Annotated in this window: 58 protein-coding genes and 1 pseudogene (1 of these 59 running past the window's edge); 34 read left to right on the forward strand and 25 right to left on the reverse strand. The window is 70.4% G+C overall.

Translation table 11 applies throughout. The features are described 5' to 3' along the window. Positions 1-158: 158 nt before the first annotated feature. Genes ABZX37_RS28100 through ABZX37_RS28110 form a run of 3 tightly spaced genes read right to left on the reverse strand, consistent with a single transcriptional unit; the run spans position 159 to position 2,414 of the window. Positions 159-524 (reverse strand): hypothetical protein, encoded by a 366-nt coding sequence (locus tag ABZX37_RS28100; RefSeq protein WP_354744664.1) that lies wholly within the window; start codon positions 522-524, stop codon positions 159-161. A 55-nt stretch (positions 525-579) separates the two neighbouring features. Further along, on the reverse strand, positions 580-1,497 hold the full coding sequence (locus ABZX37_RS28105) for a hypothetical protein (protein ID WP_354744468.1): 918 nt from the start codon (positions 1,495-1,497) through the stop codon (positions 580-582). Positions 1,498-1,547: 50 nt separating this feature from the next. Further along, positions 1,548-2,414, reverse strand: a complete 867-nt coding sequence (locus tag ABZX37_RS28110; RefSeq protein WP_354744470.1) for an EamA family transporter — start codon at positions 2,412-2,414, stop codon at positions 1,548-1,550. A gap of 69 nt (positions 2,415-2,483) precedes the next feature. Here ABZX37_RS28110 and ABZX37_RS28115 point away from each other — a divergent pair, with 69 nt between their 5' ends. From ABZX37_RS28115 to ABZX37_RS28125, 3 genes are all read left to right on the forward strand, one after another. Continuing rightward, on the forward strand, positions 2,484-3,371 hold the full coding sequence (locus tag ABZX37_RS28115; RefSeq protein ID WP_354744472.1) for a LysR family transcriptional regulator: 888 nt from the start codon (positions 2,484-2,486) through the stop codon (positions 3,369-3,371). 262 nt (positions 3,372-3,633) lie between these two features. Continuing rightward, entirely contained in the window at positions 3,634-4,101 is a 468-nt protein-coding gene (locus tag ABZX37_RS28120) for an HNH endonuclease (RefSeq protein WP_354744474.1), read from the forward strand. Positions 4,102-4,123: 22 nt separating this feature from the next. After that, the gene (locus ABZX37_RS28125; protein ID WP_354744476.1) at positions 4,124-5,227 is read left to right on the forward strand and encodes a helix-turn-helix domain-containing protein; all 1,104 of its coding nucleotides are present in this window, start codon (positions 4,124-4,126) and stop codon (positions 5,225-5,227) included. Between the two features lie 144 nt (positions 5,228-5,371). Here ABZX37_RS28125 and ABZX37_RS28130 read toward each other — a convergent pair whose 3' ends face one another. The 3 genes from ABZX37_RS28130 to ABZX37_RS28140 all read right to left on the reverse strand — a co-directional run bounded on the left by ABZX37_RS28130 (position 5,372) and on the right by ABZX37_RS28140 (position 6,905). After that, positions 5,372-6,325, reverse strand: a complete 954-nt coding sequence (locus tag ABZX37_RS28130) for an alpha/beta hydrolase (protein ID WP_354744477.1) — start codon at positions 6,323-6,325, stop codon at positions 5,372-5,374. A 161-nt stretch (positions 6,326-6,486) separates the two neighbouring features. Then, the gene (locus ABZX37_RS28135; RefSeq protein WP_354744479.1) at positions 6,487-6,630 is read right to left on the reverse strand and encodes a hypothetical protein; all 144 of its coding nucleotides are present in this window, start codon (positions 6,628-6,630) and stop codon (positions 6,487-6,489) included. Further along, a complete protein-coding gene (locus ABZX37_RS28140; protein WP_354744481.1) occupies positions 6,627-6,905 on the reverse strand; it encodes a hypothetical protein in 279 nt (92 codons plus the stop codon). The genes ABZX37_RS28135 and ABZX37_RS28140 overlap by 4 nt, the downstream gene beginning before the upstream one ends. Positions 6,906-6,972: 67 nt before the next feature. Between ABZX37_RS28140 and ABZX37_RS28145 the strand changes: the two genes are divergently transcribed. The 4 genes from ABZX37_RS28145 (at position 6,973) to ABZX37_RS28160 (ending at position 11,369) form a co-directional block, all read left to right on the forward strand. Then, positions 6,973-7,608, forward strand: coding sequence for a TetR family transcriptional regulator C-terminal domain-containing protein (locus tag ABZX37_RS28145; protein WP_354744483.1), 636 nt, complete (start codon positions 6,973-6,975; stop codon positions 7,606-7,608). A gap of 62 nt (positions 7,609-7,670) precedes the next feature. Further along, on the forward strand, positions 7,671-8,111 hold the full coding sequence (locus ABZX37_RS28150) for a Fur family transcriptional regulator (RefSeq protein WP_354744485.1): 441 nt from the start codon (positions 7,671-7,673) through the stop codon (positions 8,109-8,111). Next, entirely contained in the window at positions 8,108-9,634 is a 1,527-nt protein-coding gene (locus ABZX37_RS28155; protein ID WP_354744487.1) for a catalase, read from the forward strand. The genes ABZX37_RS28150 and ABZX37_RS28155 overlap by 4 nt, the downstream gene beginning before the upstream one ends. A 115-nt stretch (positions 9,635-9,749) precedes the next feature. After that, the gene (locus tag ABZX37_RS28160) at positions 9,750-11,369 is read left to right on the forward strand and encodes an ATP-binding cassette domain-containing protein (RefSeq protein ID WP_354744489.1); all 1,620 of its coding nucleotides are present in this window, start codon (positions 9,750-9,752) and stop codon (positions 11,367-11,369) included. On the opposite strand, the gene ABZX37_RS28165 is transcribed toward ABZX37_RS28160, so the two are convergent. After that, positions 11,366-11,872, reverse strand: coding sequence for a putative immunity protein (locus ABZX37_RS28165; RefSeq protein ID WP_354744491.1), 507 nt, complete (start codon positions 11,870-11,872; stop codon positions 11,366-11,368). The genes ABZX37_RS28160 and ABZX37_RS28165 overlap by 4 nt on opposite strands. Positions 11,873-11,966: 94 nt before the next feature. On the opposite strand from ABZX37_RS28165, the gene ABZX37_RS28170 reads away from it, so the two are divergent. Beyond that, entirely contained in the window at positions 11,967-12,236 is a 270-nt protein-coding gene (locus ABZX37_RS28170; RefSeq protein WP_354744493.1) for a hypothetical protein, read from the forward strand. 4 nt (positions 12,237-12,240) lie between these two features. Here ABZX37_RS28170 and ABZX37_RS28175 read toward each other — a convergent pair whose 3' ends face one another. After that, positions 12,241-13,296, reverse strand: a complete 1,056-nt coding sequence (locus ABZX37_RS28175; protein WP_354744495.1) for a putative sulfate exporter family transporter — start codon at positions 13,294-13,296, stop codon at positions 12,241-12,243. A gap of 96 nt (positions 13,297-13,392) precedes the next feature. Here ABZX37_RS28175 and ABZX37_RS28180 point away from each other — a divergent pair, with 96 nt between their 5' ends. Continuing rightward, complete coding sequence (locus tag ABZX37_RS28180; RefSeq protein WP_354744497.1) at positions 13,393-14,169, forward strand: GntR family transcriptional regulator; 777 nt, start codon at positions 13,393-13,395, stop codon at positions 14,167-14,169. Between the two features lie 230 nt (positions 14,170-14,399). Here the strand turns inward: ABZX37_RS28180 and ABZX37_RS28185 are convergent, their stop codons facing one another. After that, the gene (locus tag ABZX37_RS28185) at positions 14,400-15,191 is read right to left on the reverse strand and encodes a thioesterase family protein (protein WP_354744499.1); all 792 of its coding nucleotides are present in this window, start codon (positions 15,189-15,191) and stop codon (positions 14,400-14,402) included. 207 nt (positions 15,192-15,398) lie between these two features. Between ABZX37_RS28185 and ABZX37_RS28190 the strand changes: the two genes are divergently transcribed. From ABZX37_RS28190 to ABZX37_RS28200, 3 genes are read left to right on the forward strand one after another with little or no spacing between them, the layout of a single operon-like run. Further along, complete coding sequence (locus ABZX37_RS28190) at positions 15,399-15,797, forward strand: YciI family protein (protein ID WP_354744501.1); 399 nt, start codon at positions 15,399-15,401, stop codon at positions 15,795-15,797. Continuing rightward, positions 15,797-17,038, forward strand: a complete 1,242-nt coding sequence (locus ABZX37_RS28195; protein WP_354744503.1) for a sigma-70 family RNA polymerase sigma factor — start codon at positions 15,797-15,799, stop codon at positions 17,036-17,038. The genes ABZX37_RS28190 and ABZX37_RS28195 overlap by 1 nt, the downstream gene beginning before the upstream one ends. 30 nt (positions 17,039-17,068) lie before the next feature. Beyond that, positions 17,069-17,461 carry an Imm1 family immunity protein gene (locus ABZX37_RS28200; RefSeq protein ID WP_354744505.1) on the forward strand — a complete coding sequence of 131 codons (393 nt, stop codon included), beginning with the start codon at positions 17,069-17,071 and terminating at the stop codon, positions 17,459-17,461. Between the two features lie 20 nt (positions 17,462-17,481). On the opposite strand, the gene ABZX37_RS28205 is transcribed toward ABZX37_RS28200, so the two are convergent. Beyond that, positions 17,482-18,315: an NAD(P)H-binding protein gene (locus ABZX37_RS28205; protein ID WP_354744507.1), complete on the reverse strand. Its 834-nt coding sequence runs from the start codon at positions 18,313-18,315 to the stop codon at positions 17,482-17,484. 189 nt (positions 18,316-18,504) lie between these two features. On the opposite strand from ABZX37_RS28205, the gene ABZX37_RS28210 reads away from it, so the two are divergent. Together ABZX37_RS28210 and ABZX37_RS28215 are read left to right on the forward strand one after the other, a co-directional pair. Then, positions 18,505-19,701: a hypothetical protein gene (locus tag ABZX37_RS28210; RefSeq protein WP_354744666.1), complete on the forward strand. Its 1,197-nt coding sequence runs from the start codon at positions 18,505-18,507 to the stop codon at positions 19,699-19,701. A gap of 1,164 nt (positions 19,702-20,865) precedes the next feature. Continuing rightward, positions 20,866-21,963 carry an MFS transporter gene (locus tag ABZX37_RS28215; protein WP_354744509.1) on the forward strand — a complete coding sequence of 366 codons (1,098 nt, stop codon included), beginning with the start codon at positions 20,866-20,868 and terminating at the stop codon, positions 21,961-21,963. A gap of 43 nt (positions 21,964-22,006) precedes the next feature. Here ABZX37_RS28215 and eno read toward each other — a convergent pair whose 3' ends face one another. Then, the gene (gene eno / locus ABZX37_RS28220; protein ID WP_354744511.1) at positions 22,007-23,281 is read right to left on the reverse strand and encodes a phosphopyruvate hydratase; all 1,275 of its coding nucleotides are present in this window, start codon (positions 23,279-23,281) and stop codon (positions 22,007-22,009) included. 293 nt (positions 23,282-23,574) lie between these two features. On the opposite strand from eno, the gene ABZX37_RS28225 reads away from it, so the two are divergent. Next, positions 23,575-25,110: a metallophosphoesterase family protein gene (locus ABZX37_RS28225; protein ID WP_354744513.1), complete on the forward strand. Its 1,536-nt coding sequence runs from the start codon at positions 23,575-23,577 to the stop codon at positions 25,108-25,110. Positions 25,111-25,263: 153 nt separating this feature from the next. After that, positions 25,264-26,487 (forward strand): cytochrome P450, encoded by a 1,224-nt coding sequence (locus tag ABZX37_RS28230; protein ID WP_354744515.1) that lies wholly within the window; start codon positions 25,264-25,266, stop codon positions 26,485-26,487. Positions 26,488-26,590: 103 nt separating this feature from the next. Here ABZX37_RS28230 and ABZX37_RS28235 read toward each other — a convergent pair whose 3' ends face one another. Then, positions 26,591-27,685, reverse strand: a complete 1,095-nt coding sequence (locus ABZX37_RS28235; protein ID WP_354744517.1) for a CaiB/BaiF CoA-transferase family protein — start codon at positions 27,683-27,685, stop codon at positions 26,591-26,593. 209 nt (positions 27,686-27,894) lie between these two features. Here ABZX37_RS28235 and ABZX37_RS28240 point away from each other — a divergent pair, with 209 nt between their 5' ends. After that, positions 27,895-28,362, forward strand: a complete 468-nt coding sequence (locus tag ABZX37_RS28240) for an antitoxin (protein WP_354744519.1) — start codon at positions 27,895-27,897, stop codon at positions 28,360-28,362. A gap of 585 nt (positions 28,363-28,947) precedes the next feature. Here the strand turns inward: ABZX37_RS28240 and ABZX37_RS28245 are convergent. From ABZX37_RS28245 to ABZX37_RS28255, 3 genes are read right to left on the reverse strand one after another with little or no spacing between them, the layout of a single operon-like run. Further along, the gene (locus tag ABZX37_RS28245; protein ID WP_354744521.1) at positions 28,948-29,577 is read right to left on the reverse strand and encodes a methyltransferase domain-containing protein; all 630 of its coding nucleotides are present in this window, start codon (positions 29,575-29,577) and stop codon (positions 28,948-28,950) included. 32 nt (positions 29,578-29,609) lie between these two features. Then, positions 29,610-30,722, reverse strand: a complete 1,113-nt coding sequence (locus tag ABZX37_RS28250; RefSeq protein ID WP_354744523.1) for a DUF5808 domain-containing protein — start codon at positions 30,720-30,722, stop codon at positions 29,610-29,612. Continuing rightward, positions 30,719-31,114, reverse strand: coding sequence for a GntR family transcriptional regulator (locus ABZX37_RS28255; RefSeq protein ID WP_354744525.1), 396 nt, complete (start codon positions 31,112-31,114; stop codon positions 30,719-30,721). The genes ABZX37_RS28250 and ABZX37_RS28255 overlap by 4 nt, the downstream gene beginning before the upstream one ends. Positions 31,115-31,171: 57 nt before the next feature. Here ABZX37_RS28255 and ABZX37_RS28260 point away from each other — a divergent pair, with 57 nt between their 5' ends. The 3 genes from ABZX37_RS28260 to ABZX37_RS28270 are packed head-to-tail and all read left to right on the forward strand — an operon-like array spanning position 31,172 to position 33,182. Beyond that, positions 31,172-31,519 (forward strand): hypothetical protein, encoded by a 348-nt coding sequence (locus ABZX37_RS28260; protein WP_354744527.1) that lies wholly within the window; start codon positions 31,172-31,174, stop codon positions 31,517-31,519. After that, on the forward strand, positions 31,516-32,397 hold the full coding sequence (locus ABZX37_RS28265) for an ATP-binding cassette domain-containing protein (protein ID WP_354744529.1): 882 nt from the start codon (positions 31,516-31,518) through the stop codon (positions 32,395-32,397). The genes ABZX37_RS28260 and ABZX37_RS28265 overlap by 4 nt, the downstream gene beginning before the upstream one ends. Further along, the gene (locus ABZX37_RS28270) at positions 32,394-33,182 is read left to right on the forward strand and encodes an ABC transporter permease (RefSeq protein ID WP_354744531.1); all 789 of its coding nucleotides are present in this window, start codon (positions 32,394-32,396) and stop codon (positions 33,180-33,182) included. Before ABZX37_RS28265 ends, ABZX37_RS28270 begins: the two co-directional genes overlap by 4 nt. Here the strand turns inward: ABZX37_RS28270 and ABZX37_RS28275 are convergent. Continuing rightward, positions 33,175-34,059 carry an ornithine cyclodeaminase family protein gene (locus ABZX37_RS28275; protein ID WP_354744533.1) on the reverse strand — a complete coding sequence of 295 codons (885 nt, stop codon included), beginning with the start codon at positions 34,057-34,059 and terminating at the stop codon, positions 33,175-33,177. The genes ABZX37_RS28270 and ABZX37_RS28275 overlap by 8 nt on opposite strands. 92 nt (positions 34,060-34,151) lie before the next feature. Between ABZX37_RS28275 and ABZX37_RS28280 the strand changes: the two genes are divergently transcribed. From ABZX37_RS28280 to ABZX37_RS28290, 3 genes are all read left to right on the forward strand, one after another. Continuing rightward, positions 34,152-34,790: a GntR family transcriptional regulator gene (locus tag ABZX37_RS28280; RefSeq protein ID WP_354744535.1), complete on the forward strand. Its 639-nt coding sequence runs from the start codon at positions 34,152-34,154 to the stop codon at positions 34,788-34,790. Further along, positions 34,787-36,010 carry an MFS transporter gene (locus tag ABZX37_RS28285; RefSeq protein ID WP_354744537.1) on the forward strand — a complete coding sequence of 408 codons (1,224 nt, stop codon included), beginning with the start codon at positions 34,787-34,789 and terminating at the stop codon, positions 36,008-36,010. Before ABZX37_RS28280 ends, ABZX37_RS28285 begins: the two co-directional genes overlap by 4 nt. A 244-nt stretch (positions 36,011-36,254) precedes the next feature. Beyond that, the gene (locus ABZX37_RS28290) at positions 36,255-39,629 is read left to right on the forward strand and encodes a S8 family serine peptidase (protein WP_354744539.1); all 3,375 of its coding nucleotides are present in this window, start codon (positions 36,255-36,257) and stop codon (positions 39,627-39,629) included. Between the two features lie 63 nt (positions 39,630-39,692). On the opposite strand, the gene ABZX37_RS28295 is transcribed toward ABZX37_RS28290, so the two are convergent. Further along, a complete protein-coding gene (locus ABZX37_RS28295; protein WP_354744541.1) occupies positions 39,693-40,628 on the reverse strand; it encodes a LysR substrate-binding domain-containing protein in 936 nt (311 codons plus the stop codon). Beyond that, positions 40,604-41,557, reverse strand: a complete 954-nt coding sequence (locus ABZX37_RS28300; RefSeq protein WP_354744543.1) for a LysR family transcriptional regulator — start codon at positions 41,555-41,557, stop codon at positions 40,604-40,606. Before ABZX37_RS28300 ends, ABZX37_RS28295 begins: the two co-directional genes overlap by 25 nt. A gap of 227 nt (positions 41,558-41,784) precedes the next feature. Between ABZX37_RS28300 and ABZX37_RS28305 the strand changes: the two genes are divergently transcribed. The 6 genes and pseudogenes from ABZX37_RS28305 to ABZX37_RS28330 all read left to right on the forward strand — a co-directional run bounded on the left by ABZX37_RS28305 (position 41,785) and on the right by ABZX37_RS28330 (position 47,157). Then, entirely contained in the window at positions 41,785-42,468 is a 684-nt protein-coding gene (locus ABZX37_RS28305; RefSeq protein ID WP_354744545.1) for a tRNA-dependent cyclodipeptide synthase, read from the forward strand. 137 nt (positions 42,469-42,605) lie between these two features. Then, positions 42,606-43,601, forward strand: a pseudogene (locus ABZX37_RS28310) (cytosine permease); the annotation flags it as partial. A gap of 144 nt (positions 43,602-43,745) precedes the next feature. After that, positions 43,746-44,147: a rhodanese-like domain-containing protein gene (locus ABZX37_RS28315; protein WP_354744668.1), complete on the forward strand. Its 402-nt coding sequence runs from the start codon at positions 43,746-43,748 to the stop codon at positions 44,145-44,147. An 11-nt stretch (positions 44,148-44,158) separates the two neighbouring features. After that, on the forward strand, positions 44,159-44,623 hold the full coding sequence (locus ABZX37_RS28320) for a thioredoxin family protein (protein ID WP_354744547.1): 465 nt from the start codon (positions 44,159-44,161) through the stop codon (positions 44,621-44,623). A 61-nt stretch (positions 44,624-44,684) separates the two neighbouring features. Beyond that, positions 44,685-45,848, forward strand: coding sequence for a S8 family peptidase (locus ABZX37_RS28325; RefSeq protein WP_354744549.1), 1,164 nt, complete (start codon positions 44,685-44,687; stop codon positions 45,846-45,848). 148 nt (positions 45,849-45,996) lie between these two features. Further along, positions 45,997-47,157: an MFS transporter gene (locus tag ABZX37_RS28330; protein ID WP_354744551.1), complete on the forward strand. Its 1,161-nt coding sequence runs from the start codon at positions 45,997-45,999 to the stop codon at positions 47,155-47,157. 15 nt (positions 47,158-47,172) lie between these two features. Here ABZX37_RS28330 and ABZX37_RS28335 read toward each other — a convergent pair whose 3' ends face one another. Then, positions 47,173-48,243, reverse strand: a complete 1,071-nt coding sequence (locus tag ABZX37_RS28335) for a TetR/AcrR family transcriptional regulator (RefSeq protein WP_354744552.1) — start codon at positions 48,241-48,243, stop codon at positions 47,173-47,175. Positions 48,244-48,340: 97 nt separating this feature from the next. Here ABZX37_RS28335 and ABZX37_RS28340 point away from each other — a divergent pair, with 97 nt between their 5' ends. From ABZX37_RS28340 to ABZX37_RS28350, 3 genes are all read left to right on the forward strand, one after another. Next, a complete protein-coding gene (locus tag ABZX37_RS28340; RefSeq protein ID WP_354744669.1) occupies positions 48,341-49,477 on the forward strand; it encodes a cytochrome P450 in 1,137 nt (378 codons plus the stop codon). Between the two features lie 86 nt (positions 49,478-49,563). Continuing rightward, positions 49,564-50,157, forward strand: coding sequence for an HdeD family acid-resistance protein (locus ABZX37_RS28345; RefSeq protein WP_354744554.1), 594 nt, complete (start codon positions 49,564-49,566; stop codon positions 50,155-50,157). Positions 50,158-50,202: 45 nt separating this feature from the next. After that, positions 50,203-50,754, forward strand: a complete 552-nt coding sequence (locus ABZX37_RS28350; protein ID WP_354744556.1) for a DUF6069 family protein — start codon at positions 50,203-50,205, stop codon at positions 50,752-50,754. A gap of 1 nt (position 50,755) precedes the next feature. On the opposite strand, the gene ABZX37_RS28355 is transcribed toward ABZX37_RS28350, so the two are convergent. The 4 genes from ABZX37_RS28355 to ABZX37_RS28370 form a co-directional block, all read right to left on the reverse strand. After that, the gene (locus ABZX37_RS28355; protein ID WP_354744558.1) at positions 50,756-51,511 is read right to left on the reverse strand and encodes a hypothetical protein; all 756 of its coding nucleotides are present in this window, start codon (positions 51,509-51,511) and stop codon (positions 50,756-50,758) included. Continuing rightward, entirely contained in the window at positions 51,508-51,672 is a 165-nt protein-coding gene (locus ABZX37_RS28360; protein ID WP_354744560.1) for a hypothetical protein, read from the reverse strand. Before ABZX37_RS28360 ends, ABZX37_RS28355 begins: the two co-directional genes overlap by 4 nt. A gap of 25 nt (positions 51,673-51,697) precedes the next feature. Beyond that, positions 51,698-52,054 carry a metalloregulator ArsR/SmtB family transcription factor gene (locus tag ABZX37_RS28365; RefSeq protein ID WP_354744562.1) on the reverse strand — a complete coding sequence of 119 codons (357 nt, stop codon included), beginning with the start codon at positions 52,052-52,054 and terminating at the stop codon, positions 51,698-51,700. Positions 52,055-52,150: 96 nt separating this feature from the next. Then, positions 52,151-53,005 (reverse strand): NAD(P)H-binding protein, encoded by an 855-nt coding sequence (locus ABZX37_RS28370; RefSeq protein WP_354744564.1) that lies wholly within the window; start codon positions 53,003-53,005, stop codon positions 52,151-52,153. A gap of 87 nt (positions 53,006-53,092) precedes the next feature. Between ABZX37_RS28370 and ABZX37_RS28375 the strand changes: the two genes are divergently transcribed. Together ABZX37_RS28375 and ABZX37_RS28380 are read left to right on the forward strand one after the other, a co-directional pair. After that, positions 53,093-53,500: a helix-turn-helix domain-containing protein gene (locus ABZX37_RS28375; protein WP_354744566.1), complete on the forward strand. Its 408-nt coding sequence runs from the start codon at positions 53,093-53,095 to the stop codon at positions 53,498-53,500. 113 nt (positions 53,501-53,613) lie between these two features. Continuing rightward, positions 53,614-53,952, forward strand: coding sequence for a hypothetical protein (locus ABZX37_RS28380; protein ID WP_354744568.1), 339 nt, complete (start codon positions 53,614-53,616; stop codon positions 53,950-53,952). 163 nt (positions 53,953-54,115) lie between these two features. Here the strand turns inward: ABZX37_RS28380 and ABZX37_RS28385 are convergent, their stop codons facing one another. Both ABZX37_RS28385 and ABZX37_RS28390 read right to left on the reverse strand, forming a co-directional pair. Beyond that, a complete protein-coding gene (locus ABZX37_RS28385; RefSeq protein WP_354744570.1) occupies positions 54,116-55,270 on the reverse strand; it encodes an acyl-CoA dehydrogenase family protein in 1,155 nt (384 codons plus the stop codon). Between the two features lie 21 nt (positions 55,271-55,291). Continuing rightward, positions 55,292-55,376: the end of a 3-hydroxybutyryl-CoA dehydrogenase gene (locus ABZX37_RS28390; protein WP_354744572.1), read on the reverse strand. Its footprint extends 767 nt past the window's final position; the window shows 85 of its 852 coding nt (coding positions 768-852); the start codon falls outside the window, past its right edge — the gene reads right to left on this strand; its stop codon occupies positions 55,292-55,294.

Here is a 55,376-nt window from a genome sequence, read left to right on the forward strand (position 1 = left end):
CCCCGATACGAAGCCAAAAACGCGGCGCGGGGGTGCTTGTCAAGGCATCTTTCCCGCCTTGACAAGCACCCCCGCGCCGTAGTCACAATCAAGCTTCGGGGTGGTGGCCCCACCACGGGCGCAATGTCGCCGCCAGGCGACGAGCCGAACCCGAACCGTCACACAAAAACCCCGCCCACCACAGCCGAAGCCTCCCCCACCATCCCGTCCACCTCAGCCACGAGCGCCTCAATCTCCCCCCACCACCGCAAATCCCGCCCAGCATCCGGAATCAGCGAAGTCCCCACCAGCAACAGCAACGTGTCGATCTCAAAAGCCCGATCAGCCAACCGCAACAACGGCACCGGGTCCCCGCCCACACCCCCGGCGGCGAACCGGCAAGCCGCATGCCCCAACCCCCGGCACACCGTCCGCAGCCGCTCCCGCACCTCATCCGCCCGCGGATCCGCCCTCGGCCCGCCAGTCCGGATATTCCACGCCACCGAAAGCAAACAGCGCCCGGCATCGTCCATCGACGTGTTCATCACCGGGCGAGTCTGGAAGCACCATCCCCGCGACGGGTGACCCGACACGCAAGGCTCACCGCATCGAGTGAAGCAACCGCACCGTCGCGTCAAGCGGCAGCCGGTCGTCCGCGGCGCGCGCGAGAAAGTCCTTGATCCGCTGCCCGTCCGGCGTCAACGAATCGACGTCGTTGACCTCCGCACTGGCCGCCTCCAACGTCCCGAGCCCGGCATTGTGGTGCGCGTCCCGAACCGCGTTCCGCAGCACCGCCAGCTCCGCGGCCGACGGCCCCCGCTTCTCCGCCCGCAACCGCTCCACAATCCGAAGCACCTGCGGCGAATGCGCGGCCAGCGACTGCCGCCCAGCGAACGACGCCACCATCCGCGGCGTCGCGCGCGTCTCGGCAGGCGGCGGTGGCACCTCGACCGCCTCGCCCACCACTCGCAAACTCTCCAACGCCGCGGCACGCCGACGTTCACTCTCGCGCACGCGCGCGAGCGGATCCTTCCGCCGGGACGACGCGATCGTGCGAGCCTCGCCCCGGGCCCGCTCCCCCGCGTCGGTCAACCGCGAACGCCGTTGATACGTGCCCTCGTCAGCCGCCTGCTTGCGCCGGTTCGCCAGCCAGGCCTCGAAGGTCTGCCCACGCCGAGGCGGTTCGCGCACCTCGGTCAGGTCCGCGGCGGCGGACTCGTCGACGAACCAGCCCTTCATCCGCGAGCGCAGGAAGTCCCCCGGCTTTTCGCTGGCCCGGCGCGGCCGCTGGCGCGTCCCGTCCGGCAGCGCGCTCATCGCGATCAGCAGCGCGTCCGGGCAGTATCCGTTGGAGTACCAGAATTCCAGCTGCCGCTCGACGTCGTCGCGTTCCTCCCGCGTCAGCCGCTCGGACACCCAGCCCATGCGGCGGACGAGCACGCCCGTCGCCTGCGAACGTTCGCGCGCGTCGGCGGGCACGACCGTCGCCGGCCACTCCTGATCCGCGATCCGCACCACGCCACACCTCCCTAGCCAGCGACGCCTACGTTAGCCCGCCCCACCGACAATTACCCGGCCCGCCGCAGCACCGTCACCGTGTTCACCGCCACGATCACCCCGATCGAGGCCCACGCGACGGCGTCCAGCCGCTGGTCCAGCATCACGAGCCCGACGAGCGCGGCCATTACCGGGTGGACGCTCATGAACGCTCCGAAGAACTGCGCCGGGACCCGCCGCAGCGCCATCAGATCGACGAGGAACGGCAGCGCCGACGACAGCAGCCCGGCGGTGAGCGCCGCCGCTAGCGCGCCCGGAGTCGGCGGGTGGTGCAGCATCGCGAACACCCCGATCGGCACGTAAAGCAGACCGGACACCCCGGCCGCGGCGGCCGAACCCGCCGCACCGGGCAGGCGACGGCCGACGGTCCGGTTCAACATGATGTAGCAGGCCCAGCACAACGCGGCGACCAGCGCGAGCCCGATCCCGAGGTAGTCGGTGCTCGGCTGCGGCCGCATCAGCGCCCCGACCGCGACCGCGGCGGCCACCGCGCACGCCAGGTCCGTCCGGCGCCGGGAGCCGGCCAGCGCGATCGCCAGCGGGCCGAGGAATTCGAGCGTCACGGCCAGTCCGAGGCCGATCCGGTCGATCGCCGTGTACAGCGACAGGTTCATCGTCGCGAACACCGCGGCCAGACCGAGCACCGGCCACCACTGCCGCGCGGTGAACGTCCGCAACCGCGGCCGTCCGACCGCCAGGAGCACCACCGCCGCCACCCACTGGCGGACCGCCACCACGCCCGGCGGGCCGAGCACCGGGAACGCGAGCGCCGCCGTCGCCGCGCCGACCTGGTTGGACAGCGCGCTGCCGAGCAGCATCGCGGCACCGGCCGCCCGGGTGTTGCCGCGCGTTCGCGGAGCCAGTTCCGTAGTCGCCATGCGGTCGAGCATGGGTCCGGCTGATCCATGCGCAAAATGCATTGACCGCATCAGCGATACGCTAGACGCATGGATCTGGAACTGCGTCAGCTGCGCTGTCTCGTGACGATCGTCGACGCCGGGACGTTCACCGACGCCGCGCTCGAACTCGGCGTCTCGCAGGCGGCCGTGTCGCGGAATTTGGCTTCGCTGGAACGGGTTCTCGGCGTGCAGCTGCTGCACCGCACCAGCCGGAGCCTCGAGCCGACGACAGCTGGCGTTCAAGTGCTCGCCCGCGCCCGGCATCTGCTCGCCGAGGCCGACGATCTCGTCCGCGAAGCGACCACCGGGCACACGCGGCTGCGCCTCGGCCACGCGTGGTCGGCGATGGGCAAGCACACCGCGGAATTCCAGCGCCGCTGGGCCGCGCGGTACCCGGACGTCGAACTGCTGCTCGTGCGCGCCAACACCGCGACCGCCGGACTGGCGGAAGGGCTGGTCGATCTCGCGGTGGTGCGCCATCAGGTGCCCTCGGGCAAGTTCGCGCACGCGACGGTCGGCCACGAGGACCGCTACTGCGCCATGGCCGTCGACGATCCGCTCGTGCGCCGCCGCACCGTCGCGCTCGCCGATCTCGCGTCGCGGTTGCTAGTGGTCGATCCGCGCACTGGCACCACTTCCGCCGACCTGTGGCCGCCGGAGGCGCGCCCGCGGATCGAGCCGACGCACGACGTCGACGACTGGCTCGCCACCATCACCACCGGCCGCTGCGTCGGCGTCACCCCGCATTCGACGGTGACGCAGTATCGCCGCGACGGCATCGTGTACCGCCGGGTCCGCGACGCCCCGCCGGTGCCGGTCCAGCTCGCCTGGCGCGCGCACGATCCGCATCCGGCCACGCATGCCGCGGTGGCCCTGCTCGGCGAGCTGTACCGGACGCCGCCGAAACGGGAAAGCGCTTCCGCGCGCCCGCGTTGAGTCCACTGTGGATCTTGAAAGCCGGGACGATCATTTTCCGTTGACGCGGGCGCGCGGGGCGACAATGATGAAGCCGTCCAGCCACGAAAGGAACCACGGAATGCCGCACCGCGACGAATGCATGCACCTGTCGGGCATTCCCGGCTCCGCGCCATGACGTGGCCTGCCACGCCGTGAGCGAGGAGCCGCCCGCCGGACCACCGGCCGGGCGGCTTTTGCGTTCACGGCCCGTTTCGCCTGTGGAAAGGAGGTGCCCGTCGCCATGGGAGTCCTGGTTCTCAACGCCGGCTACGAGCCCCTGCACACCGTCTCGCTCCCCCATGCCATCCGGATGCTGGTCCGCCAGGTCGCGGTCGTCCACGAAAGCGACGGGCCGGACCTCGGAGTCTTCCCGCGGCCGAAGGTGGTGCGGCTGCTGCGCTACGTCGTGATGAAATGGCGGTATTCCGGGCCGCCGCGCTGGTCGCGTTCCGGCGTGCTGCGGCGCGACCGGCACACGTGCGCCTACTGCGGGCGCCGGGCCACCACGGTCGACCACATCACGCCGGTGTCGCGCGGCGGCCCGCGCACGAGCTGGCTCAACACCGTCGCCGCGTGCGGCGGGTCGGCGCGCAGCTGCAACGCGCGCAAGGCTGACCGCACGCTCGCGGAGGCCGGGCTGACGCTCCGGTTCCCGCCGCGCGTCCCGCGGTGGGAGGAGCTGCATCCGCTGGCCGGACTGTCCACTTGAGACTCGCGCTAAGCTGGACCCCGTGAAGGGCTTGCTGCTGCGGTTGTCCGCGGTCGATTCCGGCGCGGAAACGGCGGTGCGCGTCATCGCGTATTTCGACGAGTTGATCGCCCGCCGTGCGACGCTGCCGGATTTGCTGCGCGCCACGGCTTTTCTTGCCGAATGCGTAGCCGGGATTCGCTGTGTCGACGGAACCGTACTGCGGTTCCGTTCGACCGGCGAACCCGGCGGCGACGGCCCAGTGCCGCCCGACGCCGTCGTGGTAGATCTCGACGGTGCCGGGCGCGTGTGGCTGGAACGCGCGGGCGAGCCCGGCCCGCTCGACGTCCTGGTGCTCGAACGGCTCGCGATCTCGGCGAAGGTGCTCAATCCCGCCGAACCGCAGCCCGCCGCACCGCATCTCGCGGACCCGGCGCTGGTCGAACTAGTGCTGGGCGAGCAAGCGGCGGACGAGGACCGGGCACGGGCGCTGACCCTGCTCGGCCTGGACACCACACGCCCGCTGCGAGTGGTGGCAGTCGCTTCAGGCCCCGGCCGCGATGCCGGCGCGGACGCCGTCGCCCTCGTCGCCCGCGGCGGCCCGCTCGGCGCGCGGGTGGCCGTCGTCGGCGGGGTGGCCGCAGTGGTGCTGCAGCCGCGCGAAGGCCCGGATTCGGTGGTTCCGACTTTGCGCGAGACGCTGGCGTTGCGGGCCAAGGACCGCACGCTTCCAGACACCGTCCGGGTCGGAGTCGGCGACGCGGTCGACGGTTTGGCGGCCCGGAGTTCGTGGCTGCAAGCCCGCCTGGCCAAACGATTCGCGGCGAAGTCGCGACCGCTGATCGTGCACGAGGACCTCGGCGCGGTGACGCTGCTGGCAGAGATCCCGGCGGAGCGGTTGCGCGCGCAGCCGGACGTGCTGGCGCTGAACGCGCTCACCGGGAGCGGTGATCTGGAAACGCTGGAGGCCTTCTGCCGCACCGGTTCCCTGCGCCAGGCCGCGATCGCGTTGCACCGGCACCACAGCTCGGTGGCGGCGCGGCTGGCGCAGGTGGAGGACGCGCTGGGGTGGACCCTGGACGATCCGGCGGGACGATTCCGGGCCCGGCTGGCGTTGGCGGCGCGGAGGTTGGCGGAATCCGCTTGAGGGGCAGCGGTTCCGCTCGCCAAGAAGCGCGGCCGGACTCCCGGAAACACGGCCAGACCCAAGAAGCGCGGCCAGGCCCCTAGAAGCCTGGCCGGAATCGGCCGGAGACAGGCGATTCCGGCCGACACTCCCGAACGCCCGGACTCAGCCCGCCTCGACCCCCAGCACCCGGGCCAGCACCGCCAGTCGCTCCGCGGTCTCCCGGCGGCTCACCGTCGCGTGCCGGAGCACCGCCGAGCCGTGGAAGGTGCCCGGGAACAAATGCAGTTCCGTAGGCACCCCAGCCGCCAAAAGGGACTGGGCGTAAGCGATTCCCTCGTCCCGCAGCGGGTCGAACTCCATCACCGACACGTACGCGGGCGGCAAGCCCGAGAGATCGGCCGCCCGGGCCGGCGCCGCGTAAACCGGGACGTCCGGGCCGCCGCGTTTGCCCGGGCCGCCCAGGTAGTAGTCCCAGCTCGCCTCGGCGGCGCCCCGGTGCCAGATCGGGGTGTCCGCGAACCGGCGCATGCTGCCGGTCTCGAGGCGGTCGTCCAGTTCCGGCACGGAGAGGAACTGGAACGCGATCGCCGGACCGCCCCGGTCGCGGGCCAGCAGCGCCAGTGCCGCGGCCAGTCCGCCGCCCGCGCTCACGCCGTGGAGGACCACCTTTTCCGGGTCGATGCCCAGTTCGTCAGCGTGCTTGACCGACCACTCGAGCGCCGCGTAGCAGTCCTCCAGCCCGGCCGGGTACGGGTTTTCCGGCGCGAGCCGGTACTCGACCGACACGACCACGACGCCGAGTTCCCGCGCCAGTTCGACATTGGTCGCGTGATCGACTTCCAGGTCGCCGAGCGCGAAACCGCCGCCGTGGATGTCGAACAGCAGCGCCTTCGTCGCGACGCGGTCCGGCGTGTAAACGCGGACCGGGACGTCCGGCGCACCCTCCGGACCGGGCACGGCTTCGTCGCGCGCGGTCACGCCGGTGTCGTCGAACTCGCCTCGCATCGAGGCGATCAGCTCGGCCATGCCCGCTCGCGAAGCGGCCACGTCGCGGAAGTCGGTCTCGGGCAGCATCGGGATCGCGGCGGCGATTTCGGGATCGAACGGATAACTCATCAACGGCCTCCGTCTTCCAGGTGAGGACTCCATCGTGCCGAAATCCCGGCCCCGGCAGGCACCGCCACGTGTCGCGTACCGCGCGGGGTCAACCCGCCGAACGGCGAGCCCCGGCAAGACGCCCCAGGCCGCCTCCCGGATCCAGCCGCCGCGCGAAGCCCTCAGCGCCCCACCTTCTTCCAGATCACCACCGCCCCGATCACCGCCACCAGCACCGCCCCCAGCACGATCAGCCCCTTCACCAGCAGGTCGTGCACGAGGTGCTGCAGCATCCCGTCCCCGTCGGCGAGCAGCACCGCGTTCACCGGCCGGACCGCTTCCGGCCCGGGTCCTCGTCCAGCCACCGCGCGGCCTGGCGCACGACCTCGCCGCCGACGCGTCCGCGCATTCCCCGCGCCCCGCGCCGGTCCATCGCCCGCGCGGCGGTTTTCGCGAGCGTCGCCGCGCCTTCCCGCACGCGCTCCCCCTTGCCCCGCCGCCGCAGCGAAACGATCAGCGCGAAGCCGGCCAGGCCGACGACCACGACGATCGCGGCGATGATGCCGAACCGGATCAGCAGGATGTTCAGCACCGTCTCCACGGCGCACCCCTTTCTGTCACACCTGTGATACAAACCGTTTCTATCACGTCTGTGATATAAAAGTCCAGTGCCTAGAGTGGTGGACGGGGAAGAGCGGCGCGCGCACATCGCCGACGCGGTGCTGCGGCTGGCCGCGAAAGACGGGCTGCACGCGGTCTCGCTGCGCGCGGTCGCCGCGGAATCAGGTCTGAACATCGGCTCGGTGCGGCATTACTTCGACAGCCAGCACGCGCTGATGCGGTTCGCGATGCGCACCACCATCGACCGGACGACCGCGCGGCTCGTCGAACGCCGCGAGAAAACGGGTTCGCTGTCGGAGCTGTCGCCGGAGGAGGCCGTCGACCAGCTCACCGAATTCCTGTCCGAGCTGCTGCCGCTGGACGAGCGCCGGCGCACCGAGGTGACCGTGCTGGTGGAATTCCTGATGGCCGCGCGCGCCGACCCGGGCCTGGACGACCTGGCCAGGGAAGCGGTTCAAGGCACCGTGACGCTGGCCCGCCGCATTCTCGACGCGCAGGCCCGCAGCGGCCGGTTCGAGCCGAAGGACCCCGAAGTCGAGGCGCCCAGGCTGGCCGCGCTCATCGACGGGATCGCGTTCCGGGCCGTGCTGCAGCCGGAACTCACCTCGGCCGACGAGTGCCTCGCCGTCCTTCGCGCGCACCTCGCCGAACTCGTCCGACCGGTGGGTGACACCCAGGTGTGAGCGCCGGGAAGACGGGGTAACCGGCGGAACTGGAGCGGTTCCAGATCCCGGGGAGGACTCCGATGCCGGACTCGGCGGCGACGCTGCGGGCGGCGGGCCTGCGCGTCACCAAGCCGCGGCAAGCCGTGCTCGGCTGGCTCGGCGAGCACCCGCACGCGACCGTCGAGGCGATCGCGGCGGGGGTGCGCGAGAGCCTGGGCAGAGTGTCGATCCAGGCGGTCTACGACGTGCTCGCCGCGTGCGGCGACGCGGGTCTCGTCCGCCGGATCGAGCTGTCCGGGCATCCGGCGCGGTTCGAACGGCGGACCGGCGACAACCACCACCACCTGGTGTGCCGTCGCTGCGGCCGGGCCGAGGACGTCGACTGCGTCCTCGGCGAGGCCCCCTGCCTCACGCCGCACGACCGGCGCGGGTTCGCCGTGGACGAGGCCGAGATCGTCTTCTGGGGTCTGTGCCCCGACTGCTCCGGCGTTTCCGACCACCACGAGGAGTTCGCGAGATGACCGAAGAACCGAAACCCCCGGCGACCACGACGGACGCCGGCATCCCGGCCGAGAGCGACGAGCATTCGCTCACCGTCGGCCCGGGCGGCCCGATCCTGCTGCAGGACCACTATCTGATCGAGCAGATGGCGCAGTTCAACCGGGAACGGGTGCCGGAACGGCAGCCGCACGCGAAGGGCAGCGGCGCGTTCGGGCGCTTCGAGGTGACCAACGACGTCAGCCGCTTCACCAAGGCCGCGGTGTTCCAGCCGGGCGCGAAAACCGAGATGACCGCCCGGTTCTCCACCGTGGCGGGCGAGCGCGGCAGCCCGGACACCTGGCGCGACCCGCGCGGGTTCGCGCTGAAGTTCTACACGACCGAGGGGAACTACGACCTCGTCGGCAACAACACCCCGGTGTTCTTCATCAAGGACCCGCTGAAGTTCCAGCACTTCATCCGGTCGCAGAAGCGCCGCGCGGACAGCAACCTGCGCGACCACGACATGCAGTGGGACTTCTGGACGCTCTCCCCCGAATCGGCGCACCAGGTCACCTGGCTGATGGGCGACCGGGGAATCCCGCGCACGTGGCGGCACATGAACGGCTACAGCTCGCACACCTACATGTGGGTCAACGCCTCCGGCGAGAAGTTCTGGGTCAAGTACCACTTCAAGACCGACCAGGGCGTCGAGCACTTCACCCAGCACGAGGCCGACCAGATGGCGTCCGCGGACACCGACTACCACACCCGCGACCTGTTCGAGGCGATCGCGCGCGGCGACCACCCGAGCTGGACGCTGCACGTCCAGGTCATGCCGTTCGAGGACGCGAAGAACTACCGCTTCAACCCGTTCGACCTGACGAAGGTGTGGCCGCACGGCGACTACCCGCTGATCGAGGTCGGGAAGATGACGCTCGACCGCAACCCGACCGACCACCACGCCGAGATCGAACAGGCCGCGTTCGAGCCGAACAACCTGGTGCCCGGCATCGGCCCGAGCCCGGACCGGATGCTGCTGGGCAGGCTCTTCGCCTACGCCGACGCACACCGGTACCGGATCGGCGCGAACTACAAGCAGCTGCCGGTCAACGCGCCGACCTCGCCGGTGCACAGCTACAGCAAGGACGGCGCCATGCGCTACGCCAAGGTCTCCGACCCGGTGTACGCGCCGAACTCCAAGGGCGGCCCGCGTGCCGACACGGAGCGCTACGGCACCCCCGCGGGCTGGCATTCCGACGGCGAGATGGTCCGGTCGGCCTACGTCGACCACGCCGAGGACGACGACTGGGGCCAGGCCGGCACGATGGTGCGCGACGTCCTGAACGACGCCGAGCGCGAGCGGCTGGTGGACAACATCGTCGGGCACCTGCTGAACGGGGTGACCGAACCGGTGCTGAAGCGGGCTTTCGAGTACTGGCACAACGTGGACAAGGATCTCGGCGACCGCGTCGAGTCCGGCGTGCGCGCGAAGCAGAACGAGAAGGACCCGAAGGCGGCGGAGCAGGCCAACCCGGCACGGGAAAGCATGCAGCGCAAGGCATGAGGCGATCCCACGAGCGGCGGTGCCGGTTCTCCCCGGCGCCGCCGCTTTTGTGTCCTCTGTGGACGGCCGGAAAACCGTGCGGCGATTCGCGGCGGTCTGGGTAGAGTGCCGGGACATGGGGCATTTGGAGGCCGCGCACCTGCGCTACGTGCTGCCCGACGGGCGTCCGCTGCTCGGCGACGTCTCGTTCCGGGTCGGCGAGGGCGCGGTCGTCGCGCTGGTCGGCCCCAACGGGGCAGGAAAAACTACTTTGCTGCGGCTGCTGGCGGGCGAGCTGAAGCCGGACGAGGGCGCGGTCACGGTGACCGGCGGGCTGGGCGTGATGGCGCAGTTCGTCGGGTCGGTCCGCGACGAGCGCACGGTGCGGGATCTGCTGGTTTCCGTTGCCCCGCAACGGGTCCGCGACGCGGCCATCGCGGTCGACGCGGCCGAGGAGCGGTTGCTGGAGGTCGACGACGAGGCCGCGCAAATGCGGTACGCGCAGGCGCTCAGCGACTGGGCCGAAGCCCGCGGCTACGAGTCCGAGACGACTTGGGACATGTGCACCACCGAGGCGCTCGGCGTGCCGTTCGACCGCGCGCGCTGGCGGCTGGTGCGCACGCTCAGCGGCGGCGAGCAGAAACGCCTGGTGCTGGAAGCGTTGCTGCGCGGGCCGGACGAGGTGCTGCTGCTGGACGAGCCGGACAACTATCTCGATGTGCCCGGCAAACGCTGGCTCGAAGCCCGGCTGAAGGAAACCCGCAAAACCGTCCTGTTCGTGTCGCACGACCGCGAGTTGCTCGCGCGAGCGGCGGACAAGATCGTGAGCGTCGAGCCCGGCGGCGACGGCGCGGACGCGTGGGTGCACGGCGGCGGTTTCGGCACGTATCACGAGGCGCGGCAGGAGCGATTCGCCCGCTACGACGAACTGCGCCGCCGCTGGGACGAGAAACACGCCCAGCTCAAACGGCTCGTCCGGGACATGCAGCAGTACGCCGCGCGCAGCGACGAGATGGCGTCGCGGTACAAGGCGGCGCAGACCCGGCTCCGGAAGTTCGAGGAGGCCGGTCCCCCGCCGGAACCGCCGCGGCCGCAGGACATCCGGATGCGGCTGCGCGGCGGCCGCACCGGCGTGCGCGCGGTGACCTGCGCGAACCTGGAGCTCACCGGGCTGATGAAGCCGTTCTCGCTGGAGATCTTCTTCGGCGAGCGCGTCGCGGTGCTGGGTTCGAACGGCTCCGGGAAGTCGCACTTCCTGCGCCTGCTCGCGGGCGGCGACGTCGCGCACACCGGCGACTGGAAGACCGGCGCACGCGTCGTGCCCGGCCATTTCGCGCAGACGCACGCCCGCCCGGAGCTCACCGGCCGCACGCTCGTCGACGTGCTGTGGACGGAGCACGCGGCCGATCGCGGCGCGGCGATGTCCGCGCTGCGCCGGTACGAACTGCACCGCCAGGGCGAGCAGGTATTCGACCGGTTGTCCGGCGGACAGCAGGCGCGGTTCCAGATCCTGTTGCTGGAACTGGCCGGAACCACCGCGCTGCTGCTGGACGAGCCGACGGACAACCTCGACCTGGAATCGGCCGAGGCGCTGCAGGACGGGCTGGAGTCCTACGAGGGCACCGTGCTCGCAGTCACCCACGACCGCTGGTTCGCCCGCTCATTCGACCGCTATCTCGTCTTCGGCTCGGACGGCGTAGTCCGCGAAACCCCGGAACCCGTCTGGGACGAACGCCGGGTCGAACGCGTCCGCTAACCCTTGCGCAGCAACACATCCAGCTCACGCACCAACTCCCCCGCCCGCCCGCGACCGCCCGGTGCCTCCGGATACCGCGACAGCACCCGGACGACCACCGGATCGGCGCCCGGGTGCTGCGCCGCCATCCCCGCCAGCTCGAACGCGTACGCCGCATGGCCAGCCGGGCCGAGGATGTGCCACACCTGCGTCGCCTTCGCGAGCGGATGCAGAAACGCCGCCCCAGCAGCGGCGACAGCAGCCCGCGCGGCCTCGCTCGCTGCGGTCTGCCCAGCGTCGCGGGTTTCCTGATACGCCCGTTGCGCCGCCCACGCGCTGTCCCGGATCGCCTTGCCGCGCTTAGCTCCTTGCGCAAACGCCCGCGCCGCCTCGATCGCGTCGTGCGGGCGTCGGTCGTCCGGACGGGCTTGTTCGAAGATCGGCAGCGCGGGCTCAGCGCAGGCCACCGCGTAGGCAGTAACGGCGCGAAGCTCGGACAGGTCGAGTGCGATCCGCTCGCTCATGTGCTTGAACAGTATCGTTGAACCGCCGGTTGGCACTTGCCTCAGACTTCCGGCAGGAATGTCAGGCCAAACTCTCAACCGGGGAAGGACGGCGGTGGACGAGCGGAAGGCGTGGTCCGAAGCCGAGAAGGCGGCCTACCGCCGGTTCGTGCGCACCCACCACCCGGACGTCGGCGGAGACCCGGCCGAGTTCGCCGCCGGGCTGCGGGAATTCCGGCGCGGCCCGCGAAACGAAACCGCCGCGCGGGCCGAGGGCCCACGCGGCGAATCCGTGGTGTTCGTGCGCCGGAGCCGAGGGGTGTCCCGGCTCTTCGCCGTCCTTGCCGCGCGCAGGCGGCGGAAGCGGAACCCGCGCGTGCGCTAGCTCGTCACATCCCGCCGGTCAGCGCCTGCAATCCGAGGCTGGACGCGGCGACCGCGATCCACAGGATGGCGCCCATCAGCAGCGGCTTGTGTCCCGCCTTGCGCAGGTCGGACGGCTTGAGCGCCAGGCCGATCCCGGCGAGCGCCATGGTGATCAGGAAGGTGCCGAGCGTCGACAGCGGCGCGTGCCACGATTCCGGGATCCAGCCCATGCTCTCCACCGTGGCGGCGGCGAGGAAGCCGATCAGGAACGGCGGCACCAGCCGGTGCCAAGGCATGGCGCGCAAGGAAACCCGGCCGCCGCCTGCCTGCTTGCGCGCGGCGAGCACGGCGAGGAACAGCACGATCGGAATCAGCGTGAGCGTACGGGTGAGCTTCACGACGAGGCCGTACGAGCCAGCGTCTCCGCCGTAAGCGTAGGAAGCCGCCACCACGGAAGACGTGTCGTTCACCGCGGTTCCGGCCCACAGCCCGAAGGCGTGCGGCGACATCCCGAGCGCGTGCCCGAGCGGCGGGAACAGCAGGACCGCGGCGACGTTGAAGGTGAAGATCGTGCCGAGCGCGTAAGCGATATTGGCTTCCTTCGGCTTCAGCACCGCGCTGGTCGCCGCGATCGCGGACGCACCGCAAATGCCGGTGCCGACGCCGATCAGCGTCTGCGTGTCCCCGCGGACGCCGAGCAGCCGGCCGAGCACCCACGCGCCGCCGAGCGCGACCGCGAGCGTGCCGAGCATCACCGGCAGCGACTGGCCGCCGACGTGCACCACCTGCTGGATCGACAGTCCCGTGCCCAGCACGACGATCGACAGCTGCAGCACCGGCCGCGACGCGATGGCGTACCCCGGGCTGAACCGCCAGCTCCGCAGCGACGGCACGACCGCCCCGGCGACCGCGCCGAGCAGGATCGCGAGCACCGGCCCGCCGACCACCGGCACCAGCTTCCCGCCCGCCGTCGCCACCGCCGCGACCAGCAGCGCGACCGCGAGCCCCGGCACCGGGCGGGCGAGCTTGGCCCGCCACTGCACCGTCGCGCGCGTCGCTCCCAGCGCCGCGCCGGTCACCGGTTCACTCCTGTGCGCACTCTGGCCTCCTCGGTAATGTACGTACATTTAATCTAAGAGCTGTCCGTACATTTGGCAAGCGGTACTGTTCCCGGCATGGGCGAGGCAGAGCTGGTGCGCACCGGCGGACAGCCCCTGTGGCGGCAGTTGCAGCAGCGGCTGCTGGTGCGGATCCGCGCCGGGGAGTTCGACGGCGCGTTCCCCGGGGAACTGGCGCTCGCCGACGAATACAGCGTCAGCAGGCAGACGGTCCGGCAGGCGCTGCGGGAACTGCGCGCCGACGGCACGCTCATCGCCGAACGCGGACGCCAGCCCCGCGTCGCCGCGGCCGCCGAGATCCAGCAACCGCTCGGCGCGCTCTACAGCCTGTTCGCCGCGGTCGAGGAGGCCGGGCTCGACCAGCACAGCGTCGTCCGCCGGCTCGACATCCGCGCGGACGCGGTGGTCGCCGAGCGGCTGTCGCTCGAGGGCTCCACTCCCCTGCTGTACCTGGAACGCGTGCGGCTGGCCGGAAACGACCCGCTGGCCGTCGACCGGGTGTGGCTGCCCGCCGACCTCGCCCGGCCGCTGCTGGACGCGGATTTCCAGCACACCAGCCTGTACGGCGAACTCCACCGCCGCACCGGCGTCCGCCTCGACCACGGCGAGGAGCAGATCCGCGCGGTCGTGCCGACCCGGGCCGAACGCACCCTGCTGGGCTGCGGCGAAACCGTCGGCGCGTTCTCCATCGGACGCCTGGGCACCAGCGCGGGCAAGCGAATCGAGTGGCGGCACACCCTGGTGCGCGGCGACCGGTTCGCGCTGACCGCGGAGTTCTCCGGACGCACCGGGTACCGCTTGGTCACGACGGGGGCACTTGCCGGAACCCGCTGACCGAGCAGCGCTCCGCGTGCGAGAACTTCCGTGAGGGGAACCCTCACGGAATCAGAGTCCCTCAGGGTTCCCCTCACGACCTCCGACTGTCCGGTGAAGGGGCCCTTCACGGACTGAGGAAATCCAAGGGCCCCCGAACGGCCAGCGAGAGCCGCGTTAGCGGTCCGTGAAGGGCCCCTTGAAGGAATCTGATTCCCTCAAGGGGCCCTTCACGGACCAACCCGCGTGGCTCAGCCGATCCGGATCCCGGCCAGCTGCGTACCTTGCGCGACCAGCGTCCCGGCGCTGTCCCACACGTGGCAGGACTCGTCGACCCGCCCGTCGCCGATCAGGTGAGCACGGTGCAGCACCCGCACCGGGCCGGGAGCCGGATGCGCCCGCACATACGCGGTCAGTTCGAGCGTCGGAACCCAGCCGGAAGGCGCGACATCGAGGGTCGCCGGCGGCAGGGCGTCGACCGCGAACAGCAGGCTGACCGGGTCGAACGGCTCGTCGCCGGGCAGCGCGAGCAGGGCGCGCAGTTCGCCGCGGCCGCTGGGCCCGTCGACGAGCGGGCGGTCGAAGTACACGTCGATCTCGTCGCGGATCGCGATCGGGATGCCGGACGACAGCACATCCGGGCCCCACGGCTCCTCCGGGAACGGCCCGAATGTCGGCTGCGGCACGCCGTCCTGCCAGAACGGTTCGGCCTCGCCGAGGACGCCCAGCGTCAGCAGGGCCTCGACCTGCGGCACGCCGTCCTTGAGCAGCCGTCCGCGCAGCTGGGTCGCGGTCCGGCCGGTGCGCAGCACCTCGACCTCGATCTCCGCCGGGCCCGGTTCGGGCGAACGCAGGTAGTGCGCGCTGGCGGCGAGCACGTCCGGGTGCCCGGAAACGACGGTCGCGGCGCGGGCGATCATGGCCAGCAGGTAGCCGCCGTTCGGGCGGCCGCCGATGGTCCACGCCGGGCTGAGATCGACGCTGAACTCGGTGTCGCCGCGCTGCTTGACCGCGGACACCGCGGCGAAGGTCGTCGTGCTCACGGTTCCCTCCAGGTGAGTTGCTTCCCGCAACCTACCTGCTAGGACGTCCGGGCGTCCCGGGCACTGAGACTCACCCCACCCCGTTTGCCCGCGTTCCGGAGATCCGCCCGGCAAGATGTCCCCGGTGCGTGTCGAGGACGGCGCGCGGGTTCCGTTCCCTTGGTGAGCCCGCCCGGGAGCGGCGAGCCGGACACTGGAGGAAACGTTATGCCGAAGTACATGCTGCTGCAGACCTACGCCCAGGGCGAAGGCTGCGACATTGCGCTGCCGGAGTGGGCTCCGGAGGACATCCGCGCGCACATCCAGTTCCAGCACGTGCTCAACGCCGAGCTGACCGAGGCCGGGGAACTCGTCGAGGCGGAAGGCCTGGCCGGGCCGGAAGCGGCGAAGACCGTGGTGGCCGACGGCAAGGGCGGCGCGGTCGTCACCGACGGGCCGTTCCCGGAGGGCAAGGAACTGCTGGCCGGATACCGCGTGGTGGACGTCGAATCGGAGGCGCGGGCGCTGGAAATCGCGACCCGGGTTTCCGCCGCGCCGGGTCCGGAAGGCGCGCCGCTGCGGGTGCCGATCGAGGTGCGCCAGGTGATGAGCGCGCCGGAGGTGTGATGTCGCAGCCCGACGTTGAGGACCTGGTGCGCACGCTCGCGCCCCAGGTCCTCGCCGTCCTCGTGCGCCGGTCCGGCGATTTCGGCGCGGCCGAAGACGCGACGCAGGAAGCTCTCCTCGCCGCGGTGCAGCACTGGCCGGCGGAGGGGATCCCGGAGAATCCGCGCGGCTGGCTGCTGCAAACCGCCAGCCGCCGGATCATCGACAGCTTCCGCAGCGACCAGGCCCGGCGGCGGCGCGAGGACACGGTCGCCGCCGAGCCGCGGGCCGCCGACGTGCCGGATCGCGACGACACGCTGACGCTGCTGTTCCTGTGCGCGCACCCGTCGCTGACCTCGGCGTCGGCGATCGCGCTGACGTTGCGGGCCGTCGGCGGCCTGACGACCGCGGAGATCGCCAGCGCGTTCCTCGTGCCGGAAACCACGATGGCGCAACGGATCAGCCGAGCGAAGGCGAAAATCAAGAAGTCCGGCCTGGCGTTCCGGATGCCCTCCGCCGACGAGCGGCAGGCGTCGCTGCGGTCCGTGCTGCACGTGCTGTACCTGGTGTTCAACGAGGGATACACGAGCAGCGGGGGCCGCCGCCTGCAGCGCACCGAACTGTCCGCCGAGGCGATCCGGCTCGCTCGGCTGCTGCACGCCGCGCTGCCGGACGACGGCGAAGCGACCGGACTGCTCGCGCTGATGCTGCTCACCGACGCCCGCCGGCCGGCCCGCACCGGACCGGACGGCGACCTCGTCCCGCTCGCCGACCAGGACCGGGCGCGGTGGGACCGTTCGCTGATCCGGGAAGGCGTCGCGCTGGTCACCGCCGCGTTGACCCGCGACGGCATCGGCGAATACCGGCTGCAGGCCGCGATCGCCGCGACGCACGACATCGCGTTGCGGGCCGAAGACACCGATTGGCCGCGCGTGCTCACGCTGTACACGCGGCTCGAAGCGCTGACCGCCAACCCCGTCGTAACGCTCAACCGCGCGATCGCGACTGCGATGGTGCACGGGCCGGACGCCGGGCTCGCGATGCTGGCCGGGCTCGACGACCGGCTCCCCGGCCACCACCGCCTCGCCGCCGCCCGCGCGCACCTGCTGGAACTGGCCGGTCAACGAGAGGAAGCGATCCGCCACTACACCGCGGCCGCCGCCCGCACCGGAAACACCGCCGAGCAGCGCTATCTGGCCCTGCGCGCGGCCCGGCTCCGCGCCGGCCATTCCACAAGTCGCTCGCCGATCGGCACCGAGTAGTATCAGGACACTTCACGAGCGGAGCGCACCATGGCGAGCATCGAAGACGCCCGTCGCCGGACCGGGTACGACGTCACCGAGACGGCCGCCGACGACGTGCTCTCCGCCCTGCGCGCCGCCGAACCGCCCGTGCCGGACGCCGGGGTCGTCTGGTGGCTGTACGCGGGCCGGAAGCCGCGGACCCCGTACCTGGTCGCCGGCCTGCGCGGCACGCGGGGAAGCCTGGCGTGGCACGAAAACGGCGAGACCTACCTGCCCGCGGACGGCTCCGGCGAGGATCCCGTCGACTACTTCAGCCTTCAGGGCGCGCACTTCCCGCAGCCGTCCGGGAGCGAGGTTTCCGCCGAGGAAGTGCTGCGCGCGGTGCGGGACCTGTGCGAATCCCAGACGCGGCCCGCCGCGGTTTCCTGGAAGCCCGCGTAACTTCTGTCCACATTGGACTATTACCGAAGGGCGAAGTCGTCTTTGCGCGCCCGCGCCCACTCGCGGAATGACGTCGCGCGTCCCGCGAACCGTTCCACCGTGTTGTTCACCGGGGCCGCTCGGCCCACCGCCGCCTCCTCCACGTCCATCAGGTGCTCCAGTACCGCCTCCGGCATCCACTCCGGACGCCGTGCCAGCGCCTCGCTCCGCGTTTCGGTCGCCACTTCGATCGAGCGACCCAATTCCTCCGCCAGGGTCTCGACGATCGCACGCTGCGTCATCGATTCCGGCCCAGTCAGCGCCAGCCGCCGCCCCGGGTAGCTACGCTCCGTAAGCAGATTCGCGGCGACCGCGGCCACGTCCGCCTCGGCTGTCGGCGTGAACTGCGACTCCGGAGAGAAGAGCCGCACCGGCTCCCCTGCCCGGATCGCCGCGCCCCAGTCGCGCCGGGTGTTGCCCATCAGCCAGCCCGGGTACAGCACCGTGAACGGCAGTCCGGACTCCGCCACCGCCGCCTCCGCGGGCAGATGCGCCCGCCGGATCGGATTGTCCGCGGCACCCTCGTAGACGTCCGGCGACGACAGCAGCACGACGTAGGACACGCCTGCTTTCTTCGCCGCCGCAAGGAAATCCACCGCCCCTTGCGCCCGGGTCGGATACAAGAAGATCGCCTCGACACCGCTCAGCGCGCCCTCGAATCCGGCCTCGGCCGTGAGATCCAGCGACACCGCGTCCGGCAACTCCAGCACGGTCGCGTCACGCGCTGATCCGCGCGCCTCGTGCCCGCCCTCGCGAAGCACCCGGACGACCTCGCTCCCGACATTCCCGCGCGCCCCCGTCACCAGGATGGTCATCCAACACTCCCTTTGCCCCTAAATTAACTTTGTCACCAAAGCTAACTATGGTCACTCGTCGCTGTCAACCTCCGGCATTCGGTACACGACCGAGCGAGATCGTTGTATGGATCGTGTACGGATCCCTCCGACACTCCCGGCAGTTCGATTCGGACGAGTGAAGGGAGATCCGTCGTGGTCGGGAAAGTGATGGTCCGGCGCACGGTCGCCGCGCTGCTCGCCGCGGGGGCGGTCACCGCAGTCGCGACGCCCGTGAGCGCCGCCGAGGCTTCCGGCGCCTGGCGCGCCGATCTGTCCTCAGTGGACGGTGACGACGTCAACGTCGCCACGTCCAGCGGCACGCTCACGCTGCGGGATCCCGCGTGGAGACCCGCCGACCAGGCCGCCGGCAGCGAGGGCTACCTGCTCTCCGCCGAACGACGCCTGCCCGCGCCGGTGAACCGGGTAGCCGCCGAGGTCTCCGCCGACGCCCCGCAAGGCACCTCGGTGGACGTCGACGTCCGCGGCCGCTCCGGTGCCGACGACTGGACGGAATGGACCCCCGCCGGCACCGCACTCCCCCGCGCGGTGAGCGTCGTGCAGACCAGGATCACGCTGTCCAGCACCACCGCCGCCCGCCCCACCGTGCGCGACGTCGAACTGACCGGCTCGCTGTCCCCGCAGGCGAACGCCGTCGCCGCGGCCACCCCGCTCACCTACACGATCTACGCCACCCGCGAAGGCCTCGCCGGCCACACCACCGCGAACGGCCACGTCATCGCGAGCAACGACCACTTCGTCGCGCTGCCTTCCGGGAAAGCCTTGTCGCCCAAGGGAACCGGCAACTACACCGTGCGAGTGTGCAAGACGGACAACAGCCGCTGCGAATACGCGCCGGTCTGGGACGTCGGCCCGTGGAACACCAAGGACGACTACTGGAACCCGTCCTCGGTGCGCGCGGAGTACAAGGACCTGCCGCAGGGCCAGCCCGAGGCCTACGCCGCCTACCACAACGGCTACAACGGCGGCCGGGACGATCTCGGGTACAAAGTCGGCAACCCCGCGGGCATCGACCTGGCCGACGGCACGTTCAGTTCGGGCGTCGGCCTTGGCGACAACGGAAACGTGAAGGTCACCTACTTGTGGACGGGCTCCGCCGCCGCGAGCGGTCTGGTGCAGACGGCGGGCGACCCGGTGAACGTGCGGTCGGGCGCGCACACGTCCTCGTCGGTGAAGGGCCTGGCGGCGAACTACGCCAAGGTGAACATCGAGTGCTACGTCAACGGGGACAGCGTGACCGGGAAGTTCGGGACGAGCAAGATCTGGGACCGCATCGGGCCCGGCCACTACATCTCGGACACGTACGTGAAGACCGGTTCGGACGGTCCTGTCGCGCCGCTCTGCTGAGGTTTGGGGGTTGCCGGTGCGGGCCTTGGGGGTTCCGCACCGGCTTCCTTCGCTGGCGTGCTCGGCCGACGGGTTCCTTTCGATGCCTGATTCCGGCTGCCACCCGGGTCTCCTTCTGAGTTGGCGCCGCCGAAACCCGCGGCTTTGCTGTCGGGCCGATCTGCGAACGCACCTCATTTCCTCACCGCCGCCACGCTCTCCCGCGGTCACGCCGCTGAATTCCGCTTCCCTGAACCGTTCTTCGCCACTCGCCCGGCCCGAATGCGGGTCCCCTGTTAACTCCCGCCGCCGCACTGCTTCTTCCGCGACTTTGCTCGCGATGCCTTTGCCCGAGCCGTGTTTGCCCAGCTTCTCCCTTCAGCCGCCGCGGGGGTCCGGATCCGGGCCCCCGCGGTTTCCACCCCAGTGCTGAGCCGCACACCCGCGCGGCATCGCCAGCCGGACGCATCGCGCGCGACTTCCTGAGTGCGGCACGGTAAAGTCTGGGATATGACTTCGCCGGAGGCCAACAGACGGTAGCCGCCCAGCCGCAACGCTGGGCGGCGGAGTGACGGGTGCCGGGGTTCGCTCCCGGGCCGGGGCTGACCGGCGGAAGCTTCACCACAGACACCGCGCGGTCGACTGTGCCTCGAACAGCTTCTCGTGCGCGGTTGCACCGGTTCTGACCGGCGTCTATGCGCATGACAGTCGCACCGTGCGCGAGCGACCGCGCCAACGGCACCGTTGGGCCAGAACAACGCGGAACCTGCGCACGGCCACGTCATGGTGAAGTCTGACGCCCCAGGCAAAGCGTGCCGTTAGCGGACGCGCCATGGCGAAGCATGCTCGCCATAGTGGTGTCGCTGGGCTAAAAGCGCCGCGGCACGACAAAGCCTGCGCACAGCGACCGGCGTATTCACTGCACCGGCGCCATTCGGCGCAGCCGCGTCGAGGGTGAATCCGATCGTCGCCGCAGCACCGCTGGCGAAGCACGCTCGGCACCGCCGTGTTCGGTCGAAAGCCCAGCCACGCCGCGGCAAACCCTGCCCGCGCAAGCCAACCCACGGCTGACACACGCAGGCACAAGCCAACGCGCAGCTGCCGCACGCCCACCGCGCCTCACTCCGCCCGCGAAACCGTCCCATTCCCTGGCGTCCACAGACGCCACCAGCCAGGAGACGAGTCTTGCCTCCCATCCTTTTCCTCCTCGCCAGCGCGGTCTTCGCACAAGGCACATCCGAGTTCGTCCTCTCCGGGCTGCTCCCCCAGATCGCCGCCGACACCGGCGTTTCCCTCGGCACGGCCGGGCTGCTGACGTCCCTCTTCGCGGCCGGAATGGTCGTCGGAGCACCCGTGCTCGCGATGCTCGGCAGCAAATTGCCGCGCAAGCTGGCTCTCCTCGCCTTCCTCGGGCTCTTCAGTGCAGCGCACGTCACGGCCGCCCTCACGACCGACTTCCCGCTCCTCCTCGTCACCCGCGCCGTCGCGGCGTTCGCCAACGCCGGGTTTCTCGCGGTGGCACTCGCGTCTCTGCCCGCGCTCGTCCCACCGGACGCGGTCGGGCGGGCGACTTCCGTGCTGCTGTCCGGCGTCACGCTCGCGTGCATCGTCGGTGTTCCGGCCGGGACGGTGCTCGGGCAGTACGCCGGGTGGCAGGCCGCGTTCTGGGCCATCGCCGCGATCACCGCGGTGGCTGCCGCGGCACTGGCGACGACCTCGTTCGACGACCCGCCAGCGACAAGCCCGGTGTATCGCGAGTGGCGGGTCCTGGCCCAGCCTCGCGTCGTAACGACCGTGGTCAAGGGGATTCTCGTCAACGGCGGGACGTTCGCCGCCTTCACTTACCTCGGCACGATGTCCCCGTCAACAGCGTGGGTTCCGGTCGTGCTGGCGGTGTTCGGAGTGGGGTCGTTCGTCGGCGTCACGGTCGCCGGCAAGGCGGGGCCGAAGATTCTCAAAGCGGGCGCGGCAGTGCTGACCGTCGTGTGGGTAGCGGCGTTTTTCGCGGCGCAGAGTCTTCCGGGGCTTCTGACAGCCGCGTTGCTCACGGGGGCGACGGCGTTCGGCGTCGGGTCCGCCCTGATCGCCAAAATTGTCACTACTGCCAGCGAGGAAGCGCCCCGGGTGGCTGGGGCGATCGCGACCACGGCGTTCAACCTCGGCGCGGTGGTCGGGCCTGCGGTGGCGGGGGCCGTAGTGGTGGACGCGGCGCATGCGCGGGCGGCGTTCTGGGTGAGTGCGGCCTTCACCGCCGCAGCGATGGTCTTCCGGGCGAAGAAGTAGAGAAAGGCGGCCCGGGCAAGGAAAAAGCCCGGGCCGCCCAAACTCAGCGGAGCGTGTCCCAGCCCGCGTAGCGAGCCTCGGTGCCCAGCTCCTCCTCGATGCGGATCAGCTGGTTGTACTTGGCCGTCCGGTCGGACCGCGACAGCGAGCCCGTCTTGATCTGGCCGCAGCCGGTCGCCACCGCGAGGTCGGCGATGGTGGTGTCCTCGGTCTCGCCCGAACGGTGCGACATGACCGCCGAGTAGCCCGCCTTGTGCGCGGTGTCGACCGCGGACAGCGTCTCGGTCAGGGTGCCGATCTGGTTGACCTTGATGAGGATCGAGTTGGCGATGCCGCGCTTGATGCCGTCGCGCAGGATCTCGACGTTCGTGCAGAACAGGTCGTCGCCGACGAGCTGGACGCGGTCGCCGATGCCGTCGGTCAGCTGCTTCCAGCCGGCGTAGTCGTCCTGGGCAAGGCCGTCCTCGATCGAGACGATCGGGAACCGCTCGGTCAGCTCGGTGAGGTACGCGACGTGTTCCTCGATGCTGCGCTTGCGGCCCTCGCCGGTGTAGTCATAGACGCCGTCGCGGTAGAACTCCGACGCCGCCGGGTCCAGCAGCAGCGCGATGTCCTTGCCCGGCTCGTACCCGGTCTTCTCGATCGCGCGGACCACGAACTCGAGCGCCTCGTCGGCCGACCCCAGCTGCGGCGCGAAGCCGCCCTCGTCGCCGACATTCGTGTTGTGCCCCGCCTCGTGCAGCGATTTCCGCAGCGTGTGGAACACCTCCGAGCCCATCCGCACGGCCTCGGCGAACGTCTCCGCGCCGACCGGGCCGATCATGAACTCCTGGAAGTCGATCGGGTTGTCCGCGTGCGCGCCGCCGTTGACGATGTTCATCATCGGCATCGGCAGCAGGTGCGCGTACACCCCGCCGACGTACCGGTACAGCGGCAGCGTGTTCGCCGCGGCGGCCGCCTTCGCCACCGCCAGCGAGACCCCGAGCGTCGCGTTCGCGCCGAGGCGGGCCTTGTTCTCGGTGCCGTCGAGGGCGATCAGGGCGCGGTCGACGTCGGCCTGCGCCTCGGCCTCCATGCCGGTCACGGCGTCGGCGATCTCGCCGTTCACCGCGTCGACCGCCTTGCGCACGCCCTTGCCGTGGAACCGCTTCGCGTCGCCGTCCCGCAGCTCGACGGCCTCGCGCGTGCCGGTGGAGGCCCCGGACGGCACGGCCGCCCTGCCCACCGACCCGTCCGCCAGCACCACGTCGACCTCGACCGTCGGGTTGCCCCGGCTGTCGAGCACCTCACGGCCCCGGACCCGGACGATGCCTGTCATAACGCTCCTCGGAGGTTCGAGCCGAAGCACTCGCGCACGCTCCGTGAAGCGCTCCGGCAGCAACGCGGCACCACGGCGAGCCGCACGTCACCACGGAGGCTAGCAGAACTGTTCTGAATCGATCCGGGAAAGCCTGGACACTCCACTTAGGACTTTCCGGAAACCGTTTCCCGGCAAAGGGAACGAACCGGAACGCGGCGCGAAGACACTTCACGCGCCGGACGCCCGCCGTTCATCGACGGGCCGCGCGGCCAGCATAGCTTCGCTTCCGCCTGGAGCCGGAGGAGGCCGTCATGTCCAACACCGTCAGCCGTCGAGGAGCATTGGGTCTCATGGGCGCGAGTGCTGCCGTACCACTGCTCGGCACTGGTACGGCGAGCGCCGCCGCCCTTGCGCCAACCCCCGGCGGTGGCGCGACACCGGTGCAGGGTTTGCATCTCACGTTCGGCCGCGATCCCGCGCGGCAGATGGTGGTCTCGTGGCTCACCGACGGCCCGGTCCGCCGTCCCCGCGTCCTCTACGGCACGCTCGACGACGGCTTCGGCTCGTACGCGCCCGCGGTCACCCGCACCTACCTCGACGGTGCTTCCAACCGCACCGTCTGGGTGCACCACGCCGAGATCAACCGCCTGTGCCCGAACACCGAGTACCTCTACGTCGCCCAGCACGACGGCGCGACGCCCGACGCCGGCACGTTCCGCACCGCGCCCGGCGGGAGGTCCGCGTTCACCTTCACCAGCTTCGGCGACCAGTCCGCGCCGCAGGTCACCTGGGATCTCAAGGGCGCGCCCGCGCTCGACTTCTTCTCGACCCCGGCCACGAAGGACATCGTCACCGGCATCGAGACCGTCGCGCCGCTGTTCCACCTGCTCAACGGCGACCTCTGCTACGCCAACCTCGACGTCGACCGCGTGCGCACCTGGAACAACTTCTTCACCAACAACACCCGCTCGGCGCGGTACCGGCCGTGGATGCCCGCCGCGGGCAACCACGAGATCGAGAAGCGCAACGGTGCGATCGGGATGGACGCCTACCAGGCGTACTTCCAGCTGCCCTCCACCGAAACCGACCCGGAACTCGCCGGGCTCTGGTACGGCTTCACCGTCGGCTCGGTGCGGGTGATCGTGCTGCAGAACGACGACAACTGCCTGCAGGACGGCGGCGACGTCTACGTCAACGGCTACTCCGGCGGACGGCAACTCGCCTGGCTGGAGAAAGAGCTGGCCGCGGCGCGGGCGTCGCGCGACGTGGACTGGATCGTCGTCGCGATGCACCAGGTCATGATCAGCACGTCCGACGCGAACGGCGCCGACCTGGGCCTGCGCGAGAAGTACGGCCCGCTGTTCGACCGCTACGGCGTCGACCTGGTGCTGTGCGGGCACGAGCACGACTACGAGCGTTCCCTCGCGGTGCACGGAGTCGTCGCGGAAAGCGAGACGCTCACGCCGAACCCGGTGTCCGACGCGACTGACAACATCGACGCCACGCACGGCACCGTGCACATGATTCTCGGCGGAGGCGGCGTCTCCGGCACCACCAACGGCAGTTTCTTCAAGGACGGCACCGGAAAGGTGCTGACCGCCGTCGCGGACAAGCGGGATCCGGCCACGGGCAAGCGGAAACCGACCTACGTGCGCGAAAAAGCGGTGTGGAGCGCGGTCCGCGACCTCGACCACCCCTACGGGTTCGCCGCGTTCACCGTGGACCCCGGGCATCGTCCGGGCGGCACGACGACCATGTACGTCACCTATTACAACGTGAACAAACCGACCGGCGAGCTGTCGGTGTTCGAACGGTTCTCGCTGCACCGCAAGCGCGCCGACGGCTGACGTCAACCCCTTCCCCGGCCTGGTCCGGACCACCCCTCAAGCCGGACAGAACGATGCTTAGCCGCGCTACGCTTGCCGCGGACCCGGTGGCCGCAACGGACACCTCCCCCATCGTCAGTCCATTGTGGACCATCGGGCCGCGAGGAGCGCCCCATGGATCACGCCGTCACCCCTTTCGTGCTGGACCCGGCGGCGCCGGACGTCCACGGCGAGGGCGCCCGGCTTCGCGCACGCGGACCGCTGACCGTGGTCGAACTGCCCGGCGGCGTGCTCGCCTGGTCGGTCACCAGCCTGCCGCTGCTGCGCAGCCTGCTCGCCGACCCGCGCGTGTCGAAGGACGCCCGGCGGCACTGGCCCGCCTACCGCGACGGCGAGATCACCTCCGAGTGGTCGCTGAACATCTGGGTCTCGGTGCAGAACATGTTCACCGCTTACGGCGACGAACACCGCAGGCTGCGCTCGCTGGTGTCGAAGGCTTTCGCGCCCGGCCGGATCGCCGCGCTGCGCCCGGTGGTCGCCGAAATCGTCGACGGCCTGCTCGCCGGTCTCGAAGCCGGACCGGCGGAAACCGACCTGCGCGACCGGTACTGCTACCGGCTGCCGATCGAGGTGATCTGCCGGCTGGTCGGCGTCCCCGAGCAAGCGCGGCCGGGCCTGCGCACCGCGGTGGCCGGGATCTTCGCGACGTCGGCGACCTCGGAAGAAGCGACCGCGAACGTCGAACTGCTGTACGGGATTCTCGCCGACCTCGTCTCCCAGCGGCGCGCCGAGCCCGGTGACGACCTCGCCACCGCGCTCATCACCGCCCGCGACTCCGACGGCTCCCGGCTGAGCGAAGCGGAACTGGTGGACACGCTGATCCTGGTGATCACCGCCGGGCACGAGACGACGGTCAACCTGCTCGACCAGGCCGTGACCGCGCTGCTGACGCATCCCGCGCAGCTGCGTGCGGTGCTGGACGGAACACGCACCTGGTCCGACGTCGTGGACGAGACTTTGCGCTGGCAGGCACCGCTTTCGCACCTGCCGCTGCGGTTCGCGCGGGAGGACATCGAGGTCGGGGGCACGACGATCCACGCGGGCGACCCGATCCTCGCGTCGTTAGGCCCCGCCGGACGCGACGAAAACCACCACGGGCCGGACGCGAACGAGTTCGACCTGTCCCGGAAGGACAAGTCGGCGCTCGCGTTCGGGCACGGCGTGCACTATTGCCTCGGCGCGCAGCTCGCCCGGATGGAAGCGGAGCTCGGGCTGCCCGCGTTGTTCGAGCGGTTCCCGGACCTGGCGCTGGCGGTGGGCGGGGAGAAGCTGGAGCCGGTGCCGTCGTTCATCACCAACGGGCACGTGACGTTGCCGGTGCGGCTCAGGCGCTCGTGACTCTTCTGCTGCGCCATGGCCTCCCCGCGCCAGCGCGCCTGTCCCGCGCGGGTGTGCGTCGGGGGTCGTGAGTGCGCATCCCGGTTCTCACCGGCAGCGCCGCTCACGACTCCCAGTCGGCCAGCACCTCTTCCGTGTGCGAGCCCGGGACCGGCGGCGGCGAAGGCACATCCGTTGTGCTGCGCGAAAACCGCGGCGCCGGAGCGGGCTGGACGATGCCGTCCACCGTGATCAGGCCTGACCGTGCGGCGATGTGCGGATGCTTGGGCGCCTCGTCGGGAGCGAGAACCGGCGTGACGCACGCGTCGGTGCCGTCGAAGACCTTGGCCCATTCGTCGCGGGTCCGGCTGAGGAAGGCGCGGGTGAAGGTGGCGCGGAGCGTGGGCCAGCCGTCGCGGTCGAGCTGCGGCGGCAGGTCTTCCGCGGCGAGGCCGAGGCCGTTCAGGAGAGCCGCGTAGAACTGCGGTTCGAGAGAACCGACGGCGACGTAACGGCCGTCCGCGCAGACGTACGTGTCGTAAAACGGCGCGCCGCCGTCCAGGAGGTTCGTGCCGCGCTCGTCGGACCACGAACCCAGGCCGCGCAAGGCCCACATCATCTGGGACAGCACGTTCGCGCCGTCGACCATCGCCGCGTCCACGACCTGGCCGCGCCCGGTCCGGCCGCATTCCCACAGCGCCGCGAGCACGCCCGCGATCAGGAACATCGAGCCGCCGCCGAAATCGCCGACCAGGTTGAGCGGCGGCACCGGCCGTTCGCCCGCGCGGCCGATCGCGTGCAGCACGCCGGTGAGGCCGAGGTAGTTGATGTCGTGGCCGGCGCGCTGGGCGAGCGGGCCTTCCTGGCCCCAGCCGGTCATCCGGCCGTAGACGAGGCGGGGATTGCCCGCGAAACAGTCGTCCGGGCCGACGCCGAGCCGTTCGGCGACACCCGGGCGCAGGCCCTCGATCAGCACGTCCGCCTTCGCCGCGAGCCGCAGCACGAGGTCGCGGCCTTCCGGGGTCTTGAGGTCCGCCGCGACCGAGCGGCGGCCGCGCAACAGCGGGTCCGGCTTGCCGCCGCTGAGGTCGAGCGAGCCGGAGGGCCGTTCCACCCGGACGACGTCCGCGCCCAGGTCGGCGAGCACCATGCAAGCGTGCGGCCCCGGCCCGATCCCGGCCAGTTCGACGACTTTCAGCCCGCTCAACGGTCCCGCCACATGTCCTCCTCGGCTCCGGTGCCCCTGCCGCGGCGACCCTACCGGCCGGTCCGGCCCGCGTCCGGGCGTGTGGGGTAACCCACCCGTGCCCCGACCCGGGCAGAACCGGCGCCGCACCTCACCCGAACCGGGGACTGGCGTCTCGCCGCCGCGTCAGCCGGGTACTCGGCTGGTATCCATGTGTCACGAATAGATCAAGGAGGATTTCGATGAGCTTTTTCGACCAGGCCAAGGACAAGATCCAGGAATTCGCGGGCAACAACCAGGACAAGGTCGGCGAGGGCATCGACAAGGCCGCCGAATTCGCCGACGAGAAAACCGGCGGCAACCACGGCGACCAGATCCGCCAGGGCGCGGACAAGCTGAAGGAAAACTTCGGCGGCGGCCAGCGAGGCGGCCAGGAACAAGGCGGCGGGCAGCCCCAGGGCGGCTTCGACCAGGGCGGTCAGCAGGGTCAGCAAGGCGGCCAGCAGGGCGGTTACGGACAGGGCGGCCACGAGCAGGGCGGCCAGCAAGGCGGATTCCAGCAGGGCGGCCAGCAGCAGGGCTTCGAGCAAGGCGGCCAGCAGCAGGGCTTCGAACAGGGCGGCCAGCAGGGCGGTTACGGACAGGGCGACCAGGGCGGCTACGAGCAAGGCGGCCAGCAGGGCGAGCAGCAGTGGGGCAACCAGCAGTAGCAAGGACTGTTCCGGCCTGAGTCCCTGCGCCGGGCGCGTCCGCCGGACAGCCGCGGCGAGCGAACGGCACACGCGCCAACCGCGGTCAGTCGCGGAAATCGTTGGCAGCAAAGGAAGAAAGCCAGCCGGGAACCTCAGGCCGGACGTTGCGGACCAGCCGCACGAACCGGTAGCCACAGGCAGTCCGCCGGTCGGTTGCGGCGAGCGACCTGCGCTCTCCAGGCACCACGGCAAGCTACCGTGCGAATCGACCACTCTGGACAGCCCGCGGGCCGGGAGCGGCAAACGAACAACGCGAGTCAGGAGCTGCGGCAAACGATCCGCGCGAACCGACCGTTGCGGCCGACACGCGAATCGGCTGAGGCGAGCGAACCGCGCTGATCCAGGAATCGCCAGGTCGCGGCGGAGATTTATTAGTCTGGCCAGAGAACCGGCCGCACAGAGCGGACGGGGCGGAATTTTCCGCGCGGTTTCCGTCGTGTTCACCCGGCCGCGCGGAAATGCCGCCCCGTTTTCGTGCGCGGGACGCGAGCCGCTGAATTTATTTCACGCCCCCGTTGGCCCGGCGCGCTTTTCCCGGCTCGCTCAACCGGGTTTGCGGGCCGAGATCAGCAGGTGCTCCTCCGGTTCCGCTCCCGGCTTGCCGGGCGCGAACCTCTCCTCCCTGGTTCCGGTCACCTCGAACCCGGCCACGCGCACCCGGTCGGCCAGTGCGTCCGCCGAGAAGCTCGTGACCCGGATCGAGTGGCCGAGGAACTCGATCGGCACGTCCTCGATGTCGGCGGGCACCGTCACCAGCGCGAACCTCCCGCCTGGGGCGAGCCAGCCCGCGATCCGGCCGAGGACCCGCTCCGTCTCGGCCCTCGACAGCTGCACGAACGAGAAGAACGCGCACACCGCGTCCCACGTCCCCGGCGCGGTTTCCCATTCCCGCACGTCAGCCCGCACGAACTCGGCCCCGGGCACCTGTTCGCGCGCGATCCGCACCATCTCTCCGGACACATCGATCCCGGTCACCCGATGTCCGGCGGCAGCCAGCTCCGCCGCGGCGGGACGGCCGGTCCCGCTGCCGATGTCGAGCACCCGCGCGGACGGCGGCAGCACCTCGATCAGCTCGCGTAGCGCCGCGTCCACCACGGGTCGGTGGCCGAACGCCTCCTCGTACCTGGTGCCGATCGCGTCGAACAGCTCCGCGGTGGTCAGCTCTTCGGACATCCGGTCTCCCCTCGCCGTCGAAGGAACCCAGGCTAGCGGCCGCGGGAAGGCAGTTCGATGACGCCGAACCCGGCCAGTGCGACAACCGCCGCGAGTGCGGCGAGGATCGCCCAGCTGATCGGGTGGCCGAGGTTGAGCGTCCAGGCGACGCCCGCACGCCGGTGCACGAGAAGAGCCGGGTCGCCGCGGTTGACGTAGACCTGGCCCGCCAGGTGCCAGTACCGGTCGTCGTCGCGCTGTACGCGGCTGGAGTCCTCTTCTTCAGACGGCAGCCGATGCCCGGCGTCGCCGACCCGGAACGTGAAGGCCACCCACGCAACCAAAGCGACAGCGAGCGGAAGGTAGCTGACGACAGTCACGCCGGTCGTGGCCGGGACGATCTCCCATACTTCCAGCGACGCCACCAGCAGGCTCGCGGTCACGCACCCGGCGGTGCCGAACAACAGCCGCAGCACGCCGGCGAGGTAAACCCGGTACCGGGCCGCCGAGGCAGCGGGCTGCGCGGCGTCGAGTTCCGGCCGGGCGCGCGGGAGGGCGATGCCCAGCAGGCCGACGAGAACGGTGATCAGCAGCTGCGCGATGACGGTCGCGAAGGCGTGGCCGACCGTCGTCTCGCTGCGCCGGGCGACGTCGACGATCACTCCGTTCGGCGTCGGCAAGGTCGCGGGCAGCTCGCCGTATCGCCAGGCCCCGATCGCCGCCGTGATCCCGAACAGTATCGCCGCAGGCACCAGGAAAATCCACTGTGGACGGACGGGGTCGGTGCGCAGGGAGGTGTCGGTCGCGACTGCCTGGCGGGTGCCGGAATACCAGTCGCCGGAGCGTTTCGCGGCGGCGACCGTGCGGTGCGCGAGGCAGCCGAGGCCGCAGCAAGCGGCCGCGAGAACCGGTGTCGCGAACGCGGCCGCCGATTCCCAGCGCAGTCCGGCCGAGGCGAACGCGACCAGGACGAACGTGAGCGTGCCGGCCACCAGCACTCCGCGCGCGTAACGATGGTGCGCGCGGACGATCGCCGGTTCAGCGATGCGCGCGGCCGGCACCCGCACGCCGAACGGAAGCGTCGGCCGGGTCAGCGCGGGCATCGCCCAGAACGCGGTGGCCAGCAGGGCGATCACCGCAAGATCCAGCAAAACCGACGACGTCACGACGACGCCTTCGCACGGAAAGACTCGAGCACCGAGCCGCAGCGAGCGGTCACCTCGTCCGCGTCCAGCCCGAGCGCGACAGCCTCCGCCAGCAGCGTGCGGAGCCGTTCCTGCCATTCGTCGGCGAACCCGGATTCGGCGGGACCGGACCGGGCGTCGCGGCGGATCACCGCGCCGCTCTTGCGGTTGATGCGGATCAGGCCCTGCGCGCGGAGCAGGTCGTAGGCCTTGTTCACGGTGTGGAAGTTGATGCCGAGGTCGGCGCCGAGCTGCCGGGTGGACGGCAGCGCGTCGCCCTCGGCGAGGTCGCCCTCGGCGATCGCCTCCACGATCCGGTCGCGGATCTGCAGGTAGATCGGAGTCTCGCTGTCGAGATCCAGAGTCAGCAGCACCCGTCCAGGATATCTGCTATACATCTAATAGAACAGATAACGCAGGGGGTGGTGGCGATGGCAACGGCCGAGATCGTCGGCGACGGGCTCCGGGTGCGGTTCGCCCGCTGGGAGCGGTTCGCGGTGCGGCGCGAAGAAATCACGTTCCCGCTGGCCAGGGTCCAGACGGCCGAACTGGTCGGGAATCCGCTGGCCCGCACGCGCGGCGGCCGGATCGGGATGCTGGTCAGCGGGGTGTTCAAGGTCGGGGTGTGGGGGCTGGGAACCGGGACGCGCCAGCTGGTGTCGGTGCGCCGGTCCGGTCCGGCGCTGCGGATCGTCCTGGACGGCGGGAAGTTCGACGAGGCGCTCCTCAGCCTCCCCGACGCGGCTCAGCTGGCCGACGCGATCAAGGCCCGCGCATGACCATCGCCGTCGCGAACCTGACCAAGCGGTTCGGCACGACCCCGGCAGTCACCGATCTGACGTTTTCCGCCGCTCCCGGGGAAATCACCGGTTTCCTCGGACCGAACGGCTCCGGCAAGACCACCACGATGCGGATGCTGCTCGGCTTGGTTCGGCCGAGCGCCGGAACCGCGACGATCGATGGCGTCCGGTACGCCGAGCTGCCGCATCCGGTCCGTACCGTCGGCGCCGTGCTCGACGGAGCGGACCCGCATCCGTCCTGCTCCGCGCGCGAGCACCTGCGCGTCTACGCCGCGATGGCCCGGTTGCCGCGCCGACGCGTCGACGAGGTCTTGGAACAGCTGGAGATGACTGCCTTCGCGGGGCGGCCGTCGCGCGGCTATTCCACTGGCATGCGGCGACGGCTCAGCCTCGCGACCGCGTTGCTCGGCGACCCGCGGGTGCTGGTGCTCGACGAACCCGGCAACGGACTGGACCCGCAGGGCATGGCGTGGCTGCGCGACTTGCTCACCGGGTTCGCCGCGAGCGGTCGCACCGTGCTCGTCTCCAGTCACGTGCTCAGCGAACTGGAGCAGATCGCCGGGCAGGTCGTGGTCATTCGCGACGGCCGCCTCGTCGCCGCCGGGGCGCTCGCGGAACTGTCCGGCGCGACCGCGTCCACCGCGCTCGTCCGCTCCCCCGACACCGACGGCCTCGCTCGAGCATTGGACGGAACCGCCGAGCGGATCGCGCCGGATCTCCTTCGCGTCACCGGTCTCAGCACCGCCGAGATCGCGGACCGGGCGGCCGCGGCCGGGCTGCGGATCCACGAGCTGACTCCGGAAAAGCCCGGCCTGGAACAGGTTTTCCTCGCCCTCACCTCGGGAGAGCGCCGATGATCGCCGCGGAACTGCGCCGGCTGCGCTCCACCCGGCTGTGGCTGTGGGCGCTCGTCACCGCCGCGGTGTGCGGCGGCGGCCTGGTCGGGCTGATCGGCTTGATCGGCCCGCAGCACGTCCAGCCGCCGATGCCCGGTCTCGACACCGCCGCCGGGGTGCGGAACGTGCTCGGCATGGCGACCGTGACGGTGCTGTTCCCCGCCGTCTTCGGCACTGTCGCGATGACGTCGGAATACCGGCACCGCACGATCTCCGTCACGTTCCTTTTCGCCCCGCGCCGCTGGCGGATCCTCACCGCGAAACTCGCGGCGTTCGCCGTCGGAGGTCTCTGCTACGGCGTCGTCACCGCGGCGGCCGCCGGGCTCGCGCTTTACGGAAGCGCCGCTTTCCATGGCGTGACAGTCGGTCTAGCGCCAGCGACCGTCGCCGAGCTTCTCCTCCGGATGGCCGCGGCGATGGCGATCTATACCGTGCTGGGCGTCGGAATCGGGGCGCTGCTGCGAAATCAGGTCGCAGCGCTCGCTGTCGTGATCGGCTATCTGTACGTGGCCGAAATCGCGCTTCTCGCCATTCCCGGCGTGAACACGATCTACCCGTACCTGCCCGGTGGCGCGACCGCCGCGCTCACCGAATTCGGCTACCTCACCGACGCGCTGGCACAGCAGACCGGCCACGCGGGCGGGCAACTGCTGCCCACCGCGGGCGGCGCGCTCGTTCTCCTCGGGTACGCACTGGTCGCGACCGGGCTGGCGGTCGCGTTCCCACTGCGCCGGGATGTCACCTGACAGCTTCGTAGGCGGCCGCGGCGACCACCAAATCCTCCCAAGCCATCCCGACGCTCTTGAACAGCCGTGGCCCCGAAGGCACCGCATGCCCCTGAGCCAGCGCTGCGAGCGGGACAAGGTCATCCGCGGCGAGGGCACCGGATTCCAGTGCCAGCACCACATCCCCGGCCTCGCGGGTAGCCGCGCCGATTCCTTCGACGACCACTATGGACCGTCCGATCAGGACATCGTCGACTTCCCGCGCTTCCGGTTCATGCGAACCGACGGCGACCACGGTGGCGTGTTCCGGGACTTTCGCGCCGTCGAAGACCGGGGTCCGCGACGAGGTGCAGCACACGACCAGATCGGCCGAGGCCACGTCGTCCGGCGTTCCGACCCGCGCGAACGGGTACTGCTCGGCAAACGCTTGCGTCCGCTCGGGATTCCGCCCGACAACCACCACCTCGCGCACCGGCCGGACCGCCCGGAATGCCTCGATGTGGCTCTCCGCCTGCGGGCCGGTCCCGAACACCACCAGGCGTTCCGCGTCCGGCACGGCGAGCAGGTCCGCCGCCACCGCGGAGACGGCCGCCGTGCGCACCGAGGTGAGCGCGACGCCGTCCAGGAGCGCCATCGGGGTGAGCGTCGGGCCGTCCATCAGCAGGTAGTGGCCTTGGATCCGCGGCAGGCCCCGCGCCGGGTTGTCCGGCGCGACGGACGCGACCTTGACCCCGGCGTAGCGGTCCCAGAACGCGGGCATGAGCAGGAACTGCCCGGTGGGCACGGGGACGACGGACCGCGGCGGGTCCTGGTCGGGGTCCAGGCCCGCGGCGAGCGCCGCGCGGACCGCATCGACGGCTTGCTGGACAGTCGGTCGGGCATCGAGGAGCAATCGCACTCCCGGAGCATGGCACAGGCCACCGACAGAACGTTGAGCCGCAGGTCACAACGCCTTAGATACAAGCTGGGATGCATGTTAGCGTCGAGCGCGTGACCGCTGTGAAACCCGCCGCCGACCGCGCCTACGAGCTCACCAAGGAACTGGTGCTCACCGGCGAGCTGCCCGGCGGGCACCTGTTCAGCGAGGGCGAGATCGCCGAGCGCCTCGGGGTCAGCCGGACTCCGGTGCGCGAGGCGTTCCTGCGGCTGCAGGTCGAAGGACTGCTCAACCTCATCCCGAAGCGCGGCGCGATCGTCGTGCCGATCACGCCCGGCGAGGCCGAAGACGTACTCGAAGCCCGCGAGGCCGTCGAGAGCGCAGCGGTACACCGGCTGGGGCGCCGTCCGGAACTGATCCCGGACGCGCTCAAGCAACTGCGCACGGTGCTGGAAACCCAGCGCAGGCACGCGGACGCGGGCGACGTGCCCGCGTTCGCCGAGGCCGACGAGCTGTTCCACCGCACGATCGTCGCGGCAGGCGGCAATGCCCTGCTGCTCACCTTCTACACCACCCTCGCCGACCGCCAGCGCCGGATGAACGTCCACGCGCTCGCGCCGATCCCGGCCCGCCTGCCGCAGGTCGTCGGCGAGCACGAAGAGCTCCTGAACATCATCGCGGAGGCGGGGACGAAGGCCGACACCTTCGCCCCCGCCCTGCGAGCACACCTGGATTCGGTGCACCGTCGATGACTACTACCGCTGATCGCGCTCCCCTGCCCGGAACGCCCGAAACAACCACCCGCCCGGCCTGGTTCCCCGCCGCCGCCGCGGTGTTCGCCGCCGGATGGGGCGGCAACCAGTTCACGCCGCTGCTCGTGATGTACCACGCCGCGGGCTACTCCGCGTTCACCGTCGACGCCTTGCTCGGCGCGTACGTCGTCGGCCTCGTGCCCGGACTGCTGCTGTCCGGCGGACTGTCCAATCGGTACGGTCGCCGTCCGGTGATGTTCGCCGGAACCGTGGTGTCGCTGCTGGCGAGCGTGCTGCTGGCGCTAGGCCCGCTCGGCGTCGCGTGGATCGCCGGCGGCCGGTTCCTCTCCGGCATCGCGGTCGCGGTCGCGATGGCCGTGGGGTCCACCTGGATCAAGGAACTCGCCGACGCCGACCCGTACACCGCGGCCGACACCGGCACCCGCCGCGCGGCACTGTGCCTCACGCTCGGGCTCGGCATCGGCCCCGGCGTCGCCGGAGTGCTCGCGCAGTGGGGCCCGTGGCCGATGGTCCTCCCCTACCTGGTCCACATCGGACTCGCGCTGGTCTCGCTGGCCGCGGTCACGCGCAGTCCGGAAACGCTTACTGTCCGGACTGATTCAGTCCGCGCCGCACTTCCCGTCACCGCACGGCATCCGCGGTTCCGCCGCGTGATCCTGCCTGCGGCGCCGTGGATTTTCGGCTCCTGCGGCGTGGCGTACGCGATCCTGCCGCAGCTGGTCCAGCACCGGACCGGGTCGTGGGCGCTGGCCTACTCCACCTTGCTGACCGTGTGCGCGATCGGCGCGGGCGTGGGGATTCAGCCGATCGCCAAGCGAGTCGACCGCGCCACCAGCGCGCGGGCCGTGCTCACCGGAATGACCGTGCTGTGCGTCGGACTCGTCCTGAGCGTCTTCGCGGCAGCGCAAGAATCGCCGTGGATCGCGCTCGGCGCGGCGGTCGTGCTGGGAACCGCTTACGGCATCGTAGTGGTGTCCGGACTGCTGGAATTGCAACGCCTCGCCCGGCCGGACGAAATCGCGGAACTCACCGGCGTGTACTACGCGCTGGCGTACATCGGATTCCTCCTGCCGTCACTTTTAGCGGCACTGAACGGAGTAGCGGGCTACCCGGTGCTGCTCGCCTGCGTGGCACTGGTCGCGATCGCGGGAACCCTTGTGGTGTCCCGACACTCGCGCCGGCACCTGCCCCAGGACTGACCCCGATTCCGGCAAACGGGACCGAATGCGCGACCGCGCGGAAATTCGGTCCCGTTTGCCGGATTTGTTTCCCACTATTGTCTCTTGTGGATCGTGAAGGACTCGGAAAGAGTTCTGACTGCCGGGAAAACGAGCGTGCGACAAGTGCGCCCGATTTCATCGGGGCCGGTAACTCACGAACCCTTCTAGCAGGAAGTGGGAACTGCACATGGGGCGTTCCTCGCGATCCGTTCGCGCCCTAGTCATGGCTGCGACCGGCAGTCTGGTGCTGGCCGGGGTCACCCAGCCGGCGCAGGCTGGGCCAGCCGCGGCTACGGCCGACACGACGCCGCAATCGGTGATCGTCGTCCTCTCCGACCAGCTGCCCAGCGCGCCGCCCACCAAGGCGGCCTCGGGCACTCGCCGCGCCAAAGCCACCCAAGAACAGGACTCGGTGCTGGCCAAGCTCGCCGGCTCGGCACCGGCGAAGGTCAAGCACTTCGCTCTGGGCAACGCGTTTTCCGCCACCGTCACGCCCGCGCAGGCCGCACAGCTCGCGCACGACCCGGCGGTCGCGCAGGTGCTGCCGGACAGCAAGGTGACGCTGCCGGACGCCAAGCCGAGCGCACCGGCCGCCGCGCCGAAGGCAGGCGGACCGGCCGCGTCTCAGGCCTTGCCGAACGCGACCTGCCCGAGCGACCCGGCGAAACCGTTGCTGGAGCCCGAAGCGCTGACCTCGATCCGCGCGTACAGCACCACCGGCGGGAAGAGCGCGTCCGACCTGGCCAACGGGGCCGGGGTGAAGGTCGCGTTCCTCGCCGACAACATGGACCCGAACTATGCGGACTTCATCCGTCCCGACGGCAGCCACGTGTTCTCGGACTACCAGGACTTCTCCGGCGACGGTCCGAACACGACCGACGCCGGGGCCGAGGCCTTCGGCGACGCTTCGTCGATCGCCGCGCAGGGCGTCGTGGTCCACGATCTCTCGAAGTTCGTGAACGAGAAGCACCCGCTCCCGGCGGGCTGCAACATCGTCGTCAAGGGCGTCGCGCCGGGCGCGAGCCTGGTCGGCCTGAACGTTTTCGGCAAGACCGCCACGAACTCCGCGGTGCTGCAGGCGATCGACTACGCGGTGACCGTCGACCACGTCGACGTGATCAACGAGTCGCTCGGCCTCAACCAGTACCCGGATTCCAGCTCCCGCAACCTGTTCCAGGTCTTCAACGACCAGGCCGTGGCCGCGGGCGTCACGGTGACCGCCTCCAGCGGCGACGCGGGCACCACGTCCACGATCGGCAGCCCGGCCACCGACCCGCTGGTGATCTCCACCGGCGCGACGACCGACAACCGGCTGTACGCGCAGACCGGCTACGCGGCCTTCCCGTTCTCCAACGGGAAATGGGTGAGCGACAACATCTCCGCGCTGTCCTCGTCCGGCATCACGCAGAACGGCCGCACCATCGACCTCGTCGCGCCCGGCGAGGGCAACTGGGCCGACTGCGCGCCGGCGTACTCGGAATGCCGCAACTTCAACACCGTCCCGCAGCCGACCGACCTCGAATCGTTCGGCGGCACCAGCGAATCCGCCCCGCTGACCGCGGGCGTCGCCGCACTGGTGATCCAGAGCTACCGCAATGCGCACCACGGCGCGTCGCCGTCGCCCGCGCAGGTGAAGCAGATCATCACCAGCACCGCGCGCGACCTCAACCTCCCCGCCGACGAGCAGGGCGCTGGCCTTCTCGACGCGCGCGCGGCGGTCGAAGCCGCGCTCACCGCTCCGGGCTCGACCGGGGTGCCGGCGGGAGTCGCGTCGAACATCTCGCTGTCGGCCGACCAGCTGACGCTGGAAGGCGCGCCGGGCAGCACGCAGCAGGCGTCGGTGAACGTCACCAACTCGGGCACCAAGCCGCTGACGGTCAGCACCGGCACGCGGACGTTCTCCCCGATGGGCACGCAGGCGCAGACCACCGCGTTCGACTCGACGAAGCTGCCGACGTTCCCGTACTACAACGGCACGAACTGGGCGTACAAGAAGGTCACGTTCTCCGTGCCGAACGGTGCGCAGCGACTGCTCGCGCGGATGGCGTGGCAGGGCAGCCCGAAGTCGGTCAACGGCCAGTCGGTCACCCCGGTGGTGCGGCTGACGCTGCTCGCGCCGGACGGCACTTTCGTCGCCAACAGCCGTCCGCAGGGCGGGGCCGCCACGGCGAACTACGCCAATGTGGACGTCACGCGGCCGGTCGCGGGCACGTGGACCGCGGTCCTGTACTCGGCGTCCGGACAGGCCGGTTACACCGGTGACGTCCAGCTCGCGACCACCGCGCAGCGCGCCGTCCCGTACGGCCAGGTGTCGCCGCAGATCCTGGAGCTCAAGCCGGGCCAGACCAAGCCGGTGCACGTCTCGCTGCAGACCCCGGCGAGCGGCGGCGACGCGGACTACTCGATCACCTTCGGCAGCTCCGACGGCCACCAGACCTCCGTGTCGGCCGTGCTGCGCAGCCTGATCCCGACCAAGAACGGACCGGGCTCCTTCAGCGGCACGATCACCGGGGGCAACGCGCGTGCCCAGTCGCCCGCGCAGACCTTCTCCTACGAATTCGATGTGCCGCGCGGCAAGCGGGACCTCGACGTCGCGGTGAAGCTGCAGGACCCGGGCACGCTGCTCGACGGCGTCCTGGTCGACCCGAACGGCGAACTCGCCGACGTGAACAGCAACGCCTTCCTCACCTCGGCCACGACGGTGGGGCAGGGCACCGGGTTGCAGCTCGTCGACGCGAACCCGCTGCCGGGCCGCTGGCACCTGGTGCTCGTCGTGCAGAACCCGGTGACGGGCAAGCAGATCGACCAGCCGTTCACCGGAACCGTCGGCTTCGACCAGGTCTCGGCCAGCGCCCCCGCGCTGCCGCAGTCCGCGTCGCTCGCCGCGGGCAAGGCCGTGACCGTGCCGGTGACGGTGCGCAACACCGGAGTCGAGCCGATCGCCATCGGCGTCGACGCGCGCACGAACGCCCGGCAAACGCTGCAGCCGCAGCCGATCCAGGGTTCGACCGAGGTCAACCTGCCGGAACTGAACTCGGACGCGCCGGTGTACTCGATCCCGCCGGAGACGAGCAAGTTCACCGTCGCGACGTCCTCGACGGTGCCCGCGCAGGCGGAGATCCAGGGTTCGGCGGCGGGCATCGACGTGCTCGGCGACCTGAAGTCCGCCCAGAACGGCAGCACGGTGTCGGTCGCGACGATCGGCGAGAAGACCGGGTATGTCACCAAGGGCGTCTGGTTCGCCGACGTGCAGGAGATCGGCCCGTTCGGTCCGGAAGGCGCGCCTGCCGGGCATTCGAGCTACACGGCGTCGATCCAGACGGCGGGCTTCGACGGTTCGGTGACGTCGTCGACCGGCGACCCGTACGGCCAGTCGGTGGACCCGAACGGCACCGGCGGCACGCCGCAGCTGGTGAAGCCGGGCGAGACCGCGACCGTGCTGGTGACGATCACGCCGTCGGGCAACCGCGGCGACAAGGTGGCCGGGCACCTGAACATCGTGACCGTGCCTTCGCTGCCGACCGGCGCGACCGGTCTGCCGCAGGTCGGAACCGGTGAGGTGCTGACGACTCTGCCGTACAGCTACCGCATCGGCTGATTTCGCGTTCCGTGAGGGGAACCCTGAGGGACTCTGAGTCCCTCAGGGTTCCCCTCACGTACGTCACGTGATGAGCGCGCGAAGGGATTCGGCGTGTGCGCGCGTCATTGCCGCACGGACGCGCGGGACGCAGTCGGCGAGCGGCCCGTCGTCTGTCCAGGCGAGCACGAGAGTCGAATTCGTGGCCGCGCAATGCAATGGCCGGTAAGCGGTGTCCGGCATCGGCCTCGTCGGCGGAGCCGTGACGGTCAGAATTCCTGCCCCGTAACCAAAACACAACACCGCCCATTCGCTGTTGGCGTAGCAGAGCCGCGGATCGGCACCGGCGTCGGCGAAGGCCGCTAGCAGTGCGCGCGTCCGAGGCTGCACTGCCTGGTCGAGAAGAACGCAGCGCTGCCCGGACAGCGCGGCCGGGGTGAGCGAGTCCGGAATGCCGAGCGGATGTCCGGGCGGAATGCCGACCACCAGCGGTTCCGTGGCTACCGACACCCATTCCAGGGGTCGTTCCCGCACGGCGTCCTGACGCAGCAGGCCGAGGTCCAGTTCGTCGCGGAGCAGCGCTTCGGCCAGCTCCGCCGCCGATTCGCCGGCCCGTACCGCCAATCCGGCGCCAGGATTGCGCAGGCCCACCTCGCGGATCAGCCGCGGCAGCACGGGCGTCAGCACCGAACCGATCCGGATCTGCGCCGCGGGGCGCTCCAGCCCGGCGCGAGCGGCGGTCAGCATCCGGTCGAATTGCGGCACCACCGCCGAGGCGTGTTCGAGCAGGAGCTCGCCGGTTTCGGTGAACAGCTTCCCGTCCGGTTCCGCGGCCAGCAGCGCGGCGCCGACCATCCGTTCCAGCCGCCGGATCCGCGGCACGAGTTTGGCCGGGGTGGTCCCGAGCGCGGTCGCCGCGGCGGCCAAGCTGCCCGCCTCGGCGACCGCGACCAGCAGCTTCAGCTGCCGCAGCTCGAGGTCCGCGCCAGTGCGGATCAGCTGGTCCGGGCGGTCAGCCACGGCAGTTCCCCCGGAATCGCGCGCGGACCGTCGAAGCCGCCCCGTTCGTCGTGATAGGCGTCCAGGATCAACCCGGCCAGCAGCACAGCCCGCCCCGCGACCGGACTGTCCTCCCGGTACAGCAGGAAGTGGCTGGTCCGTGACCGCAGGCCGGTGACCGGCCGGTGCACCACCCCCGGGGCGAGCGGGCGCGAAGCCTGGACGAGCGTGACGTCGCCCTGGTAGCGGACGATCTCGTCGCGCGGGCCGGAGACCGGCACGTAGTGGGCGATCACCGGGGCGAACCCGTACGGGCCGCACACCCGGGCCAGGAACTCGCGGCAGCGGTCCGGCCCGGTCGAGGAGATCCACCGCTCGTGCTCCAGGTCGGCCAGGTCCACCTCGCGGCGGGCGGCGAGCGGATGCCAGTCCGGGAGCATCATCAGCAGCGGGTCCTCGGCGAGGTCGATCCGGCCGGTGTTCGCGGGAAGCGGCACCTCGCACTGTTCGGACAGCACGGCGAGGTCGAGTTCGCCGCGGCCGAACCAGCCGAGCATCTCCGCGGTCGACTCGGCGGTCCGGATCTCCGCCCGGTCGCCGAGCCCGGTCGTCTCCAGCGCGCGGAGCAACGGGCCGGACAGCACGGTTTCCGACCAGCCGACCCGCAACGCGCTGTCGCGCTGGGCGCGGTGCTGCGCGAGAGCGGGCCCGATCCGGGCGGTGCGCGCGAGGATCCCGTCCGCGTAGTCGAGGATCAGCTGCCCGAACGGCGTGGGCCGCACCCCCGCGCGGGCGCGTTCGAACAGCGCCCGGCCGAGCAGTTCCTCGATCCTGCGCAGTTCGCGGCTGAGGGCGGGCTGCGGCAGCACCAGTTCGGTGGCCGCGCGGTTGAGGCTGCCCGCTTTGGCGATCGCCTGGAGGTGGCGCAAATGCTTGAGTTCCAACTCCACGAAAGTCCACGATATGACTCCCGCCGGGACGAGTGCACCGGCGAAAGTGTGGCAATCGCCCGACCAAAGTAGGAAATCCTCTTTCCGAACTGCCGCGGCCGTCGTCCCGCGACGGCATAACCGGCAGGCATTACCCGCGCCGCCCGGATCCCGGCACAGTGAGCGCACCAGACCCGCACCGCCGGGAGAAAACGCGGAATCGAGACGAGAAAAGGTGGAGATTTCCCATGTTCGACGCGACTCCGCTGTCTTCCGGCTGCGCCCGCCTGTATCCGGACGTCCGGCACGCCTGTGTCGGGGTGAGCCCGTTCAACGGCTATTTCACCGCGGAACGGCTGACCCGGCTCGCCGCCTGGACCGCGGACCGCTTCGCCGAGTTCTGCTTTTTCGTCCCGGACGAGGTCACCGCCTACACGCTCGAAGCGCTCGGATACCCGCCGGCCAGGGCGAAACAGAAGGCGCACCGGCAGTCCTGCCACGTGCACAACAAGATCGCCGCCGCGCTGCGCGCGCTGGACGTGCCCGACCCGGAGAGCCGGATCCTCGGCATGGCCCGGCTGCGCGAACTCCCCGCCTATCGGCGACTGCTGGCGTCGGCGGAAAACCGCTTCGAAACCGACGGCGCATTCCGCTCCGCCTGCTACGGCGCTTCCACCTGGGTCCTGCAGGGCCGGACCGGAAACGTGCCGGACGAGCGGGCGCTGCGGCTCGCGGTGCGCTACTTCCTCGCCGAACTCCCGTTGTTCGCCGGTTCCGGGCTGATCACCGGAAATCCGCGGTCGATGTTCGTCTACCACCAGCGGGTGCCGTTTCTCGAGAAGTTCTTCGACCGGGAATTCGCGTTCCGGCCCGAGCCGGGCCAGGGTTTCCTGGTCGTCGCCGAAGCCGCGCTGGAAGCGACCGGACGATGAGCGACCGCCACGACGACTATTCGCTGACCCGCGTCCCGGACGCCGCCCGCCGCTCCTGGCCGTCGGTCGCGGTGCAGCGGTTCGGGCAGGTCTCCTCGTTCCAGCAGTTCATCGTCGGCGCGCTGCTCGGCTACGGCATGACGTTCTGGCACGCGGTGCTGGCCATCACGATCGGCTCGGTGCTGCTGGAGGTCATCACCGTGCTGCTCGGCATCGCCGGGGTGCGCGAGGGACTGTCCACGTCGGTGCTCGCCCGCTGGGCCGGGTTCGGCCGGAAGGGCTCCGCGCTGGTCGGCCTGCTGGTCGCGGTCAGCCTCGCGGGCTGGTTCGGCGTGCAGAACGGGGTGTTCGCGCACGGGATGCGCGCGCTCGGCGGCGCGCTGCCGGAATGGGGCTGGGCGCTGGTCGGCGGGGCGGCGATCACCGTGATCACCGTCTACGGCTTCCGCCTGATGGCCTGGACCGCCTACCTCACCGTGCCCGCTTTCCTTGTGCTGGCCGGGTATTCGGTGCTGGACGCGCTGCACACGCACTCGCTCGCGGGCCTGGTCGCCGCTCCCCCGCCGGGACCGCCGCTGTCGCTCGGCGCGGCGACCACGCTGGTGTCCGGGGCGTTCATCCTCGGCGCGCTGATGACCCCGGACATGACGCGGTTCAACCGCACCCGCGGCGACGTGGTCAAGCAGACCGTGCTCAGCGTGACGCTCGGCGAGTACCTGATCGGGCTGATCGGCGTGCTGCTCGCGCACGCCGCCGCGACCTCGGACGTCGTCGGCATCGTCACCACCTCGTCGGGGCTGCTCGGCACTCTCGTGCTGGCCACCGCGATCCTCAAGATCAACGACTGGAACCTGTACTCCTCCTCGCTCGGCCTGGTCAACGTCGTGGACGTGCTGTTCGACCGCAAAGTCAGCCGGGTGCGCGTGGTCCTGGTGCTCGGGGTGTTCGGCACCGCCGCGTCCGCGCTGGGGATCGCCGACAATTTCGCCGGGTTCCTCACCGCGGTCGGCGTGCTCGCCCCGCCGGTCGCCGGGGTGCTCATCGCGGAGTACTTCGTGCTTCGCCGGTGCCGTCCCGTTTTCGCCGCCCTGCGCCGCGGACAGGCGGTCGCCGGTCGCGACTGGGAACCGGCCGCACTCGTCAGCTGGACCCTCGGGACCGCTTTCGCGCTCGTCTTCGACTTCGGGATTCCCACGATCAACTCGGTGGTCGTGGCGTTCGTCTGTCACCTCGCGGCGGGCCTGCTGGCCCGCCGCCGGAACCCGGGAGGAACCGGCATGCTGCCGCTGATCGGCCGCCAAGAGCTGAAAACCGCGATGGACGAGGGCACGGTGATCGTCGTCGACACCATGCCGCCCGACTACTACGCCCGCGAGCACCTTCCCGGCGCCCGCAACATCCCCGGCTTCCCCTACGAGCAGGCCGCGCGGTTCACCGACGAGCACGCGCCGGGGGTGGTCCCGGACAAGACCGCGGCGATCGTCGTCTACTGCGCCAACACCCCTTGCCGCAACAGCGAATTCGTCGGCGCCCGGCTGCTCGAACTCGGGTACGCCGACGTCCGCAAGTACCGCGAAGGAATCGAAGACTGGGTCGAGGCCGGGCATCCCACCGAAACCGGCCCCGCCCCCGAAGCCCCGGCGCGCCCGGCGCCGGTGCCGGTCAACCACCCCGAATAGAGGAGAAGAACATGGGAACCAGAATCCGGATGTTCGCGGCCGTCACGGCGATCACGGCGGGATTCCTCGGCGGTGCCGCGGCGACTCCGGCGGGCGCCGCCCCGGCGTCCTACGTTTCGCTGGCCCCGCAGGACGAGACCGTCATCGACGTCACCTCGGCCAACTACGACCAGGTGATGGAGATGTCCAAGACCAAGCCGGTGGTGCTGGACTTCTACGCCAGCTGGTGCGGTCCCTGTCAGAAGATGGCCCCCTACCTGGAGAAATACCACGCCGCCGACAACGGCAAGTGGATCTGGGCGAAGGTGGACCTGAGCGAGCAGGGCCAGAACAAGGACGTCGCCGACAAGTACGGCATCGAGTACATCCCGACGCTGATCGACGTCTCCAGCGGCCAGGAGAAGGGCAGCCGGGTGGTCGGATTCGACGAGGGCAGCGGCCCCGACGACCTGCGCACCTGGCTGAACGGTCTCTGACATCGACGACCGCCGCCGAGGCTCCCCGAGGTCCCGGCGGCGGTCCCCCGAAGGGATAACCATGAAACGCACCCCGAAAGCCGTCGTGCTGGCGGCGCTTCTCTGTGTCGCGGCCGGCACGGTGGCGCCCGCGGCGGTCGCGGAAGACACCGCGGTGTACATCGTGCGGCTCAAGCCGATGGACAAGGACAAGGACAAGGTCACCGCCGCCGCGAACGCGCTGATCGCCAAGTACGGCGGCACGCTGCGCCGGGTCTACTACTCGGTCTCGCAGGCGTTTTCCCTTTCGCTGACCAAGGAACAGCACGACAAGTACCTGACCGACGCCGCAGTCACCACGGTCGGGGCCAACCAGGTCTACACCGCGGCCGGGACCCAGGACAACCCGCCTTCGTGGGGACAGGACCGGATCGACCAGGCGGACCTCCCGCTCGACGGCAGCTACACCTACCCGAACACCGCGGCCAATGTGCACGTTTATGTGCTCGACACCGGGGTGCGCACCAGCCACCACGACTTCGACGGCCGCGCGCACGCCGCGTACGACGCGGTCGATCCCGACAACGACCAAAGCGGATCGGACTGCAACGGCCACGGCACGCAAGTCGCGGCCGCCATCGCGGGCCGCCGCTACGGGGTCGCGAAAGAGGCTTCGGTCGAGTCGGTACGCACTCTCGGCTGCGACGGCACGGGCACGTCCGAGGAGATTCTGTCCGCTTTGGACTGGGTGAACCTCAACGCACAGCGCCCGGCCCTGCTGAACCTCAGCTTCGCCGGTCCGAGCGGCACGGTCCTCGACATCCAGCTCTACAAGATGACCCAGAACGGCCTCGCCTACACCGTCGCCGCGGGCAACGGCGACGGCAGCACCGGGGTGAACGCCTGCGACGTCACGCCCGCCCGGCAGACCACCGGGATCACCGTGGGCGCCACCGATCAGGCCGACCACCGGGTGCCGTCGTCGAATTTCGGCAGCTGCGTGGACCTTTACGCGCCAGGCAAGGACATTCCGACGGCGGACAGCACCGGCGACTGCGCGTCCAGCGTGGTTTCCGGGACGTCGATCGCTTCGGCGGAAGCCGCCGGGGTGGCTGCGATGTTCCTGTCCGCGCATCCGGACGCCACGCCGGACCAGGTGGCCAAGGGCATGACCGACGCGGCCACGAAGGACAAGGTCGTCGATCCCGGCGACGGATCGCACAACCTGCTGCTGCACACCGCATAACCGGTCGCGGCCGGGCCACCCCGCGCCGGACGTTTTCGGCCCGGCCGCACCGCACTCCGCGACAGCACGACCAACGCGGTCGCCAAACACCACGCGACGAACCACACAACCCGCGCGGCCGGGCCGCCACGACCCCGAGGACCCCGCCATGGACGTCACGGCACCGCCCGGCCGCACCGCGCTCCCCCTCCCCGCCCTGCTGGCCCTGGCCGCCTCGGTGTTCCTGGGCTGCCTGACCGAGATCGTCCCGGCCGGAATCCTGCTCCCCGCGGCGGCCGACCTCGGCGTTTCCCCGGCCGCCGCGGGACAGCTGGTGACGGTGTACGCGATCACCACGGCGCTCACCGCGCTGCCGCTGACCGCGGCGTCGGCCCGGATGCCCCGCCGGAAACTCCTGCTCCTGCTGGTCGCTGGGTTCGTAGCGACCAACTTGGCGATCGCGCTGTCCCCGTGGTTCGCGCTGGTGCTCGCGGCGCGGGTGGCCTCCGGGGCGCTCACCGGGATTCTGTGGTCCCTCGTGGCGAACTACGCCATGCGCCTCGTGCCTGCGGAGCGTGCTGGCCGCGCGCTCGCCGTCGCGATGGCGGGCACCCCGGTCGGTTTCGCGCTCGGAGTCCCGGCCGGTGCCGCCCTCGGCGAACTCGTCGGCTGGCGCTGGGTGTTCGCCGGAATGGCCCTCGTCGCGGCGCCGCTGCTGTGGTGGATCGTGGCGGTGGTTCCCCCGCTGTCCGGCGAGGAACCGGGTGCGCGGACGAGTCTCCGCGCAGTGCTGCGCACGCCGGGGCTACGCCCGCTGTTGCTTCTGGTGATCGCATTCTCGCTGGCGCACAACATGTTCTACACCTATCTCGGACCGTTCTATGCCGGTCGCGGGCATCTCGCGCTGTTGAGCGCCGGGCTGTTGCTGTTCGGCGCCGCCACGGTGGCCGGGCTTTGGCTGGTGGGGCTCGCCCTCGACCGGCATCCCCGCGCCGTGCTCACGTGCTGCGCCGCCGTCACCGCTTGCTGTTTCGGGATACTGGTCTTCGGCGGCCGCGATCCGGCGCTGCTGCTGGCCGCGTGTGCGTTGTGGGGCTTGGCTTTCGGCGGCGCGCCGACGTCGTTCCAGGCGGTCACCGCGGTCCTGGCCGGACGCCGTGCCGACATCGCGCAGTCGCTGACCATCGCCAGCTGGAACGGAGCCGTCGCGGGCGGCGCGCTGATCGGCGGCGTCCTGCTCGGCACGGCGCCCGGCGCACTGCCCTGGACGGCTATCGCGCTGATGATCGTGCCGGTTTGCCTTTCCCGTTTTGTTCTCCAGAAACGGTGAAACGCCGGTCAGCTTTCAGCGCCCTTCCCCGGATTCGGCGGGCACCGGGCTGGTAGCGGCGGCCTGGCAGGCACCGAAGCCCTCGGCACGCAGCAGAATATGTCCATTGTGGACCCGGATCGCGGTCTCGGTCGCGTCGCTCACCGCCGAAACCCCTGCCGCGGCAGCCACCGCGCCGGTCTCGTCCACGATCACGCGCACGTTCGGCCACGCCGACTCCGGGCACGAGCGCTTCAGCAATCCGCGCAGATCCGCCAGCACCAGATTGGTCAACGGCACCAGCTCCCCCGGCTGACCAGTCACCACCACGAGCGTGACCTCGCCAGCCGCACGCAAGGCCTCCTCCACCGCGGACAACCGGTGCAGCCCGATCACCGCGACCACGCCGTCGCCGTCGATGCGCGCCGGGCGTTCGCGCAGAGCGTCGAAAACCTCTGGCGGAGACCAGGATTCCCCGGCCGCCCGCGCTTGCGGCACGATCGGCGGCTCCGGCCAGGTGTCGCTCAGTCCTAGCGTGGGCAACGCTTCGCACGCGCGCACGACGTTGAACGGCTCGCCGAAACCGGGTGCCGCGGCCGCGAGCTGACTCGCACCGTGCAGCATCGTCAGCGCCGCTTCCGCCACCCGCACCAACCGGCCCGACGACGGCGAAAGCCGTTCCAGCGCCAGGCCGAGCACAATCGCGTCGAAGCGCAGCAACTGCGCGTACGGCCGGTGGGTGAGTTCGTCGGCGAGGATTTCCGGCAGCAGGTCGACGCCGAGGCGCGCGTCCAGGTCGGTGGCCAGCGGCAGCCGGGCGACCCACGCGCGGGCGAACGCGCCGAGCGCTTCGGCGGGCGTGAGGCCGGGGTCCGGTTCGGGCGGCTGGGCGGCGAACCGCTCCGCCTCGGCCGCGAGCACGGCGAAGTAGAGCGCGCGTTTGCCAGGGAAGTTGGAGTAGACCGCGCCGCGGGTGAGCTCGGCGCGCTCGGCGATCACGTCGATCTTGGCGTCGCGGAACCCGCGCTCGGTGAACTCGTCGCGAGCGGCGGCCAGCACCTTCGCCCGGTTGCGCTCCTGCGTCTGCGCCCTGGTCAGCCGCGCCATCGTGAGTCCTCCCGGTCCGCTTCCTTGCCAAGATACCGCCACCATTCATATGATGAGATCATCTGAATTGCCCATCTGGAGGTTGCTGGTGTCTGCCCTGGTCCCCGTTCCCGAACTCGACCTGACCGATCCGGCCGTCACGAACGACCCGTTCACGACTTACGGCGCCGCTCGCGAGCAGGGCCCGCTCGCCAAGCTGACCGGCCCCGGCATCCCGCCGATGTGGGTGCTGACGCGGCACGCCGAAGCCCGCGCGATGCTCACTGACCAGCGGTTCGCCCTGAGCGAGGCCAGTTACCAGCGGCCGGACGTGCCCGAGCACTGCCGTCCTTACCTGCGGACCATGCAGGAAATGGAGGGCGCCGAGCACACCCGGCTGCGCCGTCTGGCCACGCCCGCGTTCGCCGCCCGCCGCGCGCTGGATTTCCGTCCGGAGATCGAGAAAATCGTCGCCCGGTATCTGGACGCGCTGCCTTCGGAAGGCCCGGTCGACCTGCTGACCGAGTTCGCCCAGCCGCTGCCGATGGAGGTCATCTGCGCGCTCGTCGGGGTGCCGGAAGCGCAGCGGCCGCGCTGGCACGAATACGGCGCGGCGGTCGTCCAGGTGTCCGGCGACGAATTCGCCACCGCCGTGCCCGGGATCATCGACAGCTCGCGGACTTTGGTCGCGCATCCCGACAGCGCGATGCTCGCGCATCTGACGGATGCGGGCCTGACAGAAACGGAAGCCGTCGCGTTGGTCTGGCAGCTCGTTCTGGCCGGGCAGACGCCGGCGAATTTCATCGCCAATTCCGTGGAAACCCTGCTGGCGCACCCGGATCAGCTCGAACTGCTGCGCACGGAACCGGAACTGTGGCCGGGCGCGGTCGAGGAATTGATGCGCTGGTGCGGTTCGCAGCTGCTGACGATTCCCCGGCGGGCGACCGAGGAGCTGGAATTGTGCGGCGTGCGGATCCGCGAGGGCGAGCCGGTGACCGCGTCGATCGCGGCGGCGAACCGGGACCCGCGCGTCTTCGAAGATCCGGACCGCTTCGACGTGCGCCGCTCGGCGGGCGCGCACCTCGGTTTCGCGCACGGGCCGCATTTCTGCCTCGGCGCGTCGTTCGCGCGGGTGCAGGCGGAGGTGGCGCTGACCGCGTTGCTCGACCGGTTCGCCGGACTGCGTGTCCTCGAGGCGAAGCGGGTACCCGACCCCGGAACCTGGCGGCTCGCCGGACTGACCGTCGATTGGTAACGCCCTCGATCGGGTGAGGTCCCGGCGACGACGCCCAGGTCCGGCTACCGTTTCGCCAGGTCAGCACGACACCCAGGGAGGCATCCATGTCCACGCCCATTCCGCCCGTCCTCGGTTTCGCGGTGCTCGACCCGCGGCGCGCGTGGCCGCTCGTGCTCACGCGCGGGATCCTGGGCGTCCTGTTCGGCGTGCTGGCGCTGGTGTGGCCGGGGATCACCGTGCTGGCGCTGGCTTTCCTGTTCGGGATCTACGTGCTGATCGACGCGGTCGGCGCGATCATGCAGGCGTTCCGGCCGGGCGACGGCGCGCACCGGATCGCGTACGCGCTGCTCGGCGTGCTGGGCCTGGTCGCCGGGATCATGACGCTCGTGTGGCCCGGGGTGACCGTGCTGGTGCTGGCGACGCTCGTCGGGGCGTGGGCGGTGGTCACCGGGATCATGGAAATCGTCGCCGCGATCCGGCTGCGCAAGCAGATCACCGGCGAGGCGTTTCTCATCGTGGCGGGCGCGCTTTCGGTGATCGCCGGGGTGCTCGTGCTGTTCCACCCGATCGCCGGGGCCTTCGGCGTCGCGCTGCTGATCGGGATTTACGCGGTCATTTACGGGGTAACCCTGGTGGTCCTGTCGTTCCGGTTGCGCACGCTGGCGAAGTCCGCCGATCCGGCGGAACAGGCTCAGTAGGGCGACAATCGACAGCGACCGCTTTTGCGAGGGAAGGACCGCCCGATGGTTCAGCAGTACCCCGGCAATTACGGGGAGGACACCCGGCCAGGCATCGACGCGGCGAGGCTGTGGGCGGGCGGTGTGGCCACCGCGGTAGTCGCGGCGCTCGTGGCGGTGGTCGGCCTGCTGATCGCGCGAGGGATCTTCGACGTGCCCGTCCTGGCCCCGAAAGGCGATGGCCTGTGGGGCAAGGCGAGCACGCCGACGTACGCGATCTCCGCCGCTGCTGTCGCGCTGCTGGCGACGGGGCTGATGCACCTGCTGAGCGTGGCGACGCCCGCGCCGGGCCAGTTCTTCGGCTGGATCATGGTGCTGGTCACGGCCATCGCGGTGGTCCTGCCGCTCACCCTGACGGTGGGCATGGAGGCGAAGATCGCCACGGCGGCGATCAACCTGGTGATCGGCTTGGTGATCGCTTCCCTGGTGAGCAGCATGGCGGCCAGTGCCCGGACGTTGCACCGGCGGAAGCGGAGCAGCCGGGCGGAGCAGCAGCCGCCCCCGCCTCCGCCTACGCGGCAGTGGCCGGAGGGGCCGACTACGTATTACGACCGCTGACCTAACGCTTCCGAGCGGTTTCGGTTATCGCGTCCAGCACCCGGGTGGCCAGGTCCGGATCCGACAGCTCCGGCAACGGCCGATCCACCGGCGCGAGCGTCGTCAACGCGTGCGCGCAAGCCCGGTGCACGTCCAACTGGTCCATCGGGTCGGACACGCCCAGCCCCCGCCGCAGGGCCGCGAACAGCCCCGGCAGCGGCAGCAGCCTCGCGCACCGATCCGGCGGCATCAGCGCGGAACCCCCGAACTCCCCCACCACGTCGACCACCGCCGTCGCGTTCCGGGCGACTTCCGGCAGCGGGAACCCGGCCGCGTCGTCTCGCCGCCAGGCCACCACCTCGCCCACCCCGGACGCCACCAGAAGCGGTACCAGCAACGGCATCGTGTCCGAACCGGCTACCACCACTTTCGCGTCGAACGGCGCGACGTGCAGCCGTCGCGAGCGGATCAGCACTGCCGCGGTCAGCACGATCGCGGCGGTTTCTTCCTCGGTGACGACTGGAACAGTCAAGGCGAGTTCCCGTTGCGCCGCACGGGCTTTCGCCGGTTCCGCCCCGGTCAGGTACACCGCCGCGACCTCGTCCGGCAGCGAGCGCAAGGCGGCCGCCAGCTCCGCCGCGTCCCTCGACCGCACGGTGAACGCCGACGTCGGCACTCCGGTGTGCTCCCGGATCGCCCGCGCGTCCTCCTGCGGCCGCGACACCCCGGCCGACGCGCCGTCCCCGACTATCGCCAGCTCAGGGTGCGCCCAGCTCATCGGCCGGACTCGCCGAGGTCGATGTCGTTCTGCTGCGCGATTTCCCGCAGTTCGGCCAATCTCTCGCGGTGGCCCTCCGCCTCGTCCTCGCCGGCGTGCTCCAGCGCCCGCTGCGCCGCCGCGATGCCCCGCTTCAGTTCCCGCACGAATTCGCTCGTCACATCGCCTCCGGTCGGATCGTCCGTCTCAGCTCTCCGGGGAACGCGGGCCGCCCGCGTGCGCGGTGCGCAGGTCGTCGAGCAGTTCGACCTGGCCCGACAGCACGCCGGTCAGGATCTCGCGCGCGACCGCCAGCAGCTCCGCGACCTGCGGGCTGGTCAGCGAGTAATAGACGCTCGACCCTTCCTTGCGCGTGGTGACCAGTCCCATCCGCCGCAGCACCGCGAGCTGCTGCGACAGGTTCGCCGGCTCGATCCCGACCTCCGGCAGCATCTCCGCGACGGCGTGCTCGCGCTGCGACAACAGCTCCAGCACCCGGATCCGCGCCGGATGGCCGAGCGTCTTGAAGAACTCGGCTTTCAGCTGGTAGAGCGGTCTGCTCACGATGCCGCCTCCGGGTCTCGCCTTCCCGCGCCGGAGGGAAGGGTTCAGCAATTGCAAATATTAGCAATTGCCGAACCAGCTAGACACCGGGCCTCCTCAACGCTCCGCGGGACCGAACTCGGCCGCGTGATCGGCCACCCACTGGGCGAAAGTCCGCGCCGGAACCCCGGTGACGTCCTCCACCGTCGTCGTCGGCCGGTCAGGTTCGCGACCGGCCAAGCGGGCGAACGCGTCGAGCATGGCGTCCGCGTACTTCGCCGGGATCCGCTCGAGCAGGAGTTCGCGCGCGGCCTCCCGGGGCACCTCCTCCCAGCGGGTCTCGCGGCCGATCACCTCCCCGATCACCCGGACCTGCTCGATCTGCGTGAGCGCGGCGGCGCCGGTGAGGTCATACTTGGCGCCGACGTGCCCGTCGGAAGTCAGCGCGGTCACCGCGACCGCCGCCATGTCGGCCTCGTGGATGAGCGTCGAGTACACCGAGCCGTAAGCCCCTCGAACGACGCCGTCCTCGCGAACCTGCGACGCCCAGCCGAGCGTGTTGGCCGCGAAGCCGTGCGGTTGAAGGAATGTCCACTCCAGACTCGTGCGCTCGATCGCCTTCTCCACCGAGCGATGGACCTGACTGATCGCGTCGTCCGAGTCGCTGCGCGCCGCGGCCGACGACAACAGCACCAACCGACGAGCGCTTCCGGCGATCGTGTCCGCGATCTCCTGGGCCGGATCGGCGGAAATCAGCGGCCACATCAAGAATACCGAGTCCACGCCCCGCAACGCGGCGCGCAGACTGTCCACATCAGACAGATCGCCGGGAACGACCTCAACGCCGCCGGGCAGATTGGCCTGTTCCGGCCGCCGAGCCAACGCGCGCACGGGAAGGCCGCGCTCAGTCAGCTGAACAACCACCTGACGGCCGACGTTGCCGGTGGCGCCGAGCACCAGAGTCATGGTCATGGGAATACCTCCTTGTGTCGCAATGAGGCTCACCGTAGGTTTTGGGCTATCCTTTCGTAAGTACGAACCGCGAGGTAAGCTCCCGACATGGGAGTAGGCATCGAGGCAGGACGCCGCGCCGCCGCGGACCCGGGTGACGCATTCAACAGCGACTGCCCCGGCCGAGAGGTGTTCAACCACGTGTGCAGCCGCTGGGGCATGCTGCTCCTGCTCTCGCTGCGCGATCGACCGGCGCGCTTCTACGAACTGCGCGACACCATCGGCGGAATCAGCGAGAAGATGCTCTCGCAGAACCTCCGCACCCTGACCCGGGATGGGTTGATCCACCGTGCGGTGGAGCCCGCTACGCCGCCTAAGGTGACGTACTCGCTCACCGAGCTTGGCCGGGAGCTCACGACGCCGTTGCAGGGGCTGCTCGATTGGGTCGGTGCGCGGACGATTGATGTGGTCAAGGCGCAGCGGCGGCATGATCGGCAGCACAAGCCCGCGTCCTGAGCGTCGAAAAATGAAGCGGCACCGCCGATCTCGACGTTGCCGCTTCCCCAGCCGGAAGAACCTCAGCCTTTCAGGACGCAGCAGCGCCCTCGCCGCCCGGTAGAATCTGCGGTGTGACAGCTGCGCCGGAGGAACGGCCCAAACCCATCGATCAGTACCGGGACATTCACGAAATCCTCGACCAGATCCAGCTTCGTCCGGAGATGTGGCTTCGGCAACGTTCTCTGCGGGACTTGCAAAGCATCCTCTTCGGCTATGGCGTCGCCCTGGACGTTCACGGGCTCGATGAGGAGTTCGCGTTGTGGCCCGTCGGCTCGTTCGCCCGATGGATCGAGGCTCGCTTCGGCTGGTCGATGGCCGCGGGATGGGCGGTCGCTATCGAAAAGCACGCCGACTGCGAGGAACCGCTGAACGTGTTCTTCCGACTCCTCGACGAGTACCGGGCCTCCTGAACTCAGCCACTCCGTACCAGGCAGGCCGCGCCTCGCCCCGTCGAGCCACGAGCGCGCCAGACAGGCGATCGACACGGTCCTCGAGCGGCCTGGCTCCCATGACGGCCCGGAAGCGGCCTGATCATGAGCAGCCAGAACCGCCCGGACTACCGGATCAAGTACCTCAGCCCTTCAAAAGCTGCCGAGCCATCACGAGCCGCTGGATCTGGTTCGTGCCCTCGTAAATCTGCGTGATCTTCGCGTCCCGCATCATGCGCTCCAGCGGGAAGTCTCGCGTGTACCCGTACCCGCCAAGCAACTGGACCGCGTCCGTGGTCACGCTCATCGCCACATCCGAGGCGTGGCACTTCGCCGCCGCGCCGAAGAACGACAGGTCGGCATCCCCGCGTTCGGACTTCGCCGCCGCGGTGTACACCATCTGGCGCGCCGTCTCGACTGCCATCGCCATGTCCGCCAGCATGAACTGGATGCCCTGGAAATCCGCGATGTGCTTGCCGAACTGCTTGCGCTCCTTGACATACGCCAGCGCGTGGTCCAGCGCGCCCTGGGCGATCCCGACAGCCTGCGCGGCGATCGTCACGCGGGTGTGGTCGAGCGTCCGCAGGGCGATCTTCAGGCCCTGGCCCGGCTCGCCGACCATCCGGTCGCCGGGAATGCGCACCTGGTCGAACAGCAGCTCACGCGTCGGCGAGCCCTTGACGCCCAGTTTCTTTTCCTTGGCACCGAAGGAAAATCCAGCGTCGGACTTTTCCACCACGAAGGCGCTCACGTTGGCGCCGCGGCGGCCGTCCGGGTCGGTTACCGCCAGCACCGTGTAGTACTCCGACACACCGGCGTTGGTGATCCACGACTTCTGTCCATTGAGGATCCAGTCGTCGCCGGAAGGAGTGGCGCGGCACCGCATCGAGGCGGTGTCCGAGCCTGCGTCGCGTTCGGACAGTCCATAGGAGAATCCGGCCTCCCCCGAAGCCAGCGGCGGCAGGTATTTCGCCTTGACGTCCTCGTTCGCGGCCAGGATCAGCGGCAGGCTGCCGAGTTTGTTCACCGCGGGGATGAGCGAGGACGACGCGCACACTCGCGCCACTTCCTCGATCACGATGCAAGTGGCCAGAGCGTCGGCACCGGCGCCGCCGTACTGCTCCGGCACGTGCGGGGCGTGGAAGTCCGACGCGACCAGTGCGTCATAGGACGCCTTGGGGAATTCTTCGCGCTCGTCGGCCTCGGCGGCGTGCGGGGCGATCTGCTCTTCGGCGACCGCGCGGACGGCCTCGCGGATCGCTTCGTGGTCTTCGTTGATTTTGAACAGGTCGAAACTCATCGGGGATCTCCTCGCCGGAACTCAGTAGGTGTAGAAGCCGCGGCCGGTCTTGCGGCCCAGCAGGCCCGCGTCAACCATCCGGGCCAGCAGCGGCGGCGGCGCGTAC

The sequence above is a fragment of the Amycolatopsis sp. NPDC004079 genome (assembly GCF_040610415.1).
Lineage (GTDB): Bacteria > Actinomycetota > Actinomycetes > Mycobacteriales > Pseudonocardiaceae > Amycolatopsis > Amycolatopsis halotolerans.

Bases quoted from the DNA above. Each gene is read 5' to 3' on its own strand.
- ABZX37_RS28110 (WP_354744470.1), bottom strand. From the start codon at position 2,414: ATGGCGACTACGGAACTGGCTCCGCGAACGCGCGGCAACACCCGGGCG.
- ABZX37_RS28225 (WP_354744513.1), top strand. From the start codon at position 23,575: ATGTCCAACACCGTCAGCCGTCGAGGAGCATTGGGTCTCATGGGCGCG.
- ABZX37_RS28150 (WP_354744485.1), top strand. From the start codon at position 7,671: ATGCCGGACTCGGCGGCGACGCTGCGGGCGGCGGGCCTGCGCGTCACC.
- ABZX37_RS28370 (WP_354744564.1), bottom strand. From the start codon at position 53,005: ATGACCATGACTCTGGTGCTCGGCGCCACCGGCAACGTCGGCCGTCAG.
- ABZX37_RS28285 (WP_354744537.1), top strand. From the start codon at position 34,787: ATGACTACTACCGCTGATCGCGCTCCCCTGCCCGGAACGCCCGAAACA.
- ABZX37_RS28205 (WP_354744507.1), bottom strand. From the start codon at position 18,315: ATGACCATCCTGGTGACGGGGGCGCGCGGGAATGTCGGGAGCGAGGTC.
- ABZX37_RS28375 (WP_354744566.1), top strand. From the start codon at position 53,093: ATGGGAGTAGGCATCGAGGCAGGACGCCGCGCCGCCGCGGACCCGGGT.
- ABZX37_RS28195 (WP_354744503.1), top strand. From the start codon at position 15,797: ATGTCGCAGCCCGACGTTGAGGACCTGGTGCGCACGCTCGCGCCCCAG.
- ABZX37_RS28130 (WP_354744477.1), bottom strand. From the start codon at position 6,325: ATGAGTTATCCGTTCGATCCCGAAATCGCCGCCGCGATCCCGATGCTG.
- ABZX37_RS28350 (WP_354744556.1), top strand. From the start codon at position 50,203: ATGGTTCAGCAGTACCCCGGCAATTACGGGGAGGACACCCGGCCAGGC.
- ABZX37_RS28245 (WP_354744521.1), bottom strand. From the start codon at position 29,577: ATGTCCGAAGAGCTGACCACCGCGGAGCTGTTCGACGCGATCGGCACC.
- ABZX37_RS28325 (WP_354744549.1), top strand. From the start codon at position 44,685: ATGAAACGCACCCCGAAAGCCGTCGTGCTGGCGGCGCTTCTCTGTGTC.
- ABZX37_RS28290 (WP_354744539.1), top strand. From the start codon at position 36,255: ATGGCTGCGACCGGCAGTCTGGTGCTGGCCGGGGTCACCCAGCCGGCG.
- ABZX37_RS28320 (WP_354744547.1), top strand. From the start codon at position 44,159: ATGGGAACCAGAATCCGGATGTTCGCGGCCGTCACGGCGATCACGGCG.
- ABZX37_RS28385 (WP_354744570.1), bottom strand. From the start codon at position 55,270: ATGAGTTTCGACCTGTTCAAAATCAACGAAGACCACGAAGCGATCCGC.
- eno (WP_354744511.1), bottom strand. From the start codon at position 23,281: ATGACAGGCATCGTCCGGGTCCGGGGCCGTGAGGTGCTCGACAGCCGG.
- ABZX37_RS28330 (WP_354744551.1), top strand. From the start codon at position 45,997: ATGGACGTCACGGCACCGCCCGGCCGCACCGCGCTCCCCCTCCCCGCC.
- ABZX37_RS28200 (WP_354744505.1), top strand. From the start codon at position 17,069: ATGGCGAGCATCGAAGACGCCCGTCGCCGGACCGGGTACGACGTCACC.
- ABZX37_RS28180 (WP_354744497.1), top strand. From the start codon at position 13,393: ATGGGCGAGGCAGAGCTGGTGCGCACCGGCGGACAGCCCCTGTGGCGG.
- ABZX37_RS28210 (WP_354744666.1), top strand. From the start codon at position 18,505: ATGGTCCGGCGCACGGTCGCCGCGCTGCTCGCCGCGGGGGCGGTCACC.
- ABZX37_RS28335 (WP_354744552.1), bottom strand. From the start codon at position 48,243: ATGGCGCGGCTGACCAGGGCGCAGACGCAGGAGCGCAACCGGGCGAAG.
- ABZX37_RS28305 (WP_354744545.1), top strand. From the start codon at position 41,785: ATGTTCGACGCGACTCCGCTGTCTTCCGGCTGCGCCCGCCTGTATCCG.
- ABZX37_RS28155 (WP_354744487.1), top strand. From the start codon at position 8,108: ATGACCGAAGAACCGAAACCCCCGGCGACCACGACGGACGCCGGCATC.
- ABZX37_RS28355 (WP_354744558.1), bottom strand. From the start codon at position 51,511: ATGAGCTGGGCGCACCCTGAGCTGGCGATAGTCGGGGACGGCGCGTCG.
- ABZX37_RS28115 (WP_354744472.1), top strand. From the start codon at position 2,484: ATGGATCTGGAACTGCGTCAGCTGCGCTGTCTCGTGACGATCGTCGAC.
- ABZX37_RS28120 (WP_354744474.1), top strand. From the start codon at position 3,634: ATGGGAGTCCTGGTTCTCAACGCCGGCTACGAGCCCCTGCACACCGTC.
- ABZX37_RS28260 (WP_354744527.1), top strand. From the start codon at position 31,172: ATGGCAACGGCCGAGATCGTCGGCGACGGGCTCCGGGTGCGGTTCGCC.
- ABZX37_RS28265 (WP_354744529.1), top strand. From the start codon at position 31,516: ATGACCATCGCCGTCGCGAACCTGACCAAGCGGTTCGGCACGACCCCG.
- ABZX37_RS28270 (WP_354744531.1), top strand. From the start codon at position 32,394: ATGATCGCCGCGGAACTGCGCCGGCTGCGCTCCACCCGGCTGTGGCTG.
- ABZX37_RS28240 (WP_354744519.1), top strand. From the start codon at position 27,895: ATGAGCTTTTTCGACCAGGCCAAGGACAAGATCCAGGAATTCGCGGGC.
- ABZX37_RS28160 (WP_354744489.1), top strand. From the start codon at position 9,750: ATGGGGCATTTGGAGGCCGCGCACCTGCGCTACGTGCTGCCCGACGGG.
- ABZX37_RS28165 (WP_354744491.1), bottom strand. From the start codon at position 11,872: ATGAGCGAGCGGATCGCACTCGACCTGTCCGAGCTTCGCGCCGTTACT.
- ABZX37_RS28230 (WP_354744515.1), top strand. From the start codon at position 25,264: ATGGATCACGCCGTCACCCCTTTCGTGCTGGACCCGGCGGCGCCGGAC.
- ABZX37_RS28100 (WP_354744664.1), bottom strand. From the start codon at position 524: ATGAACACGTCGATGGACGATGCCGGGCGCTGTTTGCTTTCGGTGGCG.
- ABZX37_RS28315 (WP_354744668.1), top strand. From the start codon at position 43,746: ATGCTGCCGCTGATCGGCCGCCAAGAGCTGAAAACCGCGATGGACGAG.
- ABZX37_RS28345 (WP_354744554.1), top strand. From the start codon at position 49,564: ATGTCCACGCCCATTCCGCCCGTCCTCGGTTTCGCGGTGCTCGACCCG.
- ABZX37_RS28190 (WP_354744501.1), top strand. From the start codon at position 15,399: ATGCCGAAGTACATGCTGCTGCAGACCTACGCCCAGGGCGAAGGCTGC.